Origin of the sequence: Rickettsia endosymbiont of Rhinocyllus conicus (assembly GCF_964026465.1) — a bacterium.
GTDB lineage: Bacteria > Pseudomonadota > Alphaproteobacteria > Rickettsiales > Rickettsiaceae > Rickettsia.
In genome coordinates this window covers 230,687-288,357 of sequence record NZ_OZ032155.1, presented here as the reverse complement: position 1 = coordinate 288,357, position 57,671 = coordinate 230,687, and the positions used below count along the sequence as shown (strand labels likewise).

The window sequence follows — 57,671 nt, the reverse complement described above, 5'->3', positions numbered from 1 at the left end:
ATTTATGCAAATGAAAGCTAATAAAGCTATTATTATTAACCCACCAATTAAATACCTGACATAATAGTTGCAAATACTAAAATATAATGTTAGAATGAAATAATGCTAAAAAAAGAAGATTTTAGGACATTATCAACGAGTGTACAAGCAGCTTTAAGAAAAGTTGCATTAAGAGCAATTGATAAAGGAGAAAAACAATCAGATGTATCAAATCTTATAGGAGTAACACGTCAGACTATTAGTAACTGGGTTAACAAAAGAAGAAGAGGTGATAAATATGCAATAACTGGCAAGTCTAGAGGAAGAAAGACAGGAGAGAAAAGAATAATAAATGAAATGCTGGGTAAAAAAATACAAGATTATATAAATCACTCTAGACCAGAAGATCACAATATCAAATCTGCACTATGGTCAAGAAAAGCTATTAATGCCCTGATTAAAAAATGCTGTGGTTTCTTTTTGCCATTAAGTACGATTGGAGAATATTTAAGAAGATGGGGATATACTGCACAAAAACCAAAGAAATTAGCTTATGAGCAACAGCCAAAACAAGTTCAAGTATGGCTAGATGAAGAATATCCCGCAATAGTAAAACAAGCACAAATGGAACAAGCTGAAATACACTGGTGTGATGAAGTGGGTATAAAATCAGAATGTCAGGTGTTACAGAGCTATTCTTTAAAAGGCAAAACACCCGTAGTTATTCATAAATCAAAACGATTTACTATAAATATGATATCAACTGTTACGAACAATGGTAAACTAAGGTTCATGTTATATGAAGATACACTAAAAACAGATATATTTATAGAATTTCTAAGAAGATTAGTGAAATCTGCAAGAAGGAAGATCTTTTTAATATTAGACAATTTAAAAGTACATCATAGTAAAAAAGTATACAGCTGGACAAATAAGCATAAAGATAAAATTTCTTTGTTTTTTTTGCCTCCTTATACTCCACAACATAATCCAGATGAATACTTAAATAATGACTTAAAAAGAAATGTAAATAGAAAACATATACCTCTTACAAAAGATGAGTTAAAATACAATCTTAAATCTTATTTACGTTGCTTACAGAACAATCCTAAACATATACAAAAATTGTTCCAAGCCGATGATGTTAAATATGCCTCTTAAGTCAGGTATTTAATTGGTGGGTTAATATATGCCTGCTGTAGTATCTCTTAGGTTTAACCCAATTATTAAAGATTTTGCTCAACGCTTAAGTAATGCTGGAAAATCCAAAATGGTAATAGTAATTGCTTCTATGCGTAAGTTGCTACATATAATTTATGGGGTACTCAAGAACAACGTTCCTTTTAATGTAAATATTTAGTCAAAACTTACGCTATGAATAAAAAAATGATAAATTATTATAAGAATAATTATAAATATGACAAAGAGAAAAAGATTGCAAGCAATAGCAATTAATAGAACAGACTACAGTCAATTTTTAACAGTTAGTCAAAAGAATTATAGTTTGACCTACTACGCTGAACATGCGAAGAAATGTAGCCATGATGTGATTAATAGATTTTTAGGGAATGAAAAATATACTCCTTCTTTGTTATGGGAACATATTAAGGGTGATATTATTTTGTCACCTAACGGGTATACAATATTTGATGATACGGTGTAAAATAAAAGGAATACAAAGAAAATAGAAATTGCTAGAATTCAGTATAGTGGAGCTACAGGTGGAGTTACTACCGGTATAGGAATAGTGAGTCTTGTATACTATAACCCCGATATTAATAAGTTTTGGGTAATAACTTATCGAATTTTTTCGCCTGATCATGATGGAACAACGAAACTAGATCACCTACTCAACATGTTAAATAATGCTGTGTATAGCAAAAAGATTTTTTAAACTGTACTTTTTGATACATGGTATGCTACACACAAAATTATGCAACATGTTGACTCCTTGGGCAAATATTATTATGCCCCTATTAAAGCCAATAGAAACGTTAGTAAAACTTGTTCTTCTGAGTCTTATAGGGCTGTTAGTAAGTTAACATTTTCAGATGAAGAAATTAGACATGGAGTAGAGATTCATATAAAAGGATTTGCTAAAAATAAGCATGTTAATTTGTTTAAATTTACTGTTTCTACCAACAGAGTTGATTATATTATTACTAATAACAAAACTCAAAAATCTTCTAAAGCTATACAAGATGAGTTTGGCTATCGGTGGGTAATTGAGAGTATGCATAGAGAAATTAAGCAACTGACTGGTATAGAACGTTGTCAATGCAGAAAACAGCGAATCCAACGTAATCACATTAGTTGTGTATTTCTAGTTTGGGCCTTTCTTAAAAGAACTGCACATAAAATAGGTAAAACAGTTTACCAACTAAAGTTGGGGCTTTTAGATGATTATATGCAACAACAGCTCCGTTCTACATCTTTACGCTATTTAGAACCATCTATAGCGTAAGTTTTTTAGTTAAAAGGATCTAGAAAATAATAGATAAAACGTGTTAATAAATAAATTGTTACACAAAACATGAAAAAAGTTATTGACCTTCAAGACGGTATCTTGTATACCAATATCAGTTTTTCTATTCAAACCGCTCTTACGTATAGTTGCTCGCATTGATTTTTGTGCTTCTTGGCTTACCGCAGGAGTGAAACTCACAAATAAACTATTATCTCTGCTATTTTGTACTTTCCTACTGTGAAAGCTATATCCTAAAAATGTAAACTTTGTATTTGGATATTCCCCTTTCCGCTTTCCATCTTTGCAATAAACAATCTTTGTCTTTTTTGGATGTAACTCTAACCCACAATTCTCAAATCGTTGTTTTAGATTTACCAATAGTTCCTGCATTTGTTTTTCACTATTCCCATGAACTAAACCATCATCCGCATACCTGCACCATTTTAGTGTTGGGTAGTGCCTTTTCATCCAGTCATCAAACACATAATGTAAAAATAGGTTACTTAACACAGGACTAATCACGCCGCCTTGTGGCGTTCCTTTAGTTCTTATGCTTATGTCACCATTCGGTAACTGCGTAGGAGCTTTTAGCCATCTTTCTATGTATAATAGTACCCATTTATTATCTGTGTGTTTTCTTACTGCTTTTAATAGCAATTCATGTGGTATGTTGTCAAACGATCAACCATCTTAATACCCGTTTCAACAACCCAAATTTAAAAGATATTAAAAAAGTAAAAGTAGTGGATCCTACGCACCCACTATTTGGTCATTCTTTTCATGTATTAGAATGGCACAATTCACCAAGTAATGAAGGATTTATTTATGTAGAGTACCAGCATCTAACTCGACTCTATATTCCTATTGATGTTACTAATATTGCTTTTGTACCTCGAATTCCTACAACTAAGTTAACATGTGAGAGCATTCTAGCATTGACTAACTTAGGAATGGAGATACCAAGCTTATGCCTCAACCACCAAAACAAGTTTGGCAGCGATTATCAGAAAAACAACAAAATGAAATCTTAACCGAACTATTAAATATTTGTCAGGAGATTACCTATGAACATATCAGAACTAATAACATCACAACACTTGGCTCTCAAAGCAATAATTTATATTCGACAGTCAACATTGCATCAAACTCTAACCAATCAAGAAAGTCTAAAATTGCAGTATGCACTTAAACAACGTGCTTTTGAATTGGGTTGGCAAGCAAATAATATTGAGATAATAGATGCAGACCTTGGATTAACAGGTGCAGAAGCTAAGCATCGCGAAGGATTTAAATCATTACTAACACAAGTAACACTTGGTGAAGTTGGTATTATTTTATCATTTGACGTAACACGATTATCTCGCAATTGCTCAGACTGGTATCCACTATTAGATGTTTGTGGCTATCGCCACTGCTTAATTGCTGATCGTGATGGTGTTTATGATCCATCTAGTATGAATGGGCGTTTGCTTCTAGGCTTAAAAGGTCAATTAGCAGAAGTAGAGTTAAGCACAATCCGTACTCGACTAACTGCAGGATTATTAAATAAAGCACAACGTGGAGAGTTAGCTCTATCGTTACCAGTTGGATTATTGCGTAACTGTCTGAACCAAGTTGAAAAAGATCCTAATCGTGAAGTCCAGGACAGTATTCAACGTGTTTTTAATATTTTTCTGCAAGTAAAAACAATATCACAAACATTAGCTTACTTTAATAAGCATGGACTAATGATGCCACGCTATGATAAATTTAAACAATTAGAGTGGCGTAAACCGACGTTAGCTACTTTATCTAATGTCCTTAAAAACCCAGCCTATGCTGGTACTTTCGTTTATGGAAAAACTCGTACCTCTAAAATAGGACCTTCTGTAGTGGATAAAGTAACACGAAAATTACCGCCAGAACAATGGAAAATTATTATTCCAAATAAATATCCTGCCTATATTTCAACTGATATATTTGATAAAATCGCAAACATGCTTAAACAAAATTATGCCGAATATACTCGCAACAAAACTCGTGGTGTGCCACGTTACGGAGCAGCTTTACTGCAAGGCATAATTTTCTGTGGTGCTTGTGGTCATAAAATGTGCATTCAGTATAAAGGTGGAAATCGTTACTTATGTAACTATCTCAGAAGCCAATATCGTACCCCAATCTGTCAATTTTTGTCCGCGGATTCAATTGATGAATATGTAATTAAAACTTTTTTTGAGGCACTCTCACCGATAGAATTAAATGCTTATGAAGCCTCTTTAAAGGAGAAGGAGCTTGAAACCCAGTCAGTGCTTAAAGCTCAGCAGCAAAAATTAGAACGTTTGAGTTACCAAGCTAAATTAGCTGAAGCACAATTTAACCAGGTCGCCCCCTGTAATAGACTAGTTGCTGCCGAATTAGAAAAACGATGGGAACAAGCATTACTTGCTCTTAAACAAGCAGAAAAAATCATTGAAGAAAAATCAAAAGAAAAGTACTCTATTGAAATTCCTGATGAAATTAAATGTGCTTTTAGAGATATTGGCAAGCAACTACCCACCATATGGAACAAGCAAGCATTATCTCACAAACAACGTAAAGAATTTTTACGCTGCCTTATTGATAAAGTTGTTGTTCATCGTCAAGAACGTGATACTATATCTGTACGGATTGTATGGAAAGGTGGTAATACAACAACTACGTCAATTAATGTTCGTGTAGGTTCTTTTAAAGAATTATCATCGTCACAAGAAATAGAGAAAAAAATAATCGAACTAAGTCAGAAAGGTATAAATGATGAATCTATTGCTCAACAATTAACTACTGAAGGTTATCGTTCACCTATGAAACCCTATGTAATACCCAGCACGGTACAAACTATTCGTCTTAAGCACCGGCTATGAGGGTGTCAGAAAGTTTGTGTAAGTTGTAAAAACAGTTAAGAATAAAATTAATTAAAACAACTTACATGAGGCTAATATGAAAAATAAGAGCAAAGTATCAAATCCGACTATAGAAAAAGTAGTATCAGAAATACTATCACAAAGTGATCCAACTGAGATATTTGGGAAGGAAGGGATATTTCAGGAATTTAAAAAGCAGATAGTAAATAAGATTCTAGAGAAAGAAATGGAAGCTCATATAGGTTATGAGAAGCATTCTAAGAATACCAAGGATTCAGATAATAGACGTAATGGCAATTATGAAAAGACTTTAATAGATCCAGAAGGTCGTAAATTGACAGTAGAAGTGCCAAGGGATCGGGAAGGAGAATTTGAACCTCAACTAATTCCAAAAGGAGTACGAAAATTTGAAGGATTTGATGATAAAGTAATATCGTTATATGCTAGGGGAATGACTATTCGAGAAATACAATGGCACTTAGAAGAACTATATGCCACCAAGGTATCATCTGAGTTAATATCAAAGATAACTGATGGCATTTTAGAGGAAGTTACTGTTTGGCAGAATAGAGCACTTGATAGTATATATCCTATAGTGTACTTAGATTGTATTCATGTTAAATCCAGGGATAATCATGTAATAATAAATAAAGCAGTATATCTGGCTATAGGAGTTAATATGGAAGGCAAGAAAGAGCTATTAGGTATTTGGATAGGCAAGAATGAAGGTTCTAAGTTTTGGATGCAGGTAGTAACAGAACTGAAGAATCGTGGTGTAGAACAAATATATGTTGCATGTGTTGATGGTCTTAAGGGTTTTCCGGAGGCGATAAATAGCATTTTTCCAAAAACCATAGTGCAGTTGTGTATTGTTCATATGGTAAGAAATTCTGTAAAATACGTATCATACAAAGATTTAAAATCGGTAACAGCTGATTTAAAGGCAGTTTATTCTGCAATAAATGAAGCCGAGGGATTAAGAGAATTACAAAACTTTGCCAAAAAATGGGATGACAAATATCCAGTTATTTTTGATATATGGCAACGAAATTGGTCTGGCATAGCTCCATTTTTTAGCTTTCCAGAAGACATTAGAAAGGCGATTTACACTACTAATGCTATTGAATCCACTAACCGTCAAATTCGTAAAATTATTAAAAATAAGGGAGTATTTCCAGATGATAAATCGATTCAGAAAATAATCTTTTTGGCATTGACAAATGCCTCTAAAAAATGGACAATGCCTATTAAGAATTGGGCGATGGCTTTAAATCAATTTGCAATTCTTTGTGATACTAATTTACAAAATTGGGCAAATGGAGAAATTGTACTTACACAAAGAATCTGACAGAACCCCGGCTATTACAAAAAGAATCACAATCTCATCAATTATGCAAAGAAGGATTTTTATCTGTAACTCAAGTCGCCCAAAAAATAGCTGTAGATAGACACTGGATTTATGATAGAATTCATAATGGCCGAATTAAAGTATCTAAAAATACTGAAACAAATGCTTACTTGTTCCCCGACCATTATGACACAATTAAATTATTTAATCAGTTAAAAAATGGTCACCTTTATTATGTGGATTTTAGAAAGGAGTATCAACATGCCTAATCAAACAACCCTTTAATGTCAAATTCCAATATCCAATTACTTTGCCAGCAACGCTTTTGAGTAACCCCTATCGCTTCCAATGCTGATTTCTTAGGTCTGTAGCCATAAGAGTCCGGATAAAAATAAGGTTCTACTAAAGGTTCAAAAACTAACTTTACTACCATCTGAGCTATCCTATCAGATACTGTTAGTATCCCTAGAATTCTTTCACCGCCACCTTTCTTCGGTATGGCTACCGCTTTTACTGCCGCATGTCATTGCTAAAGTAAAGGGGACCACTAAATTGCACGAAAAAGGGACCAGAGAATTTGGTGTAACCTAATAAGGTTATAATGTGCAATATTCACTAGATAATTAATTAAAATAAATATCTAGTGATACAATGATAAGAATAAATATGTACACAACAATTATCACCCTTTATAAGCAAGGCAACAGTCAAAGAAATATTGCCAAACTAACAAGGATAGACCGTAAAACAGTAAGAAAAATAATAAATCGTTACGTAGAGTCTGGTACAGAATATCCTGCACCCTATGAACGATCTTCAGCACTGGATTCTTGGCACGAACAAATAATTGAGTTATTAGAAAAGAATCTAAGTTACATAAGAATTTTTGAAGAGTTAAAAATTCAAGGTTATACAAAAAGTTATGGTTCGCTAACCCGTTATATCAAAAAATATAAGATTCAGAATAACAGTTGCATTCGTTTTCATACTTTAGCAGGAGAGGAAGCACAAGTAGATTTTGGTGACATAGGCTTACAGTATAATGCCCAAGGGCGTAGAGTTAAAGCATATGTGTTTAATATGCGTTTAAGCTATAGTCGCCTTGATTATTATGAAGTAGTGTTTGATCAAAGTTGTAAAACATGGATACAATGTCATATCAATGCATTTAATTATTTTGCTGGTAGTCCAAAAGTAATAAAACTTGATAATCTTAAAGCTGGGGTGGTAGATAGCAATTTCTATGAGCCTGTATATCAGAAGGAATACAAACGTTTAGCTGATCATTATGGGATTTTACTTTCTCCTTGTCGTATATATCAACCTCAAGAAAAAGGCAAAGTAGAATCAGGCATAAAGTATGTCAAAAATAATTTTTTTGCTGGACGTAAATTTCATAGATATGAAGAATTAATACACGATCTTGCAAACTGGTTAAATAAAGCAAATAACCGAATACATGGTACTACTAAAAAAATTCCTCAGGAACTATTTGAGCAAGAAGAAAGTAATAATTTAATGCCCTTACCATTAGAAACGTTTGATTTATCATCGTGGCATAATCGAAAAGTAGCAAAAGATTGTCATATCACCATAGATAATAATTATTATTCCGTACCAGCAAAATATATATACAGTGAAGTATTGGTACAATTATCACCAAACCTTGTTCAAATATTTTCTATACAAAATGATTTAATAGCAAGGCACGTTAGAGTAGATGGCAAAGGAATATTTACCACTAATCCGTCTCATTATGCCAAATATAAACGTCTATGCCCAGGTTTTATAGAATATAGCGAACATTATCAACAACAAATGCAGCAGATAGGCAATAATTGCAGTTTATTATTAGAGTTATTACAACAAACACGAGTAAATGATTGGCAACGTTGTGCCAGAGGTATTATTTCTTTACGTAAGGTTTACAATGATGAGTTAATAGATAAAGCCTGTCATAGAGCATTACATTACGGTATAAGTTCTTACTCTAAAATTAAGAATATCTTAAATAGTAATGCAGTAAACTTACCATTGCCAGAGTTTGGAGGTCAGAATGCAGAACTTGCTTAATGACCTACGTAGTTTTAGATTATCAGGTATAGTCAATAGCTTAAATGAAAGGATTATTTATGCTCAAAATAATAAACTAGGATTTAAAGAATTTCTCTCACTATTATGTGAAGATGAAAAATCTCACCGTAAGTATAATAATTACCGTCGTCGTAAAAATGCTGCTAAATTACCGGTAACTAAAAATTTAGAAGACTTTGATTTTCAGTTCCAACCAAGTATTGATACCAAAGTAATAAGTGATTTATCTACTTGTGATTATATTAATACTAAGGGCAATGTCATATTCATAGGTAATTCTGGAACTGGCAAAACTCATCTTGCTATTGGATTAGCATTAAAAGCTTTAACACGAGAATACTCTGTATATTTTACTACGGTATCGGATATGCTTTATAATTTACATATTGCAAGAGCAGATAATAGCTATCACAAAAAAGTTAAATTACTCTTATCATTTGACTTATTAATTCTTGATGAGTTAGGTTTTAAGCAATTACCAAAACATTCAGTAGATGATTTTTTTAATATTATTGCTAAACGATATGAAAATAAATCTACCATTATCACCACAAACAAGGATTTTGAAAGATGGAATGAAATATTTGCTGATGAGTTATTAACTCATGCAATTATTGATCGAGTAGTACATCATGCACATATACTAAACATCACAGGTAAAAGTTATCGTATTAATAACTATAAATCTGGAGGTAATATGACATAAAAAATTTTAAATAAAGTGGTCCCTTTTTCACGTAATTTAGTGGTCCCTTTTTATTTGACAATGACATTGGAGTATAAGGAGGCAAAAAAAACAAAGAAATTTTATCTTTATGCTTATTTGTCCAGCTGTATACTTTTTTACTATGATGTACTTTTAAATTGTCTAATATTAAAAAGATCTTCCTTCTTGCAGATTTCACTAATCTTCTTAGAAATTCTATAAATATATCTGTTTTTAGTGTATCTTCATATAACATGAACCTTAGTTTACCATTGTTCGTAACAGTTGATATCATATTTATAGTAAATCGTTTTGATTTATGAATAACTACGGGTGTTTTGCCTTTTAAAGAATAGCTCTGTAACACCTGACATTCTGATTTTATACCCACTTCATCACACCAGTGTATTTCAGCTTGTTCCATTTGTGCTTGTTTTACTATTGCGGGATATTCTTCATCTAGCCATACTTGAACTTGTTTTGGCTGTTGCTCATAAGCTAATTTCTTTGGTTTTTGTGCAGTATATCCCCATCTTCTTAAATATTCTCCAATCGTACTTAATGGCAAAAAGAAACCACAGCATTTTTTAATCAGGGCATTAATAGCTTTTCTTGACCATAGTGCAGATTTGATATTGTGATCTTCTGGTCTAGAGTGATTTATATAATCTTGTATTTTTTTACCCAGCATTTCATTTATTATTCTTTTCTCTCCTGTCTTTCTTCCTCTAGACTTGCCAGTTATTGCATATTTATCACCTCTTCTTCTTTTGTTAACCCAGTTACTAATAGTCTGACGTGTTACTCCTATAAGATTTGATACATCTGATTGTTTTTCTCCTTTATCAATTGCTCTTAATGCAACTTTTCTTAAAGCTGCTTGTGCACTCGTTGATAATGTCCTAAAATCTTCTTTTTTTAGCATTATTTCATTCTAACATTATATTTTAGTATTTGCAACTATTATGTCAGGTATTTAATTGGTAGGTTAATAAAATACTTTCTTATTAGTACCGGATAATTATTAAAAAAGAATTTGTCATTGCCAGGATATGCATTATAATGGTACCCAAAAACTAGACAAGAAAATAGAGAAAAGTAGGTATAATATCTCCTAGGAAAAGGAGCAAAAAATGAAAAAACAAGTTAAAAAATATAGTGCAGAAGAAAAAGCAAAAATAGCAATTGAAGCAATATCTGGAGAAATGACTATAGCTCAAATTACCAGCAAATATGGTGTTCACGCTAATCAGATTTATAAATGGAAGAAAGAAGCTTTAGATTTTATGGTTTCTGGATTTAAATCGAAATCTAAACAACAAGATACCGGCCAAGAAGATTTAATTAAATCATTATTTGAGCAAATAGGCCAGTTAACAGTTGAAAGAGACTGGCTTAAAAAAAAATCTAGTATCTTTGGATTTAGAGGTTAGGAAAAAAATGATAAGTTATGCTTCAAATTTAACCATAGCAAGACAATGCAAACTTTTAGATTTAAACCGCTCAAGTTACTACTACCGAGCTAGGAATACCTTAGATGATAAGGAGTATAGAGTACTGAACAGAATTGATGAGATTTTTACAGAGCATCCCTATTATGGTACTAGAAGAATGTCTCATGTCCTAAAATCCGAAGGGTTAAATGTTAGTCGTAAGATGATAAGAAAATATTATAAAATACTTGGTATTGAAGCAGTATACCCAAAGATTAATTTAAGCCGTAGGAATCAGGCTCATAAAGTATACCCATATCTATTAAATAATATAGAGGTGGTTTGCTCCAATCAAGTTTACTGTGCAGATATTACTTACATAAGATTAAAGCAAGGTTTTGTATATTTGGTTGCTATAATGGATTGGTATAGTCGTTATATTTTGAGTTGGCGGGTGTCGATTAGTTTAGAAAATGATTTTTGTATTGAAGCTCTAAATGAAGCAATATCTATACATGGCAAGCCTGACATTTTTAATACGGATCAAGGAGTACAATTTACATCAAAAGATTTTACTCAAATACTTGAGCAACAAGGCATAGCTATTAGTATGGACGGCAAAGATAGAGCCTTAGATAATGTATTTATTGAACGTTTTTGGCGATCTTTGAAACAAGAGAAGATTTATCGTTTTGATCTTGAAACGGTACGTGAAGCAAAGATAGCTATCAGAGATTATATAGAATTTTATAATCAGCAAAGACCTCATCAATCGCTTGAATATAAGACACCTGAAATGATACATTTTGCAGAAAAACTAGAAAATTATCAAGAGGCTATATGACATAGAAAATGCAAACTTTACTTTGAAAAACCAATACATTAATACAGGAGAATTACACCTCTAAAATTTAAAAAATTTGTCTAGACAAAGGGTACCACCTCATTTAGTCACCCATACTATATGATAAGTGCAATCGTAAACTGTGTGGCTTATCTTCTTGTAATACTGCATCTCTACATTCTATATGTTAAAACGACGCACTGCAAGTGCGGGGTTTTTCTCCCAAATTTGGGACAATAAAATCCGCTTTGACCATTATCATATATAAAAATTCCTGAATTCCAAAAATATTCATTACTACTACAATATCTTTCTGCTTCCTTAAATTCAGGTTTTTCAATAAAATTGTCAACTTGGTAAATATTTTCTGCAATCGAAATTCCCGATTTTATATAGCCATACTCGGTATTTACGCTATTTATTGGAATACCGATAATACAAATTCCATATTGCTCAACAAAACATAAAGCTTTATTTATAGTATTGAAGTAATTTTCTTCATCTTCTATATGATGGTCCGCCGGTAGTAATACTAACCTATCGAACCCTTGTGCCTTAGCTGACAGAGCCGTAATAATTGCACAAATTGCTGTATTTTTCTGCTCCGGTTCGGTGATGAATTCAAATTCTATTTCTATATCTGCTGCTTGCTGTTTAGTAATTTCTTCATATTGGTTAGAGGTAATTATTGTAGGTTTCCCTAAAAATTTATTTCTGATTAAAGTTTGCTGTAATAAAGTTAAATCACCTAATATTTTTTTAAATTGCTTTGGTTTATTACTGGCAGATAGAGGCCATAACCTCTTACCACTACCACCTGCCATAATAACCGGCTTTACTTTCATATGATTTCAACTATTGATTGAATAAATAATGACAGGCTTTATAGATGGCTTTAAAAAATAAGTCAAGCTTTTTGACAGATTTTACAATAAAAAGTACTTCTTCCTGAGTGTTTTGTCTTAATAATGTTATTAGAGCAGCTTAGGCACTCTTGCCCGTCTCTTGCATAAACCATAAGTTGCTGTGTAAAATAGCCTGGTTTATTATCACCATTAACAAAATCTTTAAGAGTAGTGCCGCCAGCAATTATAGCTTTAGATAGAACATTCTTAACTGCTGCAATTAAATTCTTTATCTCATCATCGTTTAAATCTTTTCCGAATTTATCAGGATGAATTTTAGCTAAATGAAGACTTTCAGAAGCATAAATATTGCCGACTCCAACGACAATTCTATTATCCATGAGTAAATTTTTTATCGGTACTTTTTTATTCATTAGCTTACTTTTTAAATATTGAAGCTCAAATAAATCAGATAGAGGTTCTAACGCTAGATTAGCAAAAAAATCTTTCTCCAAAAGCTCGGTACGAAAGCTGTAAATCATCCCAAATCTTCGAGTATCGTTAAAAATCAGCTTTTCATTATTACTTAAGTTAAAAACTACATGGTCATGTTTTTTGGCTTCGTAGCCTGTAGATTGCAGTGTAAACCTACCGCTCATACCTAAGTGAACTATTAAAGAATGATTATTATCAAAGTCGATTATTAAATATTTGGCACGACGCCTAACATTTATTATATTCGTATTTACGATTTGGTCAGCTAAATCAGCAGATAATTTATAACGTAGATTATCTCTTTTAAACTCCACTTTCTTTATAACAAGCCCTATTAATTTACTTTCTAGGGAATTTTTTAAAGTTTCTACTTCAGGAAGTTCCGGCATTTTTACTATTATTTTAATAATTTTATGTTTATACTATATTTAATTGAATATACATAATGGAAACTATTATGCGAACTGTTAATGTCATCCCGTGGCTTGTCCACGGGATCCAGTTAAAAATACGTCAGTATTTTTTATTGTTTTTTTGGATCCCGTGGACAAGCCACGGGATGACAGAGCCGATCCATATAACATATAAACCAAATGAACCAAACAAATTTTGGATTTAAGAAAATAAAAGCAAACGAAAAACAATCGCTCGTAAATAGCGTTTTTTCTAACGTTGCTGATAAATACGACTTAATGAATGATCTTATGAGCTTTGGAATGCATCGCTTATGGAAAGATGAGTTTATTAGACAAGTCCCAAATCTTAACTCTAATATATTAGATGTTGCTAGCGGTAGCGGCGATATTGCTTTGAAGCTTGCTAAAAAAGCGAAAGATAGGGGTAGTAACATCTCTTTAACTTTAAGCGATATTAATGAAGAAATGCTAAGGCAGGCTAAGAAAAAATCAATTGATCTAAACTTATTTCAGAATCTTAAATTTACTGTAGCAACTGCCGAAGAATTACCATTTCCTGATAATAGCTTTGACTATTATACCATTGCATTTGGGATTCGAAACGTTCCTGATATTAATAAAGCTCTAAAAGAAGCTTATAGAGTTTTAAAACCTATGGGTAAGTTTGTCTGTCTTGAATTTTCCAAGGTAAAAGAAAGTTTATTACAAGATTTCTACAAATTCTATTCGTTTAATGTTATCCCTAAAATTGGTCAAATAATTACCGGCAATAAAGAAGCCTATGACTATTTAGTTGAAAGTATAGACTTATTTCCATCGCAAGACGAGTTTAGAATAATGATTAAAGAGGCAGGCTTTGAAGAAATTAACTATAAAAACCTAAGCGGCGGCATTGTTGCCATTCATAGTGCATATAAGTTATGATTTGTAATTTTTTTAATTTATTACGTATTTTTCATATCATTAGCAAAAAACAAATTTTGACTAATACTTCTAATGTTAAAATACCTAAAGATATTAGATTTATTGGCTATATATTAGCATTATTTTTTGCTCCATTATCGTTATTTAGAAAATCAAAAGAAGATTACGGCAAACGCTTAATAGAAACTTTAAGCAGCCTTGGACCGATTTATATAAAATTTGGGCAAACGCTTTCCACTAGACCCGATTTAGTAGGAACACAAATAGCAGATTACTTAAGATTGTTACAGGATAAATTACCACCATTTGACAGTAAGGTGGCTAGGGGGATGGTAACGTCATTGCGAGGAGACATTTATGTCGACGAAGCAATCTCAGCAAGCAAGAAAAAGATTGCCACGCAGTCTTCGACTGCTCGCAATGACGCCCCCCTCCCGTTCTTACACTTCAATGACACGCCTATAGCTGCTGCATCGATCTCGCAGGTACATAAGGCACAGCTTACAACAGGTGAATATGTAGCGGTGAAAATATCGCGTCCTAATATTCATAAAAAATATAATAGGGATATCAGGCTATTATATTTTCTTGCAAAAATTGCCTCAAAATTTTCTAAAGCAAAAAGGCTAAAACCTCTTAAAGTAGTTGATAAATTTCATGAAACTATGAAATTTGAGCTTGATTTACGCCTCGAGGCTGCTGCTGCTTCAGAGCTTGCTGATAATATGCGTAAAGATCATAACGTAATAATCCCTAAAATATATTGGGATCTAACATCAGAAAATATACTAACTACGCAGTGGTTAGAAGGCACTTCTATATATGATACTCCGCTATTAAAAGAAATGGGGCTAGAGCCTGCAAAAATAGCCCAAAACTTTGCCGTAATGTTCTTTAACCAAGCTTATAGAGACGGCTTTTTCCACGCTGATTTACACCCAGGAAATATTTTAGTAGATAAACTAGGTAAGCTCATTCTGCTTGATTTCGGTATTATGGGTAGACTTAAAGAAAAAGATCGTTTAGCGGTTGCCGAAAGCTTATTTGGTTTTTTAAATCGTGATTATAAATTAGTTACCAAAGTACATTTAAAAGCTGGTTACGTCCCTATTAATACCGATTTAGATTTATTTACCCAAAGTTGCAGAGCTGTTACCGAACCGGTTGTGGGTGCACCTACTAAAAATATTTCAGTTGGTAAGTTGCTTGCTCATTTATTTAAAATCACCGAGGATTTTGGTATGGAAGTGCAGCCGGATCTATTATTATTACAAAAAACTTTAATAATGGTCGAAGGGATAGGCAGACAATTGGACGAAAACGTTAATATGTGGCAACTTGCTGAACCTTGGATTAAAAAATGGGCTATCAAAAACCTTAGCCCTGAAGCAAAAATATTACGTCTAGTAAAGCATCATTTAGAAAAATTATATGATAAAGTAGATGAATTAGACTAAAAATCTTGTAATTATTTTGTTAAAGTTATATTGTAAATTCAAATTCATATTATGAAATTGCAAGGATGATAGAAAGAAATTATTACTTAGAATACATCAAAGATTCTTTTGATATATTCCCTATATGTGCCATTCTTGGACCAAGACAGTGCGGGAAAACTACCTTAGCACATAGCTATATCAAGCAACTTAATGATAAAAATTATTTTTTTGATTTAGAAGATCCATCCCATTTAGATCAGCTTAAAAATCCTAAAGCAACTCTAGACCCACTAGATGGATTAATAGTTATCGATGAAATTCAAAGGCAGCCGGAACTTTTCCCTTATTTACGTGTTCTTGCTGATTATTCAAATAAAAAATTCTTAATTTTAGGCAGTGCATCAGGTGAATTACTTAGACAATCCTCAGAATCATTAGCAGGTCGCATTGAATATACAGAACTTACGCCGTTCAGTTTAACAGAAATAACTGACTTTAAAGAATTATGGCTAAGAGGCGGATTTCCAAAATCATATTTAGCAAAAAATCATGATTTAAGCCTTAGATGGCGTAACAGCTACATTACTAGCTTTATCGAGCGTGATTTACCGGCTCTTGGAATATCCCTTAATCCGCATCTAATGAGGCAATTATGGATGATGCTTGCCCATAATCACGGACAGTTACTAAATTATAGCGAACTTGGAAGATCGCTTGGCTTAACTGATATGACTATCAGACGTTACACTGAAATATTAGAACAAACTTTCATGATTAGACTGTTAAAACCTTGGCATGAAAATATTTCAAAACGTCAAGTTAAAGCACCAAAAGTTTACATACGAGATAGTGGGATATTACATGCGTTACTAGGAGTTAACGAAAATGATTGGTATGTTCACCCTAAGCGAGGTCTATCCTTTGAAGGATTTGTAATAGAGGAACTAATACGTAAATTTAAAATAGATGCAGAATGTTTTTTTTGGCGAACACAAACAGGAGCTGAATTAGATTTATTAATTATTAAGAATGGTAAAAAATATGGTTTTGAAGTAAAAAACTCTGACACTCCTGAAATTACTAAATCTATGCATATTGCTCTTACTGATCTAAAATTAGAACATCTATATATAGTAACGAGTGGCAACAGCACATATAAAAAAACCGAAAACATAACCATAATCGGAATAGAAAAATTATCTGATTTACAACTTACTTGAATTAGAAATATTTAAACTATTGTAATATAACCATACTCCTAAAGATTAATAAAAATTAAAATATAAATTTTTATAAACCTTTAAATAATTATAGTAAACTAATATTAACTAAATTATGCAAAGGTTGTGGAATGTCTAAGAACCAAGATCAGGAATCCCTCGATAAAATAAAGCAGCAGCTTGATGAAGAATATCAAAATCTTACTTATCTAGAAACAGGCTGGGCAGCTCTTGGGATCGAAACCGGTAATAAAAAATATGATGAATTAAATAAGAAATATTTAGATCTTAATAAGGGTAATTTGGGTATAATACAAACAGTTACCCAGGCTGTTAGTGATGGTGCTAGTGCTTTACAATTTACTTGGGAAGCGGCTCAAGTTTTACCTGATCTTGTGACAGAATTTAATAACTTAAAAGCTGCCAAGAACGCTGCTGATAGTGCCGGCTCTATTGAAGCTGGTAGCAAAATGATACAAGATGCTGAACCGCTTATAAAAAAATGTGCTGATATTTTACATTCAACAAGTATATCAAATAGTTCTAAGGAAGCTATTTTAGAATCTACTGTTATTCCATATGTTCTTACGCCTATTTTAAATAAGCGATTTGGTAAAATAACTAAGAATTTTCAAACTTCCGAAACAGAAAAAATAAATGTATTGGATGGCATCAGCCCTAAATTTATTAGAGAATTATCTACACTTGGAGTAGATATAATATCTAAAGCATTAGAAAATGATCTAAATCCAAAAGTGCAAGGAATATATAAGAATATTAAACAAAAAAATGAATCATCCCAAGCTAATATATTACAAAATATACGTGAGATTATTACTTCAGATCAATTAAGCCCTGTTCTTAAGAAAGATCTAGTAAATTTTCTAAAAAAGCCTGAGAGTCAGAAAGAAATAGCTCAGTTTGCAGAAAATATAATAAATAATAAAGCACAAAAATTTGCTAAGCCTGAATTAATTATAAATACAGTAGCATTACTTGCAAATTCTAGTGATAAATTCATCGAAAGTGCCCCTGCCGCTATAGATGCTTTGAATCAATTTAAAGCAAATCAGCGTTGGTCTAATACCAACCTAAATATGGCAGGATTAGATACTACAAGCAAAAAAGATTTATTAGCAGCAAAAAAGCCTGAAGTAGTAGAATTGGTTAAAAATGCTAAGATTATTATAGATAATTTATCTCCTGTTTTAGAAAAAGAATTGCCAAAATATTTGAAGGATAATCAAGAAAATATATTAGCTGTTTTAAAACATTCTACAGTGACAGAAAGAATAAAATCCTCAGGAAAAGATCCAGAATTTATACATAAAGCAGCAGAAGCGTCAATGCCTTTCTTACAGGATGCTATGCCATCAATTACTAAACTTGCTAATTTCGCCCTTGCCGATAGTGATAAAGTTGCCGATATAATGCAAAAAGCTGCATTAATTAAGTCACTTCCAAAAGAAGAAAAAAAGGAAGAAGTAAAAGTATTACTTAGTACTTTAATAGAAATAAAAAATAATAACCCTGAAATAAATAAGATAATTGAGAAAGATATACCTGACTTATTAACAACACATGCAAAAACTTTAGGACCTATTGTACAGGAATTTTTAGATACAAAACCAATAGGACAAAAACTAAAATTAGAAGGTAAAAAGTTAGTAGAACTAGCCGGTAAACATGCACCTGAATTAATTAAAATTGCCGATAAGATAAATAAACATGAATATGGTGGGGTTATAGTACCGGCGTTTAAATTATTAGCAGACCCAAAAGTTCTAGGATTAGTCGCAAAAAGTATAGTTAATTTAGGAACAAGTACACTTAGTAAAAAACCGGTAGGACCTCACACAAATAAGGTATTAGAAGAAAGACAAAACAATGTTGGTAAGCAAACTAGTAGAGGAGCATAAAAAATTAATTTTGTTATTATTTTGTTAAAATTATCCTTGTAAATTCAAAATCTTATTATGAAATTGCAAGGTTGATAATAATTTATATGTTATAATTTTCCCAATTTACAACTTACTTAAGCTCGTTTTTTTTCACATTCTTGAATTAAAATATCAGCCGGTATATGTAATTCTTTATGTAACTTTCTAATCATAGGTAGAGTTAATGTTCTTTTTTTGTTAAGAATTTCTGATACTCTACTTCTAGAACCTATGCTTTTTTCTAAATCTTTACGAGAAAGTCCTAATTGCTCTAATCTAAAGTTTATAGCTTCGATAGGATCAGGAATTTCTATTTTATAATGCTTATTCTCATAATCTTCTACTAATAAAGATAATATTTCTAACTTTTCCGTTTCTGCTGAGTTTACAGGTGCATATAATAGCTTGTCAATTTCTCTCAAAACCTCATTATATTCTTCTTCTGTTTTTATGATATGTAATTCCACTTAAACCTCTCTAGCATTAATTTTATCATATAGCAAAAAGCAATAAGGTTTAGACATTAAATTTACGAGCGAGATGGTATTGTTGCGTAGATCATTCTCCTTCCTGTCATCCCGTGATTTATTCACGGGATCCAGTTAAAAATACTAATAAAATTAGTATTTTTTATTATTTTCTGGATCTAGTTCCCAAGCCACGGTATGACTATAGCTAACGCGACTAGCATTATTCCTTAGAATCATATAAGATAAAGCTTTTAATTATGGTAGAGATGAAAGCATACAGTCAGGATTTAAGAGATAGGGTAATCAGTCTGCACAATACTTCTAAATATAGAATAAAAGCAATATCAGACTTATTGGGTATAGAGCGTCATACGATATCAAATTGGATTAGACGTTATAAAGAAAATGGAGACTACAGCTCAAGACTGTCATTGCTAAAGTAAAGGGGACCACTAAATTGCACGAAAAAGGGACCAGAGAATTTGGTGTAACCTAATAAGGTTATAATGTGCAATATTCACTAGATAATTAATTAAAATAAATATCTAGTGATACAATGATAAGAATAAATATGTACACAACAATTATCACCCTTTATAAGCAAGGCAACAGTCAAAGAAATATTGCCAAACTAACAAGGATAGACCGTAAAACAGTAAGAAAAATAATAAATCGTTACGTAGAGTCTGGTACAGAATATCCTGCACCCTATGAACGATCTTCAGCACTGGATTCTTGGCACGAACAAATAATTGAGTTATTAGAAAAGAATCTAAGTTACATAAGAATTTTTGAAGAGTTAAAAATTCAAGGTTATACAAAAAGTTATGGTTCGCTAACCCGTTATATCAAAAAATATAAGATTCAGAATAACAGTTGCATTCGTTTTCATACTTTAGCAGGAGAGGAAGCACAAGTAGATTTTGGTGACATAGGCTTACAGTATAATGCCCAAGGGCGTAGAGTTAAAGCATATGTGTTTAATATGCGTTTAAGCTATAGTCGCCTTGATTATTATGAAGTAGTGTTTGATCAAAGTTGTAAAACATGGATACAATGTCATATCAATGCATTTAATTATTTTGCTGGTAGTCCAAAAGTAATAAAACTTGATAATCTTAAAGCTGGGGTGGTAGATAGCAATTTCTATGAGCCTGTATATCAGAAGGAATACAAACGTTTAGCTGATCATTATGGGATTTTACTTTCTCCTTGTCGTATATATCAACCTCAAGAAAAAGGCAAAGTAGAATCAGGCATAAAGTATGTCAAAAATAATTTTTTTGCTGGACGTAAATTTCATAGATATGAAGAATTAATACACGATCTTGCAAACTGGTTAAATAAAGCAAATAACCGAATACATGGTACTACTAAAAAAATTCCTCAGGAACTATTTGAGCAAGAAGAAAGTAATAATTTAATGCCCTTACCATTAGAAACGTTTGATTTGTCATCGTGGCATAATCGAAAAGTAGCAAAAGATTGTCATATCACCATAGATAATAATTATTATTCCGTACCAGCAAAATATATATACAGTGAAGTATTGGTACAATTATCACCAAACCTTGTTCAAATATTTTCTATACAAAATGATTTAATAGCAAGGCACGTTAGAGTAGATGGCAAAGGAATATTTACCACTAATCCGTCTCATTATGCCAAATATAAACGTCTATGCCCAGGTTTTATAGAATATAGCGAACATTATCAACAACAAATGCAGCAGATAGGCAATAATTGCAGTTTATTATTAGAGTTATTACAACAAACACGAGTAAATGATTGGCAACGTTGTGCCAGAGGTATTATTTCTTTACGTAAGGTTTACAATGATGAGTTAATAGATAAAGCCTGTCATAGAGCATTACATTACGGTATAAGTTCTTACTCTAAAATTAAGAATATCTTAAATAGTAATGCAGTAAACTTACCATTGCCAGAGTTTGGAGGTCAGAATGCAGAACTTGCTTAATGACCTACGTAGTTTTAGATTATCAGGTATAGTCAATAGCTTAAATGAAAGGATTATTTATGCTCAAAATAATAAACTAGGATTTAAAGAATTTCTCTCACTATTATGTGAAGATGAAAAATCTCACCGTAAGTATAATAATTACCGTCGTCGTAAAAATGCTGCTAAATTACCGGTAACTAAAAATTTAGAAGACTTTGATTTTCAGTTCCAACCAAGTATTGATACCAAAGTAATAAGTGATTTATCTACTTGTGATTATATTAATACTAAGGGCAATGTCATATTCATAGGTAATTCTGGAACTGGCAAAACTCATCTTGCTATTGGATTAGCATTAAAAGCTTTAACACGAGAATACTCTGTATATTTTACTACGGTATCGGATATGCTTTATAATTTACATATTGCAAGAGCAGATAATAGCTATCACAAAAAAGTTAAATTACTCTTATCATTTGACTTATTAATTCTTGATGAGTTAGGTTTTAAGCAATTACCAAAACATTCAGTAGATGATTTTTTTAATATTATTGCTAAACGATATGAAAATAAATCTACCATTATCACCACAAACAAGGATTTTGAAAGATGGAATGAAATATTTGCTGATGAGTTATTAACTCATGCAATTATTGATCGAGTAGTACATCATGCACATATACTAAACATCACAGGTAAAAGTTATCGTATTAATAACTATAAATCTGGAGGTAATATGACATAAAAAATTTTAAATAAAGTGGTCCCTTTTTCACGTAATTTAGTGGTCCCTTTTTATTTGACAATGACACAAGACAACATATGCAAAGTGGACGTGATGCTAGGTTTACTAATAAGGAGCATATAATTGAATTTTTAGCAAAGAATCCTGATAGCCGAGCTATAGATATAAGAGATGCAGTAGCACCCGAGCTACCAATGAGCACATTTTATGACACGCTTCATAGAATGAAGATTACATATAAAAAAAAGAGCCAAAATACAAAGGCAGGAATGAAGAAGCCAGAAAACAATTTGTAGAATATATTGATAAAATAGCATCTGACAAACTTGTGTATTGTGATGAAATGGGGGTAAGTAATAATATAACCATGTTGTACGGATGGTCAGAGAGAGGAGCCAGATCTTACGCAGAGCAAGGAGGTTTTGCTACTGAGAGAGTAAATATAGTTGCTGGTTATAATGAGGGCACCAAAGAATTAATTGCTCCATTAGAGCATTCCGGTTATATTGATAAGCAATTATTTAATCAGTGGGTAGGTGAGCTATTATGCCCATCACTCAAACCTGGACAATTTGTAATAATGGATAATGCGAGTATTCATAAGTCACTGTTGGTAAAGGAATTAATAGAAAAAGCGGGTTGTACTCTTATTTATCTACCGGTCTATTCTCCAGATTTAAATTCTATCGAACACTGTTGGGCTAATTTTAAAAATTACCTGAGAAAAATTATTAAAAACTTTAAAGATTTTCGTGATGCAATAACAGCAGCAATGGTACAAACCTTCCCGTGTTAGCTATACCTTAGGGCGTTTTTCGATCTACGCAACAATACCGAGCGAGATTGCGGAGCGTATAAAAATACGTGAGCATCCAAAAACTTACAAAGACGACATAGCCAATTTTTCAAGTTCTATCTACGTATACGGATTTTTGGTTTTTATGTAGATAAACCTAATAGGAACGCCTGGCATGTCGAAAGCTTCACGCATATTATTTACTAAATATCTTGTATAGCTATCGGTTATTTTTTCCGGGTTGTTGGAAAATAATTTGAATGTAGGCGGTCTAGTTTTTGTTTGCGTCATATATTTTACACGCACTCGCTTACCACCTTTTTGCAAAGGCAATGGATGTGCTTCGGTAGTAAAATTAAGCCATTCATTTAATTTGCTGGTAGTTATTTTTTTATTCCAAGTTTTGTAAATCTTAATACAGCTATCTAATACATCGGCTATATTTTGTTTATTTTTTGCTGAGATAAATAAGGCAGGAACGCCTTTAATCTGAGGCAGATGAGTATTAATCTGATAATAAAACTCTTCTTTAAACGCTTCTTTCTCGGATTCTTTAACTAAATCCCATTTATTAACTACTATAACAATACTTCGCCTTTCATTTGCTACATGGCTTGCAATGTTTAAATCCTGCTGTTTCAAAGGCGATAAAGCATCAATCATTAAAATCACAGTATTAGCAAATTTAATGCTATTAATGGCATCTGATGCTGATAGTTTTTCTAAAGATTCTGTAATAGCGGCTTTTTTACGAAGCCCTGCCGTATCAATCAATTTGATATGATTACCTTTATACTGCCAATCAATTTCAATTGATTCACGAGTAATCCCTGCTTCCAGTCCAGTTAGCAATCTTTCATCGTTAATCAAAGCATTTATAAAAGTAGATTTTCCGGCATTAGGTCTACCGCTTACTACTATTTGCAGACAATCCCCTTTAATTGGGTCATTTATTTCTGCTTCTTCTGAATTTTCTTCGGGTAATTTGGCAATAATTTCATCATATAAATCAATCATTCCTGTGCCATGTTCGGCAGAGATAGCAACCATACTATCAAATCCAAGCTTGTAATATTCCTTATCAAAATCAAAAGCCTTTTCACATTTATTAATTACTAAGACCGCCGGCTTATTATATTTTCTAACAAAATCGCTAAGTAATTTATCATCAGGCAATATTCCGCTTCTACTATCCACCATAAAGCAAATTAAATCTGCTTCATTTATCGCTTTAGTAGTCTGCTCCATTAGTCTTTTACCAAAGCTATCAGGATTTTCTTCAAGCCCTGGCGTATCAATAAGCGAAAACTCAAACGAGCCTATTCTACCATCCGTATATTTCCTATCTCTAGTAACACCGGGTAGATCATGAACAATAGCTTTTTTACGTGTACTTAAGCGATTAAACAACGTTGATTTACCAACATTTGGACGCCCTACTAAGGCAATAATCTTTTTAGTCATTATATTTAATGTAATATTATAGCTACCAAAACAAGTAATGCATCGATAAAGCCCACTATATTTGCAATTATGATAGGAGTATTTTTTATTAAAATACCGTATAATAACCAGCTACTTAAAGCAACAGCACTTATAGTAAAAGCAGGAAGTGATACAGATGCTGCCGATTTACAGGTAAAAATTTTATGAGCTTGTACGTAAAACATGAAATTACCAACTGTACCTACTACAGTCATGTATTTTTCATAAAACTTCATGAATTTTGGAGACATATTTTTATCTTTTGATGTGAGGTTATTGATGTCATTTTTGTATGGATCGAAAAACGTCTTCGGTGTCATCCCATGGCTTGTCCACGGGATAACACCGCACAAATCCTACGAAGGAAGAGTTATTTTTATATATGCCTTCTTATGCATATCTTCGAAAAACTTCTGAGCTTTTTGAGAAATCTTTTTATTTGTTAGAAAATTTACCACATAATTATTTTCATCTTCGCTAATGTTTAAGATTTTTTTAGTACATACCTGTACTATCTCAAACTCATTATATTTTTCAAAAACATTACTTGCTTGATTAGGACTCAAATCTTTTACTATAGTTTGCTTGGCTTCTTCTATTTTACTAAGCTTATCAGTAATTACTGTCATTGTTGCGAAATTCTCATAAAGAGATTTCTTAACATCTGAACAGTTCTTTAACTTACTTTTTAAATTATTCATCTGTGCAAAAGTTTTATCACTCTTATCTTTAGAGGTAAAAATCTGCATTGACACTTCTACTTCTTTTTGGTCGCTAGATAAAATTGCTACATCTATTTCTTTATTACTTACTTGTACTGACCTTGATAAACCTGATAAAACATTCATCTTGATTAGTTCAGACTTAATTTGGGAAATAAAGCTATCAGGATTAACCGATCTACTTTTTAAATATTGAAGAAGAGAACCATGAGGCATTTTGTTACGATCTTCAATAGATTTGATAGCGTTATCTATTTCTTCTTGTGAAATTTCTTTATCACCATAATATTGGAAAAGTAAAGATTCATCAATCAAGCTTTTTATAGCTATATCACTTAACTGCTTATCCTGAGCAGGTGTTACCTCCTCAACATTGTTTAATGCCATGATCATTTTTTTTCTGGCACGAAACTCATTAAGAGTAATCGGTTCATTATTTACAAGTGCCACTATGTTTGATGTTTCAGCAACCGCACTACATGTAAAAAAAACAGTAATTATTAGTAATAATTTTTTCATATTTAACTCTGTAATATTATGTAATATTAATACAATTTAGTAGACGAAGTTTTATTTGGAAAAGAGCAAGGCGTCTTGAAGCTGATAACCGCAGCGTACATATAGTACGTGAGGATTATCAGCAAAAGACAACGTAGCCAATTTTTCAAATAAAACGAGTATACTACATATTCAGGACTCTTAAACCAACAGAAATAGTAAGCGAGGATTTAGTTTTTTTAATTCCTCTACTTTCATCGGATAAATAATCAGAATAAATCTTAGCTGCGATTCTAACACAATCTTTAGCGTATGTCACTCTAATAGTTCTAGTCAATAAATCTGCTGAGCCTTTTGAAAGATCAATACGTCCACCAATTCCAACAGACCAATTATCTGTCAATTGGTAATTGACATTTCCGTAAAATTGTCTTGCTCGATTACTTGAAAGCTGCATATCTTCTGCTCTATAATACTTTTTAAGATTTGTAAGCTGAATAAGACTCCCGGTTAAACTTATTCTACCATAATATAAATTAGCTCCTACCTCATCACGTATAGGCTTAAAATATCTATTTTTTCGAAAATCATAAAATAATTCTAAATTATCATAAATATTTCCTGAAATTTTACCAATATTTTCAGTATCACTTGCTTTCTGATATACACTATATCTAGTATTAAGAGACTGACCTAAAAATAATCTTAAATAATTTTGTTCTTTAGCAAAACTAGCGTTTAAACCATAATTTAATCTATTACCGAAATCATGGCAATCAATACCGCTATAACGATTGGATAAGAAAAGATTTTTTCCTGATAGCTCATATTTCATAGGGTCAATTATAACAAACTTCATATCTTTACTGGATAATTTACGCCCTATAGTAAAAGAAACTATCGGCTCAATAAGTACATTTATTGTTTTTGTTATAGCACCTGCGAATGGGTAACGCCATAAAGTTTGAAATTCCGGTATATTACGTTGAAGCGATTTAGCTGCTCTTGTTCTCTCAAAATAAGCCTGTTTTGTTATATAAAAATCTCCTCTATCCCGAGCAACAAACTCAAAAATTTGTCCCGAAGAAGTCATAAGATTATGAATATAAGATAATTGTAGAGAAGTTCTAGTAAGCTGCTTTCCTATCCTTTCTTTATACATTAAAGTGTTATTTTCGATAACGATATGCCTACTTTCGTCATCATTTAGACTTATTACATTTTTTGTAGTGATTTTTGGTAATACTAGTGGATAGTTAGATCTGCTATCATTACTACCTAACCCTTGCGAAGTTAAAGCTTCTATCTGAAAATAATCCGCCTTGTGAATCTTATTTAAAAATACCCTAGAAGTTAGGTATGAAGCATAGTTATTATAATAATTTTTTAAATAAGCTTTATCAGACGTACGCTCTGCTTTAAAACCATAATTATAAACTTTATCACTACTATAAAAATTACCATTTACAATATAATGATAGGAAGAGATTTTTTTATCCTTTATTTTATCTCCGTTTTTTTCCAAAAGGTAAGGTAGTCTACCATAACTACCATCAAAACTTATATTATCGGTATTATTTGGTCTATAACGCCCTTCTAGCTGAAAAATTGGGTCTTTATTAAAAACTCTTGGAGTTAATGTAAAATCCATATTAGGCTTTGCCCGTAAATATATAGGCACTCCAAATCTTCCATTCTTCACATCTGGCACTAGTAGCCCTGAGGAAGCAGGAGCTGACGGAGTTGGATGGAAAAAATATGGCAAGTAAAAAACTGGTATACCATATACCTCGAAAAATACATTTTTATAAACTATTTTATGCTCTGCAGAATGAATATCAGTATTTTTAGCAGAAATTTGCCAGAGGGGATTTCCACTACAAGTAACTTCGCAGGGAGTAAACTTAGCATAATGAAGCCGTATATTATTTTCATCTATTCTTTCAGCGAGCTTAGCAACTAAAAGGCTATTATTATTAAAAAGCATAATAAATTTAGACACTACACCTTGTTTAAATTCATTTTTTAAGATTGCCTTATCACCTAATGTAATTCTATTGTCTTTATCTTTAACTCTTACATTACCCTCTACCCATAAAATATCATTATTTACGTCATAAAGTAAATTATCTGCTGTTAGCAAATGCTCATCCGTAAGAATTTTTAGATTACCTTTAGCATATATTAATCCCTTATTTTCATTATATTCTACAAAATCAGCAATTAAATTATTAATTTTAACGCCGCTGCTTTTTGTCAAGCTATTTGCGAAACTAAACAAAGGAGATATTACGATAATAAATAGAAATATTACCCGTAGCATTTATCATTAACCAAATATTTAAATAGTAGGAAATAATAGCAAGCTATTATTAATATAGCAAATAATAAAAATTTTGCTTGCTCTTTTGAGTATTGGAGGGTTATTCTATTGGGATGATAAACGTCATTGCGAGGAGCGAAGCCTTGCTGCAATCTCGTATAAACCTCCCGAGATTGCTTCGTCGAAACTTGCAGTTTCTTCTCGCAATGACGAATAAGCCAAAAACAAAATACCCAAATGCTAGATAATTTTACTTCCAGTCAAACTACTAAAGAATTTTCCGTTAGTGAAATTTCTAATAAAATTAAAGAATTATTAGAAAATAATTTTGGTTATATTAAAGTAAAAGGCGAGATTTCTGGCTTAAAAATAGCTAGTTCAGGGCATGCTTATTTTAACTTAAAAGAAAACACTGCAATTTTAGCTTGCACTTGCTGGCGTCCTATTCTTGCTAAAATCAAGTTTCCGTTAAATGACGGGATGGAAGTAGTAATTAGCGGCAAGCTTTCGAGTTATGCCGGCAATTCGCGTTATCAGCTATCAGTCGAGAATTTACAGCCCGCAGGACTCGGAGCTATGATACAAATTCTAAACGAACGTAAAGCACGTTTAGAAAAAGAGGGATTATTTAACAAAATACGTAAACCTATACCATTTTTACCTAGTAAAATAGGCGTTATAACTTCAATAACTGGTGCTGTTATACAAGATATCATTCATCGAATCCATGAACGTTTTCCAACTCATGTAATAATATGGCCCGTTAGTGTACAAGGCGAGAATTCTGGTAATGAGATTGCTGAAGCCATAGATGGTTTTAACAAGCTAGAAGAAGCAAATAAGCCGGACGTTATAATAGTTGCAAGAGGCGGTGGTTCTATCGAAGACCTTTGGTCGTTTAATGATGAAGTACTAGTGCGTGCTACTTACAACTCCAAAATCCCTATTATCTCAGCTGTAGGTCACGAAGTAGATTATACTTTGATAGATTTAGCAGCCGATAAAAGAGCCCCTACCCCAACTGCTGCCGCTGAATTTGCTGTACCTGTGCGGTCTATTTTAAATAGCACCCTGCAATCTTATGAAAAAGTATTAGTAACTAATACCAAGCAGTTAGTTAAAAATCATGAACAAGCTATTACAAATTATGATAAAATAAATAGGTATCTTGCTCATTATATGAATCATAAACAACAATTACTCGATGAAACGGGATTTAACCTATTAGACTCCTTACCATGCCTAATTAGTCTAAAAGAAACAAAGCTTAAATCATTTTCAAAAGAAAGAATCCATCCTCATAAAATCATTACTTATAAGACACTCGAATTAACACATAAAGCCGCTTATATCATAAAATCGGCAAATAATACTTTGAAAAATTTTGAGTATAAATTAGAATTAAATAGTCTGTTACTATTAAGCTTAGACTATCATAATGTACTAAAACGTGGCTTTGCTATAGTTAAAGGGGAATCAGGTAATTTTGTATCTTCTAAAACTACTACTGAAAAAGTTTTAAATATACAATTTTTTGATGGAAATATTAAAGCAGTTCGTGATTAATTTTATTTTAAGGTGTGTGAAGAAATGAAAATTTTCAAACTTTTTATTTTTATACTAATTATTTTAAAAAGTTTTTATTCCTTAAGCAATTCAATATCTAAACAAGAAGCAGCTTTAGAATGCGAGAACTTACCTGATAAAAAAACTTTAACAACTGCATGGTATATAAATGAGCCTTACCAATACTGGATGGTTACTTCAAACGGTACTGCTAATGTTTCTGGTATGGATATTGAATTAATTAATGCTCTTGCTGCAAAAATAGGTATTAATATCGAGTATCACCAAGATAATTGGTATCAAGATCAGTTAGATATTCAAAGCGGTGCTGCTGACATGACTGCAGGTGCTACTTATACTGATGAGAGAAATAATTATGCTTATTTTTCAAAGCCATATCGCATGGAAGAATTCTCTTTATTTATTATCGAACAATTAGCTAAAAAACTAAGTTTTCAAAATAGTGATGAATTAATGGCACAAATACGCTTATTTAATCTTCAGATTGGAATAGTAAAAGGTACAATATATGGAGAACAAAAATTCACAGATTTTTTATTTGATGATAAAAACCAAGATATAATTAAAATATATCAAAATAATGTAGAATTAATAAATGGGATGGTAAAAAAAGAGATTGATGGTTTTATTAGTGATAAAATAGTCGGTTCAGTGAATATTTTAAGCAAACCTACAGATAGAAAAATAGTAGAAGTTCCTTTAAATATTAAAACCCCGTTACATTTGATGTTCAGTAAAAAAACCGTATCTTTAAATGTAGTTGAACAATTTAATTTTGCTATAGATGATTTTCTTGCAAGTAACGAATATAAAAAAATTGTTAAAACTTACATTTATCATATTTTACTGCCGAAATCTATCGACTCACATTGGTGTCATATAATAGGATTACTTGGCAGCATTGCTTTTGCTTTTTCGGGAATTATTCTAGGTATAAAAAATAATAGTACCTTATTCGGTACGTTTTTATTGGCAATATTGCCATCTGTTAGCAGCTGTATAATGCTTGATCTAATAATAAATCACGATACAGGACATTTAAATCTATATTTCACCCCATCTTATTTTTATTATATATTTACAGTGGTGCTACTTGGTTTTATCGCTGTCAAACTATTTAGTTATTATAATAAACAAATTACCGAAGATAGTTATTTAGAAAATTCTTTAAACAATACGATAGCAGTTTGTGATGCATTCGGACAATCGGCTTTTATAATTATCGGTGTTGCAATGGTTATTATTCAGAAAATTGAACCTTTAAATTTTTGGGGTCCATTATTCGCATTCCTTACTTCTAACGGTGGAATTATAATTAGAGATTTTATTATTGGAGAAAATTCTGTAAAAAGAGTACCAAAAGGTCTTAGTATTGAAATAACACTAATATGGGCTTTAGTCTTTAGTATATTGTTAGATATGTATGGTGCTAATCCAAATTACGATACGATAAAATATTCTATGATCATAATAATTGTCAGTGCATTTATTACCCATCTTTTACTTTATCATTTTGGTTTCCGTGAGTGGAGATTCCGCAATAAGGAAGTAATAACTAACGAAGCAGAAAGTGGTGCAGAAAAATAAAATAGACTTCTTACATAACTTATTTTATAAAGAAAAATTAGGTTTTGCACGAGAGGTTTAATGAAAATTGCTACTTGGAATATTAATTCCATAAAAATGCGAATTAATATATTGCGTGATTTTTTAGCAAACGAAAATCCTGATATTTTATTACTACAAGAATTAAAATGCGAGAGTGATAAATTCCCTTTCGAGGAGTTATCTGACCTACCTTATAATTTTTATGTTCATGGGCAGAAATCATATAACGGCGTTGCTATTCTTTCAAAATTTCCTGCTGATGAAATAGTTAAGGATTTTCCAAATAATCACTGTTCTGATCAAGCAAGATTTATAGAAGCAAGAATATTATTACCTATCGGATTTTGTAATATCATTTCTTTATATGCTCCTAACGGTTCAATGGTGGGTAGCGATAAATTTACGGCAAAACTAGCATTCTATGATAGTTTTTTTAATTATCTATCAAGCAAAAAATCTTTTGATGAAAAAACCATTATAGGTGGTGATTTTAATATTGCACCTTTTGATATTGATGTATATTCACCTACAGCACTTGCAAATACTACCTGCTTTACAGAAATTGAACAAAAGAAAATGCGGACTATTTTAAATTCTGGATTTGAAGATTATTATAGGTTCTTACATCCCAAAAAACAAGAATTTTCATGGTGGGACTATAGAGCTGGATGTTTTGAACAAAATAAAGGTATGAGAATAGATATGATCCTTGGTAGCAATAATAGCATTGACTACCTGGAAAATTGCTATATGGATTATAATTTAAGAACTAAGGAAAAACCCTCCGATCATATACCGGTAATTGCTAATTTTAAGTCATCTTAAAATCGTCATTGCGAGCGACTGTAAAGGAGCACGGCAATCTCATGAAGTAGTATAAAATTCCTGAGATTGCCGCGTCGAAACTACGTTTCTCCTCGCAATGACGAAAAAATAAATAAAACTATATAACTTAAATATGCTTCCATCAATTGCTAAACATGCAGCGAGTCATCAAATCCATCCTCTCAAAAAGCATGGGCAGAATTTTATTTTTGATAGTAGCTTATGTGATAAGATCGTGCGAGCTAGTGGACTTGAAGAAAATAGTAACGTTCTAGAAATAGGTCCTGGTACAGGCGGACTTACTAGGTCAATATTACATAAAAATCCAAAACTTTTAACAGTTATTGAAACAGATGAAAGATGCATACCTTTACTTAACGAGATTAAGCAATATCACCCTAATCTAAATATAATCAAACAGGACGCTCTTAAACTTAAATTAAGCGATTTAAATAATAATAAGATAACTATCATTTCTAATCTACCCTATCATATAGGAACTGAACTAGTAATCAGATGGTTAAAAGAAGCAAGCCTTGTTACTAGCATGACATTGATGTTGCAAAAAGAGGTAGTAGAGCGGATTTGTGCTAAACCCTCAACTAAAGCATATGGCAGGTTATCGGTAATATGCAGCTTAATTGCAACAGTAGAAAAATGCTTTGATGTAGCACCTACAGCTTTCTACCCGCCCCCTAAAGTATATTCAACAATAGTTAAGTTGACTCCTTTAGAAAATATTCCCAACAGTGATTTAATAAGTAAAGTTGAATTGATAACTAAAATGGCTTTTGCAGGACGCCGAAAAATGATTAAATCATCGCTAAAAAACCTTGCCCCTAACATATCTGAACTTTTAGCTAAGCTAGATATAAGCGATAATTGCCGAGCAGAAAACCTTACCCCTAACGATTATTTATCATTGGCTAGTTTGATATAATTAAGGCTCAGATGTCATTCCTGCATAGGCGGGAATGACAGACTCCTTACCCAATCCACACAACAACATCTATAATTAATGATATATTTGCTACAATATAAATTTGCTTACATAAAAATTTTCAAAGGTTTGGTGTAATTTAGCTTGAAAGCTGTTATAGCTTTGTTATAATCAACTTTACAAAACAAAAAAGGTTTATAAAATGAAAAATTTATTGAAAATTCTATTAATTCTAGCTTTTTCAGCACAAGTATTTGCTTCTTCAACAACAACTCAACAAATGCCTGATCCGGCTTCTGTTACTATAGATTCTATTAAAGCAATGGATCCTACTGCTGTAAATGGTTGGTTAGCAAGCTTAACAGCTGATCAATATGGTAAGTTACCATCAGATGTACAAAACTGGATGAATACCGGTTTAACAATGGATCAATATAATATGCTAAAACCTGAAGTTCAAGCATTAGTAACAAAGCCTGCTTCTATGTAATTGATAATTCTTTTAGATTTATTAAAGTTAAATTTTAGGTAGGTTTAGAGTGGTTTTATATTTACTCTAAACCTATTTTTATACTTTCTTCTCCAAAAACTTCCGCAAACAAAAATACAAAAAATAATAAAAAATTCTTATATTTTACTGTAAAAAGAAGTAATATCATCTATTTTGATATTTCTTGAGTTCTGTGATCATTGTACGGCTCTACAAAAGCATTCAATATCATTCCCACTTAAGGCTTGTTTGCGTGGATTATTTCTCTCTTTCACCCCGTGGCGCCTTTGTTGCGTAGATCGAAAAACGCTCTCGGTGTCATACCGTGGCTTGTCCACGGTATCCAGAAAAAATAATAAAAAATGCTATAAGTTAGCATTTTTTAACTGGATTGCTTCGTCAATTACTTTGTAATTTCCTCGCAATGACGGAAAAAAGCGACTCATACAACAAAGTTACAACTTATAACTAATATTTAATAATATAATTTTATGAGACTATTTATTACTGTAATAATCATGGAAATTTTAGCCGGAGCAGAAGTAGATTTGTTTGTTCCAAGTTTCCCAGATATACAAGACACGTTTAACCTCTCACCCTTTATGACAGAGTTACTACTTGGGGTAAATCTAACTGCTTATTGTATTACCTCGCTTATAGTTGGTAATTTAGGGGACAGATACGGACGCAAACCAATAATCATACTTGGATTACTAATTTTTAATCTTGGCAGTTTATTTTGTGTATTTTCCAATAATTATGAAAGCATATTATTTGGCAGATTCTTGCAAGGTGCTGGAATATCAGCTGTTGCTGTTTTAGTATATGTAGTACTTGCTGATATTTATTCAGTACAGGAACAACAAAAATTAATGGGGATTCTAAATGGCACTATTTCACTTTCTATGGCAACCGCTCCTGTTATAGGTAGCTATGTTGATTTATTTTGGGGGTGGCGTGCTAATTTTGTTTTATTATTTATTTTAGGGCTTATTAGCTTAGTTCTTGCAATATTTTTTATTCCAAAAGGACAAGCTAATAGTAAAGTACAAATTTCCTTAAAAGAATATTATCCTATTTTCAAATCACCAAAAGCCATATATTATATACTTACCATGATGTTTCTTGCACAAGGATATTGGATATTTATTGGAATTGCCCCTATTTTATATATGCAAGATTTAGGAGTTAGTTTAGAATATTTTGGGTTATATCAAGGATCGATTGCAGCTTTATTTTCAATTATGAGCTTTACTAGCGGCTATTGCTTTAAAAAATTTGGTGTTAAACACTGCTTTTACTTTGGCATTATGTGTGTAGTATTGTTTTTACTTGGAAGTATTACATTAGCTATATTTAACATAAACGATCCATTAATAATAACAGCTGTGACGCTTTTATTATCGCTTGGCGTAATATATACTATTAATATATTTATGGCCAATGCTGCTAGAAGCAATCCCTGACGGTAAAGCCCGTATGACTGCTATTTTTACCTCGGCTAGATTAATTATAACTGCTGTAGGATTACAATTAGTGGGTTGGTTATATAATGGTACTTTTGCTCCTCTTGGAATCACCATATGTGTTATCACAGCATTCGGTTTAATAACGTTACCTAAATTATTTAAATATGATAAAATCTTTGAGATTTCTAATGTTGGGTAGATGATATAATCGTCATTGCGAGGAGCGTAGCGACGAAGCAATCTCATGAAGTAGTATAAGCTTCCTGAGATTGCCGCGTCGAATTACTCTGTAATTCTCCTCGCAATGACAAAATAACAAAAATGATTAATAATAACTTTATCTTTACAGTAGCTTTTAGATATTTCAAAGCTAAAAAAAATGAAAAATTTGTTTCTATTATTTCAGGCTTTTCTCTGCTTGGAGTAATGATCGGCGTTGCGGCATTAATAGTCGTTATGTCGGTGATGAATGGCTTTCATACAGAACTAACTAAAAATATTATCGGTTTAAACGGCGATATAGTCATAAGCCCGCAAACTAGCAGTATTGATAATTACGAAGAAATTAAAGCTAAATTATTGCAGCAAAATTACGTAAAACATGTAAATATTATTGCTAATGGTCAAGCTTTAGCACTAGGCAAAAATAATAATAGCGGTGCTATTATTAAAGGTATTGATTTAAATGATTTAAAATTAAAAAATGAAATCTTTAAAAATGTTAATTTTGGTAGTTTTGATAATTTCCACGGTAAGAATGTAATAGCACTTGGACAAGGTTTAGCTGCTAATTTAGGTGTAACAGTTAACGATAAAGTTAAATTAATCTCACCGAATTCCATTTCCACCGCTTTTGGCAGTGTACCAAGATCAAAAGAATTTAAAGTTATAGCGATTTTTAATAGCGGTATGTATGATTATGATTCAGCAACCATATTAATGCCACTTGAAGCAGCACAAAATTTTCTATCTCTTGGAAATAATATAAACTTAATTGAAGTTAATACCCTGCATCCTGATAAGGCTCTTGCATATTCACATAAAGTGCAGCTATTACTAGGTACAAGTTTACAAATATTTAGCTGGCAAACTTTGAATTCACAATTTTTAAGTGCTTTGGCTGTTGAGCGTACAGCCATGTTTACTATCCTTTCTTTAATCATTACAGTTGCTGCCTTTAATATTATCTCAAGCTTATTTATGCTAGTGAAAGATAAAACTTCCGATATAGCAATTTTAAGAACAATGGGAGCAAGCACAAATCAGATAATGCTAATTTTTATCTATAATGGCATGTTTATTGGTTTGCTTGGTACTATACTTGGTTTAATTCTTGGTATTACTTTTTCTTATAATATCGGGACTATCAAAAACTTTTTAGAAAATATAACCGGTACTAAGATTTTTGAAGCAGCAGTTTATTTTCTTTATAGCCTACCATCAGAAGTAAGAAGTCAGGATATTATCTTAATCGCTTCTTTATCTATAATATTATGCTTCTTAGCAACAATTTATCCCTCTTACAAAGCTTCAAAATTAAATCCTGTGGATGCCTTAAGATATGAGTAATAAAATCCTAACTTTAAAAAATGTCTCTAAACATTATAGGCAAGGCAACTCTATTATCAGAGTATTAGACGACCTTAATTTAGATATTAACGAGGGCGAGCTAATTGCTGTAATTGGCTCTTCAGGTAGTGGTAAATCGACTTTACTACATATTGCAGGCTTGCTTGATAAACCAACTAACGGCGAAGTTATTATTGCAAATAACGAGTATAAAACAAACCATCTAATCCGTCTTAATTATTTGGGTTTCATTTATCAGCAACATCATTTATTAAAAGATTTTACTGCAATTGAAAACGTTATTATGCCTCGTCTTATTAATGGCTCTAACCAAAAAGAAGCAATAGAAGCAGCAAAAAATATATTGAATAGTTTGGGTCTTGGCAAAAAGCTACATAATATGCCAGGTGAATTATCAGGAGGGGAGCAGCAACGTGTCGCAATAGCACGCAGCTTAATTAATAAGCCAAAAATTATCTTAGCAGACGAGCCTACAGGCAATTTAGACCCTAAAACTACCAATGAAGTATTTAACTTATTTTTAAAAGTAGCCAAGGAACAAAATACAGCTATTGTAATGGTAACGCATAATCATGAATTAGCACATAGAATGGATAAATTATACAAGTTAAAGCATGGAGCATTAAATATGTCTTGACCCAACTCCTTAAAATAAGGATAATAATAATTAACTCTTTTATTAACAAAGGTTAATGATGGCTGAACCTATCATATTTACTCTTTTACTTGGTGGTAATAATCAAATATTAGAAAAAATATCAAAAGAAACAGTTCTAGACCCACCAACAATTGTCTCACTTCAGACTAATAAAGAATCAAGCATACCAGATAAAGATCGTATTTTTGCAGAAATACTTAAAGAATCTAGAGAACAAAATAAAAGCCCTATTTTTAATGTTCAGCTCAGTAACAATAACACAGCCCCTATTTTTAAATTGCAAGATTTAATCAATCTACAAAATTTAAATATAAAAAGTACTATTACTTTCGAGCATTATAATTCACTAGCAGAAAATCCTGCATTAGCAGCATATTGGAAAGAACTTTTTACAAAAACCAGCCATGTATTTTTTGCAAATGAGCAAGATAAGGAGCTTGCTATAAATGAAAATACAATAAATAGAGGTAAAGCTACTACTATTACAGATATAGATTCCGTGTTATCAGTTTTTAACAACCTTGCTGATGATAAAAAAGTTAATAAATTACTTTCCGGTGCTATACCTGACAAAGCAGAATTAGACAAGCTGATAAAAACAACTAAAAATCAAGGAGGAAGAGTAATTGTAAAAACTTGGCCCTTATCCTTAGATCAAGCAGCAAATCTTATAACGGCTAAATTTGGTATTACTTCTGAAGATCAAATTTATGGTCTTAAACTTGAAATTACCGAAATTTTAAAAGATCCAAATAATGCTGCTGAAAATTTAAAAAAATACGTATCTCAAATATCACGGCAATTTCAAAAAGATTTAGGAAAATCCGAAGTAAATCCTATAGATTTTAATTTCGATAGAGAGCAAATTATGAAAAATATTCCTGATAATACAAAAAAAGAACCGACCATATCATATGAAACTAAACAGCCAGAACAGCCAAGTTTTTTTAGAAGAGTCTTTAACTATTTTAAAAGTGTAATAACTAGTTACTTTGGTACAAAAGAAGAAGCTCAACCCCCTCAACCACAACCTACGACAAAAACAGAAGCAGAGTTAATTAAATTACCAAAGGAGCAAATACAAGAAAAAACTACGCCAACTTTAGCGGCAACACAGCAACAAGCTGCACAACAAATTAATGCTAATTCCTCACAAAAAGATTGAAAAAAAGTTGGTATGACAGAGCAAGCTTATAAAGCAATGATATCAGATAACGCTCCTGCAAATCCTCCTAACATGAGTAATAGTTTCAATATAAACGATTTTAAATATGAAATATCTGAAGAAAATATTAGAAATGTAAAAAATAAAGATTATTGGTATACTGAAAATGAGATTACGCATCTTTTAACAGCACAACTAGATGAAAAAAAGTTTTCAGTGCAACCAGCTATAACTTTTCGTAATACAGTTATAACAGAAGAAATGCTTAAAGATTATACAGCAAAAGGCGAAGAGAAGAATGAAATTTTAGCTGAGGTTCAAGACACAATAAAGATTGCTAATCTTATTCCCGATAAAACAGAACGAACTCAAATATTAGGTGATGCTAAGAAGAGGGAAGAAATACTCAAACTTTCAGATGCAGAACGTGAAAAGCTAAAAAATGATTTAATCAGAGGAGGAGAAGCTCAACAACAAATTAATGAAGATATTTTAAATAGAGCCACTAAAGATATAAAAGATAATGGAAAAGAAGCTGCTGTTATCCCTGTTGAGATGGGTTATGGTCATTGGACAGTTTTAGTAGCTAAATATAACAAAAAAGATAACCAAATAATATTAACTTTTAACGATTCACTAGGTAACTCTATTAATTATGACGGTCAGAAATTACCAAAATTAATAGATAAAACTTTAAGAAATCTTCCTAATAAGCCGATTATAATTGATGAGCAGACGAAGCAACAAACCGATCAATCAGCTTGTGGTGTTTTTACTGTAGATAATGGTATCAAGATTGCTAAAGGGCAAGAAATACTTTCCACAGAACAATCTAAAGGCGAAAAAGGACTAAGATTAAGATAACACCACGCCCAGATATTAACTGACGCTATGTTTAAACAAGATGCTCAATGGCTCGGGCAACAGATAAAAACAAATAATAACGTATCGAATACTACATTCCAAGATATGATTAAGAGCCAAAAAACAAGAGACTCATCTATACGACGTTGATTATAATCATTTGATTATTTAGACGAAGTATTAAAGATACCAACGCAGGGAAGCATATTAATCTCTAAAAGAAAATCAATCAATTTATCAAAAGGAGGAACAGTTATGGCAAACCCAGATAAAAAATCACAAGAGCATACACAAAAAACTAATTCTAATCCTTTACAAGAACCTTGGAAAGAAATTGGAATGACTGAACAAGATTATAAAGCCATGATGTCATCTGATAATCATGCAAGACATGCTGAGGCTAATTCCTCAAAAAATAAACCTTGGGAACAAGTCGGAATGACAGAGCAAGACTATAAAGCCATGATGTCAGATAATAATCCTAGAACACAAACTGTTTCTACATATCAAAATCAACCTACACGACATACTACTAATAACTCCCCACAAAAAGATTGGGAAAAAATAGGAATGACAGAGCAAGACTATAAAGCCATGATGTCAGACAGTAATCCTAGAACACAAACTGCTTCTACATATCAAACTCAATCAGTAAAACCTACTACTACTCAAGTAAAAAATGATATAACTAACATAAAAAATCCTACTTATTTATATAATGAAGATGATATAAAAAATATTAGAAGCAAATATAGATAAGAATAAATTTTCGATATTTCATCATGCTTCTTTAGAAGAGCCAGAATTATTAAAATCTACTCTAAGTGCTGCAACAGAAAATTTAATTTTAGATAACAAACCAGCAATTATACCTCTTAATACAGGACACGAACATTGGTTAATTTTAGTTGCTAAACAAGATGAAAAAGATAATGTAAAATTTATTTATAATGATCCTAACGGTAACCCAATAGGAGATCGCCCAAAAGTAACACAATATATTAATGAAGTTTATCCTAATGCAAAAATAGAAGACTTAAAAACTCGCCAACAGGAAAATAAATATGATTGTGGAGTTTTCATATGTGATAGTGCTATTAAATTGGCTAATAATAAACCAATTCTTACAACTGTAGAAGCCGCAAATAAAGGACAAGAACTTCGAAATCAACATGCAAATATGTTAATGAATAAACAACCTAATAAATTTCAAGATCTTGTTGCTAGTCAAAGAGTAACTGATCCATCTAGAGGACGTTGATTATAATTTTGAAAGCTAAAACTTTACCACCAATTTTTCAAATAAAATAAGCATGCAAAAAAGATTAGGCAAAATGCTTAATTCCTAATATAATTACTTATAGTTAATTTTATAATTTAACATCAAATGACCACTATATTTGTGATCATTATTATAATAATGATCGCCTTATCTGCATTATTTGCTGCTACCGAAACTGCTATTACTGCTTCTTCCCCTGGGAAGATTCATAAACTTAAGATTGCTGGCGACAAGCGTGCTAAGACTGTTTTACAGGTTTTGAAGAAAAAAGAAAAAGTAATTGGAACTTTGCTAATCGGTAATAGTTTAATCAACACTGTTTGTACTACTATTGCGACTACTTTATTTATCAGCTTTCTTGGTGATAATGGTCCTTTGGTTGCTTCTGCCGTCATGGCTTTTATAATTATTGTTTTTGCTGAAGTAGTACCTAAAGCCATAGCTGTTGCCAAAGCTGAGCAATTAGCTCTTAAAATGGCTTCAACAATTGTAATTTTTCTAAAGCTTTTTAAACCTATTAATATTGCTCTTGATTACATTACAAGGATATTTTGTTTCATATTCCGCATTAATTTAAATCCTCAAATATCCGGTACTGAGGAAGTTAGAGGCGTAATTGAGCATTACCATCAAGAGGGCGGCGTATATAAAACCGATCGTAATATGCTTGGCGGAATTTTAGATATACGTAATATGACGGTATCGGAAATTATGACTCATAGGAGTAATATTATAGCTATTAATATTGATCTACCTAGCGAGGTAATAATTAAAACCTTGTTATCAAGTTCTCATACACGTATACCTTTATGGAAAGATAATCGAGATAATATAATCGGTATTTTAAATTTAAAAGATTTGCTGAAATCGCTTTATGAACATAATAACGATCAAAAGAAGATTAATATTAATGAGCTTTTAACACCTCCATGGTTTATTCCCGAAAATGCACTTGTTGTAGATCAGCTAAATGCTTTCAGAGAGCGTAATAACCATTTTGCTTGTGTTGTCGATGAATATGGGGATTTGCAAGGCATCATTACTCTTGAAGATGTTATAGAGGAAATAGTTGGTCCTATCACTGATGAACATGATAGGCATAGTGATGAAATTATTAAAAAATCTGATACTGAATATGTTATAAAAGGTACCACGACTATTAGAGATGTTAATCGAGAACTTGATTGGAACTTACCGGATGATGATGCAAATACTATAGCAGGGTTAATAATCCATAAAATTGCTAGAATTCCAAATCGAGGCGAAGTAATTGAGTTATTTAACTTCAAAATAATAATTTTAAAGAAAATCGCTAATAAAATCGATAGCTTAAGAATTATCATATTACCTACCATAGAGGAAATATCAGACAGTGAGTGAAATTGGTAATTTTTTCCTCATTGCTATTATGTGCTTAAGTGGCTTGTCACTTGTCATTCGTCATTGCGAGCGACTAAAAGGAGCGTGGCAATCTCAGAAAACTTTACGAGATTGCCGCGTCGATGCTTTGCCTATCCTCGCAATGACGTTGCGGTATGACATTTGTTTCTACACCGCTATCTTATGCACCCTGCTCGCTTTCTGTACCTTGGTGTATGCTTTTATTGTTTCTGACTTTTCTTTGCAAAATGTTTTCTTAAACTCCAGTACATTAAAGCCGTTAATATATAAAATAGCCGGTAGTTGGTCGAGCCATGAGGGTTCAATATTATTATGGTTTACTTTATTACAAATTGTTAGTTGCTGTTATATCTTCCTAATTAAAAACCAAGAAGATAAAAAATTACCTATTATTATCCTGTCAGTTATACAACTACTTTTTAGCAGCTTTATTTATTTCACTTCTAATCCGTTTAATACATTTTCCTTTACTCCTAAGGAAGGACTGGGGCTAAACCCGATGCTGCAAGATATCGCTCTAAGCATCCACCCTCCTCTACTTTATTTAGGTTATGTCAGCTACGTAGTACCATTTACTATTGTTTGTGCAATGTTAGTGTCATCCCGCTCCTCTATGTCATTCCCGCGAAAGCGGGAATCCAGTTCTTTTGCAAATTATTTACTGGATTCCCGCTTTCGCGGGAATGACATAAGCCTCCTTAAAACATTCTCCAATATCGGTATTTTATTTACCACAATCGGCATAGCTCTTGGTTCATGGTGGGCGTATAGAGAACTCGGTTGGGGAGGATTCTGGTTCTTCGATCCTGTTGAAAATATTTCGCTATTTCCATGGCTATCCGGAATCATGCTGCACCATTCTATAATAGTCATGACAAGAACCGGAAATATGCAAAACTGGACGTCGATTTTGTCAATTGTTACTTTTTTATTAGTAATATTCAGTACTTTTTTAGTCCGATCTGGTTTTATTACCTCAATCCACTCTTTTGCATTCTCACCTGAGCGAGGTATATATTTACTTGTTATATTTTTGATTATGGGTATTGGTGCTTTGGGGTTGTATGCTATGCCGTCATTGCGAGGAGGTGCATTAGCATTGACGAAGCAATCTCAGGAGGTTGTCCGAGATTGCCACAGCCACTATTGTGGCTTCGCAATGACGGGTATAACCATCGGTAACACTCTTTTCTTTCTAAGCCTTATCGTATTAATATCCGCCACACTTTATCCTTTAGCTTATTCTTTATTTGACGATAAACCTATTATTATCGATGAGAGATTCTTTATTAATAATTTTCTTATTTTCGTTATACCTATTCTTTTCACTATCGGATTATTTACTACTAAAAGCTCAATTAAGAAACATATTATTATCCTAATATTATCTTTAATAATAACATATCTAATATCGCTTAGGGTAAATTTTAGGGTCATATCTGTTTTAACTACGATCGCCTCTATCTTCTTAATGCTACATAACATTTTATATTTTATAGTCAAAACCAATTATTTTAGACAATCTTTAAAAGCAAGTACTGCTAGCATGATCCTTGGGCATTTCGGCTTTGCACTGATCGCTTTTAGTATTACTATGAATGCATTATTGCAAAGTGAAATGGACTTTACCGGCAGCGTTGGCACAAGTACAAAATTTAATGAGTTTAAAGTAACTTTGCAAAATGTTAAGTTCGCCCAAGGCAAAAATTACTATAGGCAAATCGCTGAATTTTGGCTTGAGGATAACAACCATAACATAACCATATTAAAACCAGAAAATAGGCTTTATATAGTCGAGAAAGGCTTGTCACAAGAAAGCGATATATATTCTTATTTACTATATGATCTTTACGCTGTCTTAAGCAATATAGACGGCGATATAATTCATGCTAAAATATATTATAAACCGATGATGAGCTTTATCTGGCTCGGAGTATTCATTACTGTTAGCGGTTTCTTGATTGGATTGCTTAGAAAAAAAGAAGAAAAAAATTTCAAATAATCTTTTATCCTTTTACATATTTATATGATATAATATAAGTTTAACGTAACAGATTATATATGTCTAACAACGCCAGTTTAGGATAAGAGTGTAAGGAATAAAGATAATAAAGCAGGGTATTTACAAGAGAGGAGTGTTGAGTTACATAGATTTTGAATCAAAAAAATATGCACTCAACAATGAAAAGATGTATCATAACTCTATTTTGTATAATAGATAATTATTGTAAAGTTTACGAAGAATGGGAAGAAAGCAAATTAATACCCAGCGTTAGGAAGCGTAGGAGATCAGGGAGTTTAAGGCTTTCAGAACTATATAACTATAGTATTATATTTTTATATATCTCCATGCAAAGATTTTAAGAATTATTATTTATATCATCTATCATGTAAATATAGAGGATATTTTAGTCTTCCTAGTTACAGTCGGATAATCCAGTTGTGGCCAAGATTAGTATTACCTTTAACTATAATGTTACAATTATTTACAGGAGATGAGACTGGTATATATTTTGTTGATTCAACCAAATTATCGATATGTCATGCAAAACGTACAAATAATAATAAAGTGTTTAGTGGCATTGCTAAAATAGGTATGAGTAGTTACGGATGGTTTATGGGATTTAAATTACATATTGTAATTAATAATAAAGGTCAGATTATGGCAATTAAAATAACAAAGGGTAATGCTAGTGATTTATCTGCTGTAGACTCAATTACCAAAGGATTATGGGGTAAATTATTTGGAGACAAGGCTTATATTTCTAAGGAAATGTCCGCTAAATTATTTAGTCGTGGGCTACGGTTATTTACTGGGATTCGCAAGGATATGAAAAATCATTTATTAGATATAGAAGATAAAATACTCTTAAAAAGCAGATCAATAATTGAATCAGTATTTAATGTACTAAAAAACAGCATGAACCTTGAACATTCAAGACATCGCTCCCCTATTAATTTCTTAGTTCATATACTTTCTTGCGTAAATGCTTTTAATTTCAATAAATCTAAAAAATTTCTAACACTACTTGCTTATCCTCAGACCTCCTTATCCTAAACTGGCGTTAATACAGATACTATTCTTAACGTTGGTCAAGGCGTTAACTTATATGCTACTGAAATTACCATTGCAGGTGTTAACACTGGTTCATTTAACTTTAATGGTGGCGGAACAAGTATAGTAAGCGGTACTGTTGGTACAGATGCTAATAAATTTAACAATATAACATTAACTAATAATACTACTGTTAAATTCACAGATGATGTTATTTCTAATGGTGCTACTACAATCGGTGGTAATTCTACCTTACAAATTGCCAATGATTATATTGCAGATTCTATCCAAGCTAATGCTGCGGGTGATACAGGTACATTACAATTTGTTAATACTAAGGATATTCTTGTAACGTTAAAAGGTAATCCTAATCCTGATAACGCTTTAGCAGCATTATAAGTTTCAGGTAGTGCTGATGTAGCTATAGATGGTATCGTAAATGTTAACGGTGAAATTAGTCTTGGTGCAAATGTTTTAGGATTTACAAATGGTACTTCGACATGGGGAGATAATACGACTATTTCTACTACTTTGACATCAGATGAAGTTATGGGTAATATCGTTATCAGTGGTGGAGCAGACGTTAAGGTTGCAGGATTGAAAACCATTAAGGTACAAGATAATGCGAGTATAGACTTTATCGGTACAAGAGCCTATACTTTAATCCAAGGTGATATTAGTGCTGATAATGATGACATTGATCCTAACGTAGTTGGAACTAATCGTTATGTAATTTATGGTTTAAGCGGTAATAATGAAACATTAGTAACACGTACCATTGATATCGATAATATAGAAAATATACTTAATAATGATATTAGCGGTAATGGTAATCCAGTTATACGTCATAACCTTGTAACATTCTTAAATCCAAATAATACTGGTAATGCTGAACAAGCATATAACAATATCCTTTTAGCACAGAATACTAATGATGCAGCTACGTCGTTTGCTGCTACTCTTACCGATACAAGTACATCTGTTAATAATATAAATATAAATGTAGCGAAAGAAGAGCAGGGTTTAATTGGTTATAGAGTAGATGAGCTTAGATATCTTTGTACTCCTGAAAGCGATAAAATGGCATCAAGTGAAGGCGGTGTTGCTGCGGGTGATGAACCTATTGACAATGTAGCTTATGGTGTATGGTTTAAACCTTTATATGTAGATACGCATCAAAGCGAGAAAGGTGGTGTAGCAGGTTACAAAGCTAGAACTGTTGGTACTGTAATCGGTTTAGATACTCTAGCTAATGATAATTTAATGATAGGTGCTGCTATTGGTCTTGCTAAAACTGATGTAAAACACCAAAATTATAAAAGAGGTGACAAAACCACTATTGATAGCTTATCATTCTCTCTATATGGTGCACAGCAACTTGTTGCTAATTTCTTCATCCATGGTAATGCAATATTCAGCGTAAACCAAGTAAAGAACAGAAGCCAGCGTTATGTATTCGATAAGAACGGAAATAGAAGTACCCAAATTGCTTCTGCTAATTATAGCAATATGACCTTTGGTGGTAATTTTATGGTAGGTTATGATGCTAGTTTAATGGATGGTTACTCCAATGGCAGGTCTTAGTTACTTAAAATCATCAGATGAAAGCTATAAAGAAAGCGGTACAACATTTGCAAACAGACAAGTTTATAGTAAGTTTAGCGATAGAACTGATTTCATAGGCGGTGCTAAATTAATGGGTTACACCATGAATCTAGCCGATCTTATAGTATATCCAGAAGCTCACGCTTTTGTGATTCAGAAAATAGGTGGTAGATTATCTAAAACACAGTATCAGTTAGAAGGACAAGTAAATCCATATATTACTCCATCAGATAAAACAGCCAGAACAACTTACAATCTAGGTTTAAGTGGAACAATAAGACCAGATACTAAAATGGAATACGGAATCGGTTACGATTTAAACATTGCAAAAAAGTTTATTTCGCACCAAGGTACTCTTAAAGTCCGCCTAAACTTCTAGTATACCTTTGATACTTCAAGATTTGAAAGCCAAATTTCGGGATTCGCCTGTGCTCACATACTATTTGTACGCCTAGCTTAGCTCACCACTTATTTGACTTCCAACTCTTAAAGTATCTGCGGTATACGTAGATACAACTTCAAAAATTGGCTACATCGTCTTAATATATTTTTTAGAAAAAGTCCTCTTTGAAAAAAGGGGGCTTTTTTATTTAAAATAATTTTAAAAGAAGTGTATAATGATACGAAGAAACATAATTTTTTAGTATGATTAAACTTCTATATCCTAAATTTTGGCAAAAGCGGAATATTATAGCTTATATATTATTCCCTATAAGTCTGATATATCAATTTCTAGGATTTTTGCGGCATATTTTTGCACGTCCCATTATATTACCTGCTAAAGTTATTTGTGTCGGTAATTGCAGCGTAGGCGGTACTGGTAAAACGCAGATAGTTATGTATCTAGCTAATTTACTGAAGACCCAAAATATAGATTTTGTTATAGTCACTAAAGCTTATGGTAGTAACCTTAAAGAAGCAACTATTGTAAAAGCAGAGCATAGCACTCTAGAAGTAGGGGATGAGTCTGTAATACTTGCAAAGCACGGCACAATTATTGCTACTAAAAATATTAAGCAAATTTTACCTCTGATTCATGAACTTAAGCCCAGCATAATAATAGTTGATGACTTTCTACAAAATCCTTATTTTCATAAAGATATCACTATAGTTTCTGTAGATAGACAAAGGCTTTTCGGGAATGGATTTTTAATTCCTGCAGGTCCATTACGGGAATACCCAAATAGAGCTTTAAGTGTTGCTGATTTAATTTTTTTAGTGAGTAATAATTCTGATGAAATACCAGTTAGCTTAGCTTCTTATGCAAATAAGTTAATACAAGCACAAATAGTAGCTTCAAGCGATATAGACAAAAATAAAAATTATTTTGCTTTTAGCGGCATAGGTAATCCTGAACGTTTCTTCCTTACCTTAAAAAATCATGGTTTGAATATAGTAGGATATAAAATATTCCCAGATCATTATAACTATTTACAAGCAGATTTAGAAAATTTATATCTACTTGCTAAAACAAATAATGCTACTCTTATCACTACGAGAAAAGATTACGTTAAGATTGGTGATTCGAGTGATATTATTGTATGCTTAGATGTGAAGTTATCTATTAATAATCCTAATTTACTTTATGAAAAAATTTTTAAAAAAGATTAGATATCTAATTGAGTATGCTGTTGTTGTTATTTTTTTGAAGATAATTGGCATATTTGGTATAGATAAAGCAGCAGATATTTGTAGTTTTATAGCTCGCAAAATTGGTATATTATTTGCTGTTAATAAAATTGCCAGACGAAATATTAAAGCTGTTTTCGGTGATGCATTTGATGTAGAAAAAACTATAGACCAGACTTGGGATAATTTCGGTAGGTTCATAGGCGAGTTTGCTTATATTAATGAAATGGATGAGTTAGAACTAGAACGCCGGATTGAGATAATAGGTTTGGAAAATATTAAAAAGCTAAAAGGGCAGCCTTTTTTGTTTTTTACTGGTCATTTTGCTAATTGGGATATTGCTGTTAAAATTATTCATAAAATTTATCCTAAATTTGCTGTAATTTATCGTAAAGCTAATAATCCTTATGTTAATAAACTGATTAATGAGAGTCGTGCTAGTTCTAAGCTAAGACTTATTCCTAAAGGACCAGATGGTAGCAGAGCTTTAGTTAGAGCAATTAAAGGGCATGAATCTATTGCTATGCTTGTTGATCAGAAAATGAATGACGGCATCGAAGTGCCTTTTTTAGGTTATCCTGCCATGACTGCTAACGCTATTGCTAAAATAGCTTTGCAATATGGATATCCGATTGTGCCATGTCAAATTGTTAGGACTAAAGGTAGTTATTTTAAGTTAATAATCCATCCAAATTTAACCTGGGAGCAAACAGGCGATAGTAAAACAGATTGCTATAATATTATGCTTAATATTAACCAAATTTTAGAGGATTGGGTTAAGCAAAATCCTAGCCAGTGGTTCTGGTTTCATAATAGATGGAAAAAAATATAGTGAATTAAGAGACATCATTGCGAATGAGCGAAGTGAGTGCGGCAATCCAGGAAAAATAATAAGAAATGCTATAAATTAGTATTTTCTTACTAGATTGTTTCGTTAATTACTCGTAATTTCCTTGCAATGACAAGAAAAATGATCCATGCATGGCAATGCCTTCTTGTATAGGAATTGTTTTGCGGATCACCTCCAATCCTGTCATCTAGTTGCTTGACCGGCTTTGTTTTATGGATTATTTATGTCGTTCCTGCGGAAGCGGGAATCCAGCATAAAGCGAGATACCTAAGCTTTTAATTTTAAAAACTTGCTGCTTTTATGTTTATTTTTCTGAATTCCTGCTTCTGCGGGAAAGCATTGTTGTGTGGATCGAAAGTCGTCTGAGCTATGCGAATGAAATGAGCGTGGCAATCCAGAAAAAATAATAAAAAATACTATAAATTAGCATTTTTTAGCTGGATTGCTTCGTCAATTACTTCGTAATTTCCTCGCAATGACAAGAAAAACTGATCCACGCAGACAAAGCCCCCATGAAGATGACAGGGGAATTTTATTCACCTGGGTAAAGCCAATTTAACACGTTATAAATTAATGGCAATTTAGCTTTAAAATTTCTATACTTCTTGGATGCTGTTCCCCAAATTTTTCTATATGATGATCACGGAAATTTTTATAAAAAGATTTGAGAGGTACATGACAACTTGCTTTAGCAGCGTTTAAATACATGATACTTATTGCATCTTCATTTTTATTAATTGATGCGAATGCATTTCCCTCAGCTACAAATGCTTTAGCTAAATATATGTCAGGTGAAGCAGCAACATCTTTATTGGATCTATTTGGATCTTTAAGGAAAGCTTCCACAGCTTTTTTAGCATATTCTAAAGCTTCATTATTATTTCCAAGTCCTAGTTTTACTATAGACATTTGGGTATAAATACGTCCAAATATCGGATATTCTTCTTTTTCTTTAGGTTTTTTCATATTATACACCTCTTCTAATAAAGGAAGAGCGTCATTATAATTTTTAAGGTTATTTAATATATCTATTTTAAGCAAATATAAGCCGGTAAGAAATACATCTTGAGGCTTCATGCCGTTATCAATACAAGCATCTATTGTAGCATTAATTTGCTTTAATGCTTCCTCATATTTACCTTGAGCAAGAAATAAGTGAGCTTTTGCATAATCTAATGTTGCAGCGTCTGTTTTATCTATTAGATTTTGATTAAACATATCTTGCATTATCTGGATATTTGCTTCTGCTTCCTTTAGATTTCCTAATTGAACATTAGATATAACTAAACCAAAAACTATATTACTTTTTGAGGTTCCATATTCTTTAACTCCCTCAAATACTTTTTTAGCTTTCATAAAATATTCAATTGCTTCTCTACTTTCCGAGTTCTTTGAATAATACCACCCTATGCGTCCTAAATAAGTAGCATACGCTCCTTTCTCGTCATTATCCATCATCAATAATTTAAAATTATTTTCTTTTTCGTTTTTGTCAAACCAATCAACTAATATTTTACTTCTTGTTAAATCACATGCTGTAACATATTGTATTAATAAGTTTAGTTTTAATTCTAAAATTTTATATATTGAGTATTATAATTTTCTGCATTTTGGGTAATTATTTCAATATTGTCCAACACAGTTTTATTTTTTCTAAAAACATTTCCTTTTATTAAACTTTTAGGGATAGTATTTAAAAGATTGGTGATAAGTTGATTGAGATTTTCTTTATTATCATTTTCATTAATCTGTAATATTTTTTCAACTATAACATCATGCATTTCAAATATTGGATTATTTTCATTTGGCTCAATATTAGTGATTAAAGCAAATTTGGAAATATTATAAATGTCATCATCTAAATGATCTTTATCCGAGGTGATAGAAATTAGAAATTCTTTTGAAAAACTTTGATTGTTAATTAAAGCTATTTCATTTAGTAATTTTTGGGCAGAAGGGCTTAACTCACTAATAGCAAGTGTAATATTTAGTTTAATTTTATCATCAGCTTCTTGTATTTTTTTCTTATATTCGTTTAAACTTAAACCTTGTACCTGATTCAATATTTGCGATCCTTGAACCATAAGAATTGGATAACCTTTAAATTCTTGGACTAAAAATTCTATCGATTCTGGATTATTACTTTCTAAAATATTTTCTACAAGCATTTTAGATTCTTTTTCCTCAAAAGCAGTAATTTTTACGATATTTGGTAATAATTCACTGTCCTGTGAACAAAATATAATATTGCCGTTATGTTCCCAATTAATAAAATTTGCTACTTTTTTATTCTGTCCTATTTTTAAATTATCAAATACTGTTAGCAACGGAAGTAAAATGATACAGAGCAACGGATAAAAATTGATACAGTATTAAAGTAATATCTTCTGAATAAGGAGGTAATGAATAATGATAATACTGGAGCAAATAATGGAAATAAAAATATTGAATAAACATGGTAAAAGCTTAAGAAGTATAGCAAGAGAAGTAGGTGCATCAGTAAATACAGTACGTAAATATTTAAAATATGATGGTAACCCTAAATATAAAGATAGGCCAAAGTTGGTAACAAAGCTTGCCCCATATAAAGACTACTTGAGTAACAGAATAAAATCTGCCCATCCTGTATCACTACCTGGTACTGTACTGTTTCAAGAGATAAAGGAGTTGGGTTACACAGGCGGGATGACCCAACTTAGGGATTATTTAAGGAGTATAAAGCCTGCAGCTAAACAGGAGGATATGATAAGATTTGAGACTGCTTCTGGCAAACAGATGCAAGTTGACTGGATTGAATTTCGTAAGGGGAAAAGTCCTCTATCAGCTTTTGTGGCTACATTAGGATTTAGTCGAGCAAGCTATTAACCCACCAATTAAATACCTGACATAATAGTTGCAAATACTAAAATATAATGTTAGAATGAAATAATGCTAAAAAAAGAAGATTTTAGGACATTATCAACGAGTGCACAAGCAGCTTTAAGAAAAGTTGCATTAAGAGCAATTGATAAAGGAGAAAAACAATCAGATGTATCAAATCTTATAGGAGTAACACGTCAGACTATTAGTAACTGGGTTAACAAAAGAAGAAGAGGTGATAAATATGCAATAACTGGCAAGTCTAGAGGAAGAAAGACAGGAGAGAAAAGAATAATAAATGAAATGCTGGGTAAAAAAATACAAGATTATATAAATCACTCTAGACCAGAAGATCACAATATCAAATCTGCACTATGGTCAAGAAAAGCTATTAATGCCCTGATTAAAAAATGCTGTGGTTTCTTTTTGCCATTAAGTACGATTGGAGAATATTTAAGAAGATGGGGATATACTGCACAAAAACCAAAGAAATTAGCTTATGAGCAACAGCCAAAACAAGTTCAAGTATGGCTAGATGAAGAATATCCCGCAATAGTAAAACAAGCACAAATGGAACAAGCTGAAATACACTGGTGTGATGAAGTGGGTATAAAATCAGAATGTCAGGTGTTACAGAGCTATTCTTTAAAAGGCAAAACACCCGTAGTTATTCATAAATCAAAACGATTTACTATAAATATGATATCAACTGTTACGAACAATGGTAAACTAAGGTTCATGTTATATGAAGATACACTAAAAACAGATATATTTATAGAATTTCTAAGAAGATTAGTGAAATCTGCAAGAAGGAAGATCTTTTTAATATTAGACAATTTAAAAGTACATCATAGTAAAAAAGTATACAGCTGGACAAATAAGCATAAAGATAAAATTTCTTTGTTTTTTTTGCCTCCTTATACTCCACAACATAATCCAGATGAATACTTAAATAATGACTTAAAAAGAAATGTAAATAGAAAACATATACCTCTTACAAAAGATGAGTTAAAATACAATCTTAAATCTTATTTACGTTGCTTACAGAACAATCCTAAACATATACAAAAATTGTTCCAAGCCGATGATGTTAAATATGCCTCTTAAGTCAGGTATTTAATTGGTGGGTTAATATGTAGAATTTGTTACTAATGAGAAGCTTGTAACATTAATAGAATGCCATAAGCGGGCATTTGAATATTTTGGCGGAGTGCCAGAAGAAGTACTGTATGACAACATGAAGACAGTAATACTGGATAGGGATACATATGGTCCTGGCATACACCGCTTTAATAAAGGTATGCTGGATTTTGCCAAACATTACAGTTTCCGATTAAAAGTGTGTAGGCCTTATAGAGCAAAAACTAAGGGCAAGGTTGAGCGATTTAACAGATATATAAGAGAAAGCTTTTATAATCCATTAGCAACAAAATTAAAAACTGCAGAGTTAGTGTTGGATGTGGATACTGCAAATTCAGAGGTACTAAAATGGTTGCGTGATACTGCGAATCGGCGTGTGCATGGAACAACAGGCGAAATACCTGCAGAAAGATTAAAGTTTGAAAGGAGCAATCTTCAGCCACTATCATTGGATTATAGTGGTAGTCATCCTGCAGCACTAGAGATTATGGAAGATAAAAGGGAACAATTTTCTACAGTTTCCTTACAACATTCCCTATGCATATACCAAAGTATACTGGAGGCATTATGAACCTGCAGCACCAACGTATAGAAGAGCTGTGCCGCTCTTTAAACCTTATTCAGATAGCTGAAAATTATTTTGATATTGCACAATCCTCTAGTAAAGAAGACTCAAGTTATATGGATTTCCTTGAGTCAATATTAAAAACAGAGCTGTTGGCACGACAGAATAGAAGTAAATCAATACTCACCAGAATGGCAGGTTTTCCTGCTATTAAAACGCTGGATAATTTTGATTATGATTTTGCTACAGGAATAAAACGCAAGATTCTGGAAGGTCTAAGGTCTCTGTCTTTTGTAGAAAGACAGGAAAATATTATTCTGCTTGGTCCTTCTGGAGTAGGGAAAACCCATATAGCTATTGCTCTTGGTTATGCAGCTACACAATGTGGAATCAAGACTAAATTTACAACAGCTGCAGATTTGATGCTTGTACTTAATACTGGGCTAAATCAGGGAAACCTGGACTCCATATTCAAAAGAGTCATACTATCATATAAATTACTTATAATAGATGAATTTGGATATCTGCCGTTAAAACCAGAACAAGCTAATCTGTTATTTCAAGTTATAGCAAAGCGTTACGAAAAGGGTAGCATAATTCTTACAAGTAATCTTCCATTTGGACAATGGCATAATAGTCTTGCTCAGGATAGTGCTCTTACAGCTGCTATTTTAGATCGTCTGCTTCACCACTCCACTATACTTAATATTAAAGGTGATAGTTTCAGGCTTAAGGATAAAAAGAAAGCTGGTCTTGTGCCAATAGGAATTATTAATAAACAGGAGGAAAATCTTATGACTTAAATATCAGATAATTTTTTTATGATACTGTATCAATTTTCAGCCGTTGCATATTAAAAATCTGTATCATTTTTCGACCGCTGTTGACAATACTAGTAACCATCTGTTTTTACTGGTTAAATAGGTCATTAATTCTTTTCTTACTACATTGATATTTTCTGAAACTACCGCAGAATTTGCTTTTATATTAATAGCCTTTGCAAGATTTACTAATTGTCCATCAATATCTAAATTGCAATCTATAAACCAAATAATATCATAATCAGCCTTATTATCTTTATCATAAGCGTACATCCTACCAATTTGAGTTTTTCCCATGCCACTGACACCTACCAAACTAGATTGTTTATATTTGATTAAGTTACTTTTAATCTTTTTTAGTTGTGATATATGATCTATAAAATAACTAACAGGTGTAACAAGATTGGATATTTGTTCCCTTGCAAACACATTATTGCTCATTAACAATATGATGATTATTGATATATATTTTTTCATAGTATTTTTGCTAATTATAATCCTTAGATGTAAAGGTTTAGGATTTTTTCGATCAAAAGTCAATAGAATTTTATTATGAAATGAAAAAGATAAGTATTTTAGATTAGGATTTACGGCAGTTAAATATAAAATCAAACGGATTTATCGGTTTATTATCTAATATAATTTCAAAATGTAGATGTTCACCTGTAGCATTACCGGTCTTTCCTTGAGTGCCTATAAATTGACCACGTGTAACTTTTGTTCCCTCTTTAACATGTATTTCTTTTAAATGAGCATATTTAGTGACAAATTTATGTGAATGTTTAATCTCAATGAAATTTCCGTAATCACGTACTCTAGCGGTCTTAATTACTACTCCGCTTGCTGATGCATATATCGGTGCTTCTTTTTTTGCTTGTAAATCAATGCCATTATGAAAACATTTTTTCTTCCGTTTCTTTTTATGCGGGCTTATTCTATTGCCATAATGGCTAGTGATTTTAGGTTCATATTCCGGCAACATAAGAGGTATTTTAGAAATTATTCTATCAAGTTTTGCTAACTCAGACATATTATTTCTGTGAGTGGTTTTTTTAGCAAAATAACTAGTTTCGGCGTTAGAAAGGAATTTATATTTTGAATTTAATTTCGTAACCAATTCTTTTATAGCAGATATTTTTAAACCAGCAGCGTTATTAAGTTCAGTAGGATTTTTGTTATGGAATTTCTGTAAGAAAATTTTATTTTGTTTAAGATCATTAATTATAACACCTAAATTTTTAGCATATAAACATTTATTGTTTTTATTTGTAAGATTATATTGAACTACTAATTCTACATGATTTATATTATATTTTTTTTCTAATTGAGAAGAGGTAGTAGAAAGTAGGGTTTTATCATTAGAGAATTCAAGAGTACTACAGCTTTGAAGAAAAAAAAGGGTAATTAGTAAAAAAATATTTCTTCGGGTAAACATTAAAAGTCAATATAAGTAAATTTCAGATTTAAAGCATAACTTAGATATTTTGTTAACTCTTCTAATTCCTGTCTAATATTAGGCGGGTTAATCAACATCAATCTACATTTTACCATATTCTTATCACTAGATAAAAGTTCATATTCAATAATTAATGTTTCTTTAAATCCGATAGTTTTATAATTGTGGTAAAAATCACTTACTAGTAACAAATCCTTTATAGGATACCAAATCAAAGTAGAATTATTTAAAGCTGAAACTTTGATTTTTTTCAGTGCAGTAATTAGTTTTTGAAACTCATTTTTTACTTCAAATGGTGGATCAAGAAATATTAATCCTCTATTTTCTTTAAAAGGCAGAAAAGCTTTTATAGCATTATATGCATCAATGCAGTGTGTATTATTTGGTAATAGCTTTTTTAAATCAAGGTAATCAGCCGGATGGAGTTCACAAGCAATTAAACGATCTTGAAGTCGTAATAATTTATTAATTATAAAAGGTGATCCAGGATAAAAATTCTGACCCACGGAATTTATTACAGACAGAAATATTTTTAATGATTTAGGAGTATGATCTAGAGCTTGTAATAATTTACCGATTCCGTTGTTATATTCTAAAGTTTTGGAAGCGGTTTCTGAAGCTAAATCGTATAGTCCAAGCCCTGCAAAAGCATCTAAAACGGCAAAAGGTTTTTCTTTGTTTTTCAGCTGCTCTAAAATCGTAATTAAAACTAGATGCTTAACTATATCGGCAAAATTGCCTGCATGATAAATATGACGGTAGTTCAAAGTTATAGACTATATTTTTATTTTAGTAACTTTTCTGCTTCTTCTGACGAGATGTAATAAATTATATCATATTATAATGTCTTATACAATTAATCATAAAAACTGTTTATTTCTTTACTTGATAAGTTATATTATTACCAGTGCTGGAATAATAAATTATTAAATTTAAATTATGAAAAAATTATATGTAGCATTATTAACTATAATACTAAGTAGTAGTGTTTATGCTAATAGTCCTCATAACCTTTTTAAAACCGCTCAATATATATTTGGTATTAACTTACATGGTATAATCCATATTGGAGCATTTTATGGTGGTGAAAAAGACTTTTATAAGACTCTAAATATAGAAAATGTATTGTGGATTGAGGCTGATCCAGATACATACAAAAAATTATTAGAAAATGTTAAGCCCAATGGTACTACATGTATAGCAGAAAACTTTGCTGTTACAAATGAAAATGGAATTGCTAAATTTCATAGAACTAATAATGGGCAGTCTAGCTCTTTATTAGAGTTAAATTTATATAAAGTTATTCATCCAGATGTTTTGTTTAAAGAAACTATAGAGGTAACTCAAAAGCGATTAGATACATTATTTTCAGGAATCGCAATATGATGTAAAAAAATATAATGTTATTTTAATAGATGTTCAAGGAGCTGAATTATTAGCTTTGCAGGGAGCGGTAAACACTTTAAAAACGATTGATTGTATAATAGCGGAGGTTAATTATGCGGAGTTGTATACAAATGGAACAAATATATGGGATTTAGATAAATTTCTTGCTGATCAAGGGTTTTTAAGAATTGATACTGTTTCTGCAACATGTGGATGGGGTGATGCACTTTATATTAAAAGAAATTTATTATTAAAACATTCTGATTCTGTAAAATAAATTAAAAGCAGTGTACTCTCGTTATTAAAAAATTGACAACGATGCTTCCATATACCAATTATGTACTTTGCGGGCAAAAATCTGCATAAGGAGCAAAGACTTATTTTATTATAAAGTGTTG

The 57,671-nt window shown here is 31.8% G+C and carries 57 protein-coding genes and 5 pseudogenes (1 of these 62 cut by a window edge); 46 read left to right on the top strand and 16 right to left on the bottom strand.

Annotated elements, in window-relative coordinates:
• Positions 1 to 30: the 5' end (the start) of an acyltransferase family protein gene (locus AAGD54_RS01455; RefSeq protein ID WP_341795156.1), read on the bottom strand. The gene continues 336 nt to the left of window position 1, outside the view; only the first 30 of its 366 coding nucleotides appear in the window; it begins with the start codon at positions 28 to 30; its stop codon lies beyond the left edge, outside the window.
• Positions 31 to 102: 72 nt separating this feature from the next.
• On the opposite strand from AAGD54_RS01455, the gene AAGD54_RS01450 reads away from it, so the two are divergent.
• The 4 genes and pseudogenes from AAGD54_RS01450 to AAGD54_RS01435 all read left to right on the top strand — a co-directional run bounded on the left by AAGD54_RS01450 (position 103) and on the right by AAGD54_RS01435 (position 2,443).
• Positions 103 to 1,140 carry an IS630 family transposase gene (locus AAGD54_RS01450; RefSeq protein WP_341794320.1) on the top strand — a complete coding sequence of 346 codons (1,038 nt, stop codon included), beginning with the start codon at positions 103 to 105 and terminating at the stop codon, positions 1,138 to 1,140.
• A gap of 25 nt (positions 1,141 to 1,165) precedes the next feature.
• Positions 1,166 to 1,339 (top strand): annotated as a pseudogene (locus AAGD54_RS01445) (IS110 family transposase); the annotation flags it as partial.
• Positions 1,340 to 1,396: 57 nt separating this feature from the next.
• Positions 1,397 to 1,642 carry a hypothetical protein gene (locus AAGD54_RS01440; RefSeq protein WP_341794822.1) on the top strand — a complete coding sequence of 82 codons (246 nt, stop codon included), beginning with the start codon at positions 1,397 to 1,399 and terminating at the stop codon, positions 1,640 to 1,642.
• A gap of 270 nt (positions 1,643 to 1,912) precedes the next feature.
• Entirely contained in the window at positions 1,913 to 2,443 is a 531-nt protein-coding gene (locus tag AAGD54_RS01435; RefSeq protein ID WP_341794821.1) for a transposase, read from the top strand.
• Between the two features lie 9 nt (positions 2,444 to 2,452).
• Here AAGD54_RS01435 and AAGD54_RS01430 read toward each other — a convergent pair whose 3' ends face one another.
• Entirely contained in the window at positions 2,453 to 3,103 is a 651-nt protein-coding gene (locus tag AAGD54_RS01430) for a reverse transcriptase domain-containing protein (protein ID WP_341794820.1), read from the bottom strand.
• Positions 3,104 to 3,413: 310 nt separating this feature from the next.
• Between AAGD54_RS01430 and AAGD54_RS01425 the strand changes: the two genes are divergently transcribed.
• The 3 genes from AAGD54_RS01425 to AAGD54_RS01415 all read left to right on the top strand — a co-directional run bounded on the left by AAGD54_RS01425 (position 3,414) and on the right by AAGD54_RS01415 (position 6,673).
• Positions 3,414 to 3,635 carry a hypothetical protein gene (locus AAGD54_RS01425; RefSeq protein ID WP_341795225.1) on the top strand — a complete coding sequence of 74 codons (222 nt, stop codon included), beginning with the start codon at positions 3,414 to 3,416 and terminating at the stop codon, positions 3,633 to 3,635.
• Positions 3,544 to 5,325 (top strand): recombinase family protein, encoded by a 1,782-nt coding sequence (locus tag AAGD54_RS01420; protein WP_341795155.1) that lies wholly within the window; start codon positions 3,544 to 3,546, stop codon positions 5,323 to 5,325. Before AAGD54_RS01425 ends, AAGD54_RS01420 begins: the two co-directional genes overlap by 92 nt.
• Positions 5,326 to 5,401: 76 nt before the next feature.
• Complete coding sequence (locus AAGD54_RS01415) at positions 5,402 to 6,673, top strand: IS256 family transposase (RefSeq protein ID WP_341794247.1); 1,272 nt, start codon at positions 5,402 to 5,404, stop codon at positions 6,671 to 6,673.
• Between the two features lie 265 nt (positions 6,674 to 6,938).
• Here AAGD54_RS01415 and AAGD54_RS01410 read toward each other — a convergent pair whose 3' ends face one another.
• Positions 6,939 to 7,115 carry a hypothetical protein gene (locus AAGD54_RS01410; protein ID WP_341795154.1) on the bottom strand — a complete coding sequence of 59 codons (177 nt, stop codon included), beginning with the start codon at positions 7,113 to 7,115 and terminating at the stop codon, positions 6,939 to 6,941.
• A 224-nt stretch (positions 7,116 to 7,339) separates the two neighbouring features.
• Here AAGD54_RS01410 and istA (AAGD54_RS01405) point away from each other — a divergent pair, with 224 nt between their 5' ends.
• Both istA (AAGD54_RS01405) and istB (AAGD54_RS01400) read left to right on the top strand, forming a co-directional pair.
• Positions 7,340 to 8,746 (top strand): IS21 family transposase, encoded by a 1,407-nt coding sequence (gene istA, locus AAGD54_RS01405; protein ID WP_341794291.1) that lies wholly within the window; start codon positions 7,340 to 7,342, stop codon positions 8,744 to 8,746.
• Positions 8,730 to 9,473 (top strand): IS21-like element helper ATPase IstB, encoded by a 744-nt coding sequence (istB, locus tag AAGD54_RS01400; protein ID WP_341794375.1) that lies wholly within the window; start codon positions 8,730 to 8,732, stop codon positions 9,471 to 9,473. Before istA (AAGD54_RS01405) ends, istB (AAGD54_RS01400) begins: the two co-directional genes overlap by 17 nt.
• Here the strand turns inward: istB (AAGD54_RS01400) and AAGD54_RS01395 are convergent.
• Entirely contained in the window at positions 9,439 to 10,398 is a 960-nt protein-coding gene (locus tag AAGD54_RS01395) for an IS630 family transposase (RefSeq protein ID WP_341794819.1), read from the bottom strand. The genes istB (AAGD54_RS01400) and AAGD54_RS01395 overlap by 35 nt on opposite strands.
• A 208-nt stretch (positions 10,399 to 10,606) precedes the next feature.
• Between AAGD54_RS01395 and AAGD54_RS01390 the strand changes: the two genes are divergently transcribed.
• The gene (locus tag AAGD54_RS01390; protein ID WP_045812944.1) at positions 10,607 to 10,906 is read left to right on the top strand and encodes a transposase; all 300 of its coding nucleotides are present in this window, start codon (positions 10,607 to 10,609) and stop codon (positions 10,904 to 10,906) included.
• Between the two features lie 7 nt (positions 10,907 to 10,913).
• The gene (locus AAGD54_RS01385) at positions 10,914 to 11,750 is read left to right on the top strand and encodes an IS3 family transposase (protein ID WP_341794232.1); all 837 of its coding nucleotides are present in this window, start codon (positions 10,914 to 10,916) and stop codon (positions 11,748 to 11,750) included.
• 173 nt (positions 11,751 to 11,923) lie between these two features.
• Here the strand turns inward: AAGD54_RS01385 and AAGD54_RS01380 are convergent.
• Both AAGD54_RS01380 and mutM read right to left on the bottom strand, forming a co-directional pair.
• Positions 11,924 to 12,589 (bottom strand): annotated as a pseudogene (locus AAGD54_RS01380) (sugar phosphate nucleotidyltransferase); the annotation flags it as partial.
• Between the two features lie 68 nt (positions 12,590 to 12,657).
• Positions 12,658 to 13,479 carry a bifunctional DNA-formamidopyrimidine glycosylase/DNA-(apurinic or apyrimidinic site) lyase gene (mutM, locus tag AAGD54_RS01375; RefSeq protein WP_341788779.1) on the bottom strand — a complete coding sequence of 274 codons (822 nt, stop codon included), beginning with the start codon at positions 13,477 to 13,479 and terminating at the stop codon, positions 12,658 to 12,660.
• A gap of 204 nt (positions 13,480 to 13,683) precedes the next feature.
• Here mutM and ubiE point away from each other — a divergent pair, with 204 nt between their 5' ends.
• From ubiE to AAGD54_RS01355, 4 genes are all read left to right on the top strand, one after another.
• Positions 13,684 to 14,430 carry a bifunctional demethylmenaquinone methyltransferase/2-methoxy-6-polyprenyl-1,4-benzoquinol methylase UbiE gene (gene ubiE / locus AAGD54_RS01370; protein ID WP_341788778.1) on the top strand — a complete coding sequence of 249 codons (747 nt, stop codon included), beginning with the start codon at positions 13,684 to 13,686 and terminating at the stop codon, positions 14,428 to 14,430.
• The gene (gene ubiB, locus AAGD54_RS01365; protein ID WP_341794818.1) at positions 14,427 to 15,887 is read left to right on the top strand and encodes a 2-polyprenylphenol 6-hydroxylase; all 1,461 of its coding nucleotides are present in this window, start codon (positions 14,427 to 14,429) and stop codon (positions 15,885 to 15,887) included. The genes ubiE and ubiB overlap by 4 nt, the downstream gene beginning before the upstream one ends.
• A gap of 65 nt (positions 15,888 to 15,952) precedes the next feature.
• Complete coding sequence (locus AAGD54_RS01360) at positions 15,953 to 17,089, top strand: ATP-binding protein (protein WP_341788776.1); 1,137 nt, start codon at positions 15,953 to 15,955, stop codon at positions 17,087 to 17,089.
• A gap of 131 nt (positions 17,090 to 17,220) precedes the next feature.
• Entirely contained in the window at positions 17,221 to 19,008 is a 1,788-nt protein-coding gene (locus tag AAGD54_RS01355; RefSeq protein ID WP_341794817.1) for a hypothetical protein, read from the top strand.
• A 116-nt stretch (positions 19,009 to 19,124) separates the two neighbouring features.
• Here AAGD54_RS01355 and AAGD54_RS01350 read toward each other — a convergent pair whose 3' ends face one another.
• Complete coding sequence (locus AAGD54_RS01350) at positions 19,125 to 19,496, bottom strand: type II toxin-antitoxin system HigA family antitoxin (protein WP_341788774.1); 372 nt, start codon at positions 19,494 to 19,496, stop codon at positions 19,125 to 19,127.
• 260 nt (positions 19,497 to 19,756) lie between these two features.
• Here AAGD54_RS01350 and AAGD54_RS01345 point away from each other — a divergent pair, with 260 nt between their 5' ends.
• From AAGD54_RS01345 to AAGD54_RS01325, 5 genes are all read left to right on the top strand, one after another.
• Positions 19,757 to 19,942 carry a helix-turn-helix domain-containing protein gene (locus tag AAGD54_RS01345; protein WP_341794816.1) on the top strand — a complete coding sequence of 62 codons (186 nt, stop codon included), beginning with the start codon at positions 19,757 to 19,759 and terminating at the stop codon, positions 19,940 to 19,942.
• A gap of 128 nt (positions 19,943 to 20,070) precedes the next feature.
• Complete coding sequence (gene istA, locus AAGD54_RS01340; RefSeq protein ID WP_341794291.1) at positions 20,071 to 21,477, top strand: IS21 family transposase; 1,407 nt, start codon at positions 20,071 to 20,073, stop codon at positions 21,475 to 21,477.
• On the top strand, positions 21,461 to 22,204 hold the full coding sequence (gene istB / locus AAGD54_RS01335; protein ID WP_341794375.1) for an IS21-like element helper ATPase IstB: 744 nt from the start codon (positions 21,461 to 21,463) through the stop codon (positions 22,202 to 22,204). Before istA (AAGD54_RS01340) ends, istB (AAGD54_RS01335) begins: the two co-directional genes overlap by 17 nt.
• Positions 22,205 to 22,281: 77 nt before the next feature.
• Complete coding sequence (locus tag AAGD54_RS01330; RefSeq protein ID WP_341794815.1) at positions 22,282 to 22,500, top strand: hypothetical protein; 219 nt, start codon at positions 22,282 to 22,284, stop codon at positions 22,498 to 22,500.
• Positions 22,501 to 22,505: 5 nt separating this feature from the next.
• Positions 22,506 to 23,000 (top strand): IS630 family transposase, encoded by a 495-nt coding sequence (locus AAGD54_RS01325; RefSeq protein WP_341795144.1) that lies wholly within the window; start codon positions 22,506 to 22,508, stop codon positions 22,998 to 23,000.
• A 120-nt stretch (positions 23,001 to 23,120) separates the two neighbouring features.
• On the opposite strand, the gene der is transcribed toward AAGD54_RS01325, so the two are convergent.
• The 4 genes from der to AAGD54_RS01300 all read right to left on the bottom strand — a co-directional run bounded on the left by der (position 23,121) and on the right by AAGD54_RS01300 (position 28,028).
• Positions 23,121 to 24,464 carry a ribosome biogenesis GTPase Der gene (gene der, locus AAGD54_RS01315; protein WP_341794814.1) on the bottom strand — a complete coding sequence of 448 codons (1,344 nt, stop codon included), beginning with the start codon at positions 24,462 to 24,464 and terminating at the stop codon, positions 23,121 to 23,123.
• Between the two features lie 5 nt (positions 24,465 to 24,469).
• The gene (locus AAGD54_RS01310) at positions 24,470 to 24,736 is read right to left on the bottom strand and encodes a SemiSWEET family sugar transporter (RefSeq protein WP_341794813.1); all 267 of its coding nucleotides are present in this window, start codon (positions 24,734 to 24,736) and stop codon (positions 24,470 to 24,472) included.
• A 105-nt stretch (positions 24,737 to 24,841) separates the two neighbouring features.
• Positions 24,842 to 25,726: a SurA N-terminal domain-containing protein gene (locus AAGD54_RS01305; protein WP_341794812.1), complete on the bottom strand. Its 885-nt coding sequence runs from the start codon at positions 25,724 to 25,726 to the stop codon at positions 24,842 to 24,844.
• 163 nt (positions 25,727 to 25,889) lie between these two features.
• Positions 25,890 to 28,028: an LPS-assembly protein LptD gene (locus tag AAGD54_RS01300; protein ID WP_341794811.1), complete on the bottom strand. Its 2,139-nt coding sequence runs from the start codon at positions 28,026 to 28,028 to the stop codon at positions 25,890 to 25,892.
• A 237-nt stretch (positions 28,029 to 28,265) separates the two neighbouring features.
• Here AAGD54_RS01300 and xseA point away from each other — a divergent pair, with 237 nt between their 5' ends.
• The 19 genes and pseudogenes from xseA (at position 28,266) to AAGD54_RS01210 (ending at position 49,028) form a co-directional block, all read left to right on the top strand.
• On the top strand, positions 28,266 to 29,594 hold the full coding sequence (gene xseA, locus AAGD54_RS01295; protein WP_341794810.1) for an exodeoxyribonuclease VII large subunit: 1,329 nt from the start codon (positions 28,266 to 28,268) through the stop codon (positions 29,592 to 29,594).
• 24 nt (positions 29,595 to 29,618) lie between these two features.
• The gene (locus tag AAGD54_RS01290) at positions 29,619 to 31,202 is read left to right on the top strand and encodes a transporter substrate-binding domain-containing protein (RefSeq protein WP_341788767.1); all 1,584 of its coding nucleotides are present in this window, start codon (positions 29,619 to 29,621) and stop codon (positions 31,200 to 31,202) included.
• A gap of 60 nt (positions 31,203 to 31,262) precedes the next feature.
• Positions 31,263 to 32,048 (top strand): exodeoxyribonuclease III, encoded by a 786-nt coding sequence (gene xth / locus AAGD54_RS01285; protein ID WP_341788766.1) that lies wholly within the window; start codon positions 31,263 to 31,265, stop codon positions 32,046 to 32,048.
• A gap of 133 nt (positions 32,049 to 32,181) precedes the next feature.
• Positions 32,182 to 32,988: a 16S rRNA (adenine(1518)-N(6)/adenine(1519)-N(6))-dimethyltransferase RsmA gene (gene rsmA, locus AAGD54_RS01280; RefSeq protein ID WP_341788765.1), complete on the top strand. Its 807-nt coding sequence runs from the start codon at positions 32,182 to 32,184 to the stop codon at positions 32,986 to 32,988.
• A gap of 202 nt (positions 32,989 to 33,190) precedes the next feature.
• The gene (locus AAGD54_RS01275; RefSeq protein WP_341794809.1) at positions 33,191 to 33,478 is read left to right on the top strand and encodes a DUF2673 domain-containing protein; all 288 of its coding nucleotides are present in this window, start codon (positions 33,191 to 33,193) and stop codon (positions 33,476 to 33,478) included.
• 491 nt (positions 33,479 to 33,969) lie between these two features.
• Positions 33,970 to 35,146, top strand: a pseudogene (locus AAGD54_RS01270) (multidrug effflux MFS transporter).
• A 122-nt stretch (positions 35,147 to 35,268) separates the two neighbouring features.
• Complete coding sequence (locus AAGD54_RS01265) at positions 35,269 to 36,516, top strand: lipoprotein-releasing ABC transporter permease subunit (protein WP_341788762.1); 1,248 nt, start codon at positions 35,269 to 35,271, stop codon at positions 36,514 to 36,516.
• Entirely contained in the window at positions 36,509 to 37,174 is a 666-nt protein-coding gene (locus AAGD54_RS01260; RefSeq protein ID WP_016948604.1) for an ABC transporter ATP-binding protein, read from the top strand. The genes AAGD54_RS01265 and AAGD54_RS01260 overlap by 8 nt, the downstream gene beginning before the upstream one ends.
• A gap of 55 nt (positions 37,175 to 37,229) precedes the next feature.
• On the top strand, positions 37,230 to 38,360 hold the full coding sequence (locus AAGD54_RS01255; protein WP_341794808.1) for a hypothetical protein: 1,131 nt from the start codon (positions 37,230 to 37,232) through the stop codon (positions 38,358 to 38,360).
• A gap of 12 nt (positions 38,361 to 38,372) precedes the next feature.
• The gene (locus AAGD54_RS01250) at positions 38,373 to 39,224 is read left to right on the top strand and encodes a hypothetical protein (RefSeq protein ID WP_341794807.1); all 852 of its coding nucleotides are present in this window, start codon (positions 38,373 to 38,375) and stop codon (positions 39,222 to 39,224) included.
• 255 nt (positions 39,225 to 39,479) lie between these two features.
• Complete coding sequence (locus tag AAGD54_RS01245) at positions 39,480 to 39,983, top strand: hypothetical protein (protein ID WP_341794806.1); 504 nt, start codon at positions 39,480 to 39,482, stop codon at positions 39,981 to 39,983.
• On the top strand, positions 39,961 to 40,485 hold the full coding sequence (locus AAGD54_RS01240) for a Ulp1 family isopeptidase (protein WP_341795152.1): 525 nt from the start codon (positions 39,961 to 39,963) through the stop codon (positions 40,483 to 40,485). Before AAGD54_RS01245 ends, AAGD54_RS01240 begins: the two co-directional genes overlap by 23 nt.
• A 126-nt stretch (positions 40,486 to 40,611) precedes the next feature.
• Entirely contained in the window at positions 40,612 to 41,886 is a 1,275-nt protein-coding gene (locus AAGD54_RS01235; RefSeq protein ID WP_341794805.1) for an HlyC/CorC family transporter, read from the top strand.
• 142 nt (positions 41,887 to 42,028) lie between these two features.
• Positions 42,029 to 43,909 carry a heme lyase CcmF/NrfE family subunit gene (locus tag AAGD54_RS01230; protein ID WP_410526055.1) on the top strand — a complete coding sequence of 627 codons (1,881 nt, stop codon included), beginning with the start codon at positions 42,029 to 42,031 and terminating at the stop codon, positions 43,907 to 43,909.
• A 315-nt stretch (positions 43,910 to 44,224) separates the two neighbouring features.
• Positions 44,225 to 44,965, top strand: a complete 741-nt coding sequence (locus tag AAGD54_RS01225; RefSeq protein WP_341795150.1) for an IS982 family transposase — start codon at positions 44,225 to 44,227, stop codon at positions 44,963 to 44,965.
• A 21-nt stretch (positions 44,966 to 44,986) separates the two neighbouring features.
• Positions 44,987 to 45,361 carry a hypothetical protein gene (locus AAGD54_RS09425; RefSeq protein WP_410526054.1) on the top strand — a complete coding sequence of 125 codons (375 nt, stop codon included), beginning with the start codon at positions 44,987 to 44,989 and terminating at the stop codon, positions 45,359 to 45,361.
• Positions 45,362 to 45,391: 30 nt separating this feature from the next.
• A pseudogene (locus tag AAGD54_RS01220) lies at positions 45,392 to 46,946 on the top strand (autotransporter outer membrane beta-barrel domain-containing protein); the annotation flags it as partial.
• Between the two features lie 266 nt (positions 46,947 to 47,212).
• Positions 47,213 to 48,178 (top strand): tetraacyldisaccharide 4'-kinase, encoded by a 966-nt coding sequence (gene lpxK / locus AAGD54_RS01215; RefSeq protein WP_341788748.1) that lies wholly within the window; start codon positions 47,213 to 47,215, stop codon positions 48,176 to 48,178.
• On the top strand, positions 48,153 to 49,028 hold the full coding sequence (locus AAGD54_RS01210; protein ID WP_341788749.1) for a lipid A biosynthesis lauroyl acyltransferase: 876 nt from the start codon (positions 48,153 to 48,155) through the stop codon (positions 49,026 to 49,028). The genes lpxK and AAGD54_RS01210 overlap by 26 nt, the downstream gene beginning before the upstream one ends.
• Positions 49,029 to 49,616: 588 nt before the next feature.
• Here the strand turns inward: AAGD54_RS01210 and AAGD54_RS01205 are convergent.
• Positions 49,617 to 50,504: a tetratricopeptide repeat protein gene (locus tag AAGD54_RS01205; protein WP_341794804.1), complete on the bottom strand. Its 888-nt coding sequence runs from the start codon at positions 50,502 to 50,504 to the stop codon at positions 49,617 to 49,619.
• 113 nt (positions 50,505 to 50,617) lie between these two features.
• The gene (locus AAGD54_RS01200) at positions 50,618 to 51,373 is read right to left on the bottom strand and encodes a hypothetical protein (protein ID WP_341794803.1); all 756 of its coding nucleotides are present in this window, start codon (positions 51,371 to 51,373) and stop codon (positions 50,618 to 50,620) included.
• Between the two features lie 103 nt (positions 51,374 to 51,476).
• Here AAGD54_RS01200 and AAGD54_RS01195 point away from each other — a divergent pair, with 103 nt between their 5' ends.
• From AAGD54_RS01195 to istB (AAGD54_RS01180), 4 genes are all read left to right on the top strand, one after another.
• Positions 51,477 to 51,911 (top strand): hypothetical protein, encoded by a 435-nt coding sequence (locus AAGD54_RS01195; protein WP_341794802.1) that lies wholly within the window; start codon positions 51,477 to 51,479, stop codon positions 51,909 to 51,911.
• Positions 51,912 to 51,974: 63 nt separating this feature from the next.
• Positions 51,975 to 53,012: an IS630 family transposase gene (locus AAGD54_RS01190; protein ID WP_341794233.1), complete on the top strand. Its 1,038-nt coding sequence runs from the start codon at positions 51,975 to 51,977 to the stop codon at positions 53,010 to 53,012.
• Between the two features lie 64 nt (positions 53,013 to 53,076).
• Positions 53,077 to 53,616: a hypothetical protein gene (locus AAGD54_RS01185; RefSeq protein WP_341795149.1), complete on the top strand. Its 540-nt coding sequence runs from the start codon at positions 53,077 to 53,079 to the stop codon at positions 53,614 to 53,616.
• Positions 53,613 to 54,413 carry an IS21-like element helper ATPase IstB gene (gene istB, locus AAGD54_RS01180; protein WP_341794801.1) on the top strand — a complete coding sequence of 267 codons (801 nt, stop codon included), beginning with the start codon at positions 53,613 to 53,615 and terminating at the stop codon, positions 54,411 to 54,413. Before AAGD54_RS01185 ends, istB (AAGD54_RS01180) begins: the two co-directional genes overlap by 4 nt.
• 63 nt (positions 54,414 to 54,476) lie before the next feature.
• Here istB (AAGD54_RS01180) and AAGD54_RS01175 read toward each other — a convergent pair whose 3' ends face one another.
• The 3 genes from AAGD54_RS01175 to rlmJ all read right to left on the bottom strand — a co-directional run bounded on the left by AAGD54_RS01175 (position 54,477) and on the right by rlmJ (position 56,654).
• Entirely contained in the window at positions 54,477 to 54,908 is a 432-nt protein-coding gene (locus AAGD54_RS01175; RefSeq protein WP_341794800.1) for a hypothetical protein, read from the bottom strand.
• A gap of 103 nt (positions 54,909 to 55,011) precedes the next feature.
• Positions 55,012 to 55,866: a M23 family metallopeptidase gene (locus AAGD54_RS01170; RefSeq protein WP_341794799.1), complete on the bottom strand. Its 855-nt coding sequence runs from the start codon at positions 55,864 to 55,866 to the stop codon at positions 55,012 to 55,014.
• A complete protein-coding gene (rlmJ, locus tag AAGD54_RS01165; protein WP_341794798.1) occupies positions 55,866 to 56,654 on the bottom strand; it encodes a 23S rRNA (adenine(2030)-N(6))-methyltransferase RlmJ in 789 nt (262 codons plus the stop codon). The genes AAGD54_RS01170 and rlmJ overlap by 1 nt, the downstream gene beginning before the upstream one ends.
• A gap of 172 nt (positions 56,655 to 56,826) precedes the next feature.
• Between rlmJ and AAGD54_RS01160 the strand changes: the two genes are divergently transcribed.
• The 3 genes and pseudogenes from AAGD54_RS01160 to AAGD54_RS01150 all read left to right on the top strand — a co-directional run bounded on the left by AAGD54_RS01160 (position 56,827) and on the right by AAGD54_RS01150 (position 57,550).
• Positions 56,827 to 57,273, top strand: a complete 447-nt coding sequence (locus AAGD54_RS01160; protein WP_341794797.1) for an FkbM family methyltransferase — start codon at positions 56,827 to 56,829, stop codon at positions 57,271 to 57,273.
• Positions 57,245 to 57,394, top strand: a pseudogene (locus AAGD54_RS01155) (FkbM family methyltransferase); the annotation flags it as partial. The gene AAGD54_RS01160 and the pseudogene AAGD54_RS01155, both read left to right, overlap by 29 nt.
• Positions 57,395 to 57,550 (top strand): hypothetical protein, encoded by a 156-nt coding sequence (locus tag AAGD54_RS01150; protein ID WP_341794796.1) that lies wholly within the window; start codon positions 57,395 to 57,397, stop codon positions 57,548 to 57,550.
• Positions 57,551 to 57,671 lie beyond the last annotated feature (121 nt).

Bases quoted from the DNA above. Each gene is read 5' to 3' on its own strand.
- AAGD54_RS01450 (WP_341794320.1), top strand. From the start codon at position 103: ATGCTAAAAAAAGAAGATTTTAGGACATTATCAACGAGTGTACAAGCA.
- AAGD54_RS01440 (WP_341794822.1), top strand. From the start codon at position 1,397: ATGACAAAGAGAAAAAGATTGCAAGCAATAGCAATTAATAGAACAGAC.
- AAGD54_RS01435 (WP_341794821.1), top strand. From the start codon at position 1,913: ATGCAACATGTTGACTCCTTGGGCAAATATTATTATGCCCCTATTAAA.
- AAGD54_RS01425 (WP_341795225.1), top strand. From the start codon at position 3,414: ATGCCTCAACCACCAAAACAAGTTTGGCAGCGATTATCAGAAAAACAA.
- AAGD54_RS01415 (WP_341794247.1), top strand. From the start codon at position 5,402: ATGAAAAATAAGAGCAAAGTATCAAATCCGACTATAGAAAAAGTAGTA.
- istA (WP_341794291.1), top strand. From the start codon at position 7,340: ATGTACACAACAATTATCACCCTTTATAAGCAAGGCAACAGTCAAAGA.
- istB (WP_341794375.1), top strand. From the start codon at position 8,730: ATGCAGAACTTGCTTAATGACCTACGTAGTTTTAGATTATCAGGTATA.
- AAGD54_RS01395 (WP_341794819.1), bottom strand. From the start codon at position 10,398: ATGCTAAAAAAAGAAGATTTTAGGACATTATCAACGAGTGCACAAGCA.
- AAGD54_RS01390 (WP_045812944.1), top strand. From the start codon at position 10,607: ATGAAAAAACAAGTTAAAAAATATAGTGCAGAAGAAAAAGCAAAAATA.
- AAGD54_RS01385 (WP_341794232.1), top strand. From the start codon at position 10,914: ATGATAAGTTATGCTTCAAATTTAACCATAGCAAGACAATGCAAACTT.
- mutM (WP_341788779.1), bottom strand. From the start codon at position 13,479: ATGCCGGAACTTCCTGAAGTAGAAACTTTAAAAAATTCCCTAGAAAGT.
- ubiE (WP_341788778.1), top strand. From the start codon at position 13,684: ATGAACCAAACAAATTTTGGATTTAAGAAAATAAAAGCAAACGAAAAA.
- ubiB (WP_341794818.1), top strand. From the start codon at position 14,427: ATGATTTGTAATTTTTTTAATTTATTACGTATTTTTCATATCATTAGC.
- AAGD54_RS01360 (WP_341788776.1), top strand. From the start codon at position 15,953: ATGATAGAAAGAAATTATTACTTAGAATACATCAAAGATTCTTTTGAT.
- AAGD54_RS01355 (WP_341794817.1), top strand. From the start codon at position 17,221: ATGTCTAAGAACCAAGATCAGGAATCCCTCGATAAAATAAAGCAGCAG.
- AAGD54_RS01345 (WP_341794816.1), top strand. From the start codon at position 19,757: ATGGTAGAGATGAAAGCATACAGTCAGGATTTAAGAGATAGGGTAATC.
- istA (WP_341794291.1), top strand. From the start codon at position 20,071: ATGTACACAACAATTATCACCCTTTATAAGCAAGGCAACAGTCAAAGA.
- istB (WP_341794375.1), top strand. From the start codon at position 21,461: ATGCAGAACTTGCTTAATGACCTACGTAGTTTTAGATTATCAGGTATA.
- AAGD54_RS01330 (WP_341794815.1), top strand. From the start codon at position 22,282: ATGCAAAGTGGACGTGATGCTAGGTTTACTAATAAGGAGCATATAATT.
- der (WP_341794814.1), bottom strand. From the start codon at position 24,464: ATGACTAAAAAGATTATTGCCTTAGTAGGGCGTCCAAATGTTGGTAAA.
- AAGD54_RS01310 (WP_341794813.1), bottom strand. From the start codon at position 24,736: ATGTCTCCAAAATTCATGAAGTTTTATGAAAAATACATGACTGTAGTA.
- AAGD54_RS01305 (WP_341794812.1), bottom strand. From the start codon at position 25,726: ATGAAAAAATTATTACTAATAATTACTGTTTTTTTTACATGTAGTGCG.
- AAGD54_RS01300 (WP_341794811.1), bottom strand. From the start codon at position 28,028: ATGCTACGGGTAATATTTCTATTTATTATCGTAATATCTCCTTTGTTT.
- xseA (WP_341794810.1), top strand. From the start codon at position 28,266: ATGCTAGATAATTTTACTTCCAGTCAAACTACTAAAGAATTTTCCGTT.
- AAGD54_RS01290 (WP_341788767.1), top strand. From the start codon at position 29,619: ATGAAAATTTTCAAACTTTTTATTTTTATACTAATTATTTTAAAAAGT.
- xth (WP_341788766.1), top strand. From the start codon at position 31,263: ATGAAAATTGCTACTTGGAATATTAATTCCATAAAAATGCGAATTAAT.
- rsmA (WP_341788765.1), top strand. From the start codon at position 32,182: ATGCTTCCATCAATTGCTAAACATGCAGCGAGTCATCAAATCCATCCT.
- AAGD54_RS01275 (WP_341794809.1), top strand. From the start codon at position 33,191: ATGAAAAATTTATTGAAAATTCTATTAATTCTAGCTTTTTCAGCACAA.
- AAGD54_RS01265 (WP_341788762.1), top strand. From the start codon at position 35,269: ATGATTAATAATAACTTTATCTTTACAGTAGCTTTTAGATATTTCAAA.
- AAGD54_RS01260 (WP_016948604.1), top strand. From the start codon at position 36,509: ATGAGTAATAAAATCCTAACTTTAAAAAATGTCTCTAAACATTATAGG.
- AAGD54_RS01255 (WP_341794808.1), top strand. From the start codon at position 37,230: ATGATGGCTGAACCTATCATATTTACTCTTTTACTTGGTGGTAATAAT.
- AAGD54_RS01250 (WP_341794807.1), top strand. From the start codon at position 38,373: ATGACAGAGCAAGCTTATAAAGCAATGATATCAGATAACGCTCCTGCA.
- AAGD54_RS01245 (WP_341794806.1), top strand. From the start codon at position 39,480: ATGGCAAACCCAGATAAAAAATCACAAGAGCATACACAAAAAACTAAT.
- AAGD54_RS01235 (WP_341794805.1), top strand. From the start codon at position 40,612: ATGACCACTATATTTGTGATCATTATTATAATAATGATCGCCTTATCT.
- AAGD54_RS01230 (WP_410526055.1), top strand. From the start codon at position 42,029: ATGACGTTGCGGTATGACATTTGTTTCTACACCGCTATCTTATGCACC.
- lpxK (WP_341788748.1), top strand. From the start codon at position 47,213: ATGATTAAACTTCTATATCCTAAATTTTGGCAAAAGCGGAATATTATA.
- AAGD54_RS01210 (WP_341788749.1), top strand. From the start codon at position 48,153: ATGAAAAAATTTTTAAAAAAGATTAGATATCTAATTGAGTATGCTGTT.
- AAGD54_RS01205 (WP_341794804.1), bottom strand. From the start codon at position 50,504: ATGATGGATAATGACGAGAAAGGAGCGTATGCTACTTATTTAGGACGC.
- AAGD54_RS01195 (WP_341794802.1), top strand. From the start codon at position 51,477: ATGGAAATAAAAATATTGAATAAACATGGTAAAAGCTTAAGAAGTATA.
- AAGD54_RS01190 (WP_341794233.1), top strand. From the start codon at position 51,975: ATGCTAAAAAAAGAAGATTTTAGGACATTATCAACGAGTGCACAAGCA.
- istB (WP_341794801.1), top strand. From the start codon at position 53,613: ATGAACCTGCAGCACCAACGTATAGAAGAGCTGTGCCGCTCTTTAAAC.
- AAGD54_RS01175 (WP_341794800.1), bottom strand. From the start codon at position 54,908: ATGAAAAAATATATATCAATAATCATCATATTGTTAATGAGCAATAAT.
- AAGD54_RS01170 (WP_341794799.1), bottom strand. From the start codon at position 55,866: ATGTTTACCCGAAGAAATATTTTTTTACTAATTACCCTTTTTTTTCTT.
- AAGD54_RS01160 (WP_341794797.1), top strand. From the start codon at position 56,827: ATGAAAAAATTATATGTAGCATTATTAACTATAATACTAAGTAGTAGT.